The following is a 57,671-nucleotide window of genomic DNA, read 5'->3' as shown; positions in this document are numbered from 1 at the left end:
ATAATCTTTAGAGAAAAAAACAATTTTACGAATTTCACAAGTTTTCACACATTAATCCGTGGAAATTTGTGAAATTTGTGTTTTATAACAATTCATATTAATGATCACTTTAATCACAAACATACAAGAGTTACTTCAGGTTCGCGAAACTTCTATTGCTAAAGTTTCAGGTTCTGAAATGGCTAAACTTCCAACAATTAAAAATGCTTTTTTAGTTTTAAAAGACAATCTCATTGAAGATTTCGGCTCAATGGATAATCTTCCAAAAATAAATGCCGACAAAACAATAGATGCAACAGGAAAAGTTGTGCTCCCATCTTGGTGTGACAGCCACACTCATATTGTTTACGCAGGAAATCGTGAGCAGGAATTTGTAGATCGCATTAATGGACTTTCTTATGAAGAAATCGCCAATCGCGGCGGCGGAATTTTAAATTCAGCTAAAAAACTAAACGAAACTTCCGAAGAAGAGATTTATGAACAGTCTAAAATTCGTTTAGAAGAAGTAATGCATTTAGGAACTGGAGCCGTCGAAATTAAATCAGGTTATGGTTTGACGGTTGATGGAGAATTAAAAATGCTTCGAGTAATTAAAAAACTGGCCGAAAACTATCCTATTGCCATAAAAGCTACATTTCTAGGCGCACATGCATTTCCTTTACATTACAAAGACGATAAAGCAGGTTATTTGGACGAAATTATAAACGAGATGCTTAACGAAATCTCTAAAAATAAATTAGCAGATTATGTAGATGTTTTCTGCGAAAGCGGTTATTTCTCTGTAGAAGAAACCGAAAAAATTATGGAAGCAGGTTTGGCCTTTGGCTTAAAACCAAAAATTCACGTAAACCAATTCAATTCTATTGGCGGAATTCAGGCTGGAGTTAAATTTAATGCACTTTCTGTCGATCATTTAGAAATTATGAATCCAGAAGATATTGAAGCTTTAAAAGGAACAGAAACAATGCCTGTAGCTTTACCTTCGTGTTCTTACTTTTTAAGTATTCCATATACGCCAGCACGCGAAATGATAAAAGCAGGCTTGCCTTTAGCATTGGCTACAGATTTTAATCCTGGTTCTACTCCATCCGGAAATATGAATTTTGTAGTAGCAACAGCTTGCATCAAAATGAAAATGACGCCAGAAGAAGCTATTAATGCGGCGACAATAAACGGTGCCTACGCAATGGGACTTTCAGAAACACATGGAAGCATTACAAAAGGCAAAAAAGCTAATCTGATCCTGACAAAGCCAATTTCTTCCTTCTATCAAATTCCTTATGCTTTTGGAAGCAATTTGATTGAATCTGTTTTTCTAGAAGGAAAAATTTTAGAATAATCATTTCAACGATTTAAATATAGCCAGTGGTTTCAACCACGGATAACGTATCGTTTTTCAAACAACAATAAAATTCAAATTTCATACATAAAAAAAGGTCTGTGAAATCACAGACCTTTAATATCTTAGTGGTATTTTTATCCTTTCGGCAAAATTATCTTAAACTGAAACTAGTTTTAGAAACTAACTCATCATTATCAAAAATATTGATAAAATAAGTTCCTTTTGCAAAATCTTTTCCTGGAAGATCTTCACTAACTTGTACAGTTTTATTTTCATATTTCACTGTAGTTTTAAAACTATACGTTAATGAGTTATCTCCAAAACTTTCTGTTTTTTTCTCGCCTAAAACATTGTTTTTAGCATCGATAACTTGAACATAATACGTTTTGTCACCAGATTTTGCAATTTGGTTTTCAGCAATTGTAAAACTAACTTTTAAAACGTCAGCACGGCTTGCTTTATCTGTTTCAATTTGTTTCCCTGAGCTTTTCAATTTGTAAGCTGAAGTTTTAGTATTCAATACAGATAATTTAGAACCTTTTTCAACCGTTTTAGCTAGTTCTTCGTTTTGACCAACCAATACTTCATTATATTTTTTAGATTCTCCTAAAACTACAATAGTACTATCTCTTTGAGTAGTTAAAACACCATTTTGTTTTTTCAACTCATCGTTTTCAGCAACTAAAGTTTTCATTTTGCTTTGCATTGCCTGAACTTGAGATCTGTACTTAGAAACATCTCCTTTAGACTTGTTCAAATCATCCATTAAAGCCACTACTTTGTCTCTTTCTTGGATTAATTCGTCAGACATCGAAGTATTTTCAGCAATTGCAGCATCATAAGTCGCTTTTAACTCCTGTAAATCTTTCATTACAGATTCTTTCTCAGTCAAAGTTGTTGTAAGCTCCGTTTTAACTACTTCTGTATCAGAAGATAACTTGAAAATATACACTAAACTACCGATCAGTAGGACTGCTAAAACTGCGATCACCGCCTTTAGACTTGAATTGTTGTTCTTTGGGTTTTCCATATTTAAATAATTTTCTTTAATAACAAATTTAAGAATTAATATAAGGTAATAACGTAAGTTTCTACAATTATATTATTTTTGGAAAATAAATTTTTTTCATGGAAAAATTAATCCCTTTCACTATAAATGATTTAGCAAAAGTCACAAATCATAGAAGTGGTGAATTAAAGTTCGGAGAAAAGATGGTTGTGATTCCGCCAGGAGCCGACAAAGTTACTTTTCTCAAAGAAAGTGAAGCAAAATATGTTCTTTTAGGAATTCCTGAAGATATTGGCGTGCGTGCCAATTACGGAAGACCTGGGGCAGCTTCGGCATGGCGATGTGCCATAAAAAGCATTGCAAATATTCAGCATAATCGTTTTTGCAAAGGAAGCAACATCATTGTTTTAGGACAGATCGACGTGGCAACTGAAATGCGAGAAGTAGAAAACCTTGATTTTAATGATATAGATGATCGTTCAAAATTAAGTCAGCTAGTTGAAAAAATAGACAAAGAAGTTTCTCATATCATTTTTACTATCATCAAAGCCGGAAAAACTCCAATTATTATTGGCGGAGGCCATAACAATGCTTACGGAAACATCAAAGGCGCAGCTCTTGCGAAAGGAAAACCAGTAAACGCGATTAATTTTGATGCACATTCTGATTTTAGGATCTTAGAAGGCCGCCATAGCGGAAACGGGTTTTCATATGCATACGAAGAAGGCTTTCTAAAGAAATATTTCATTTTCGGGCTTCACGAAAATTACACTTCAAAAAGTGTTCTAGATATTATAAAAAAACTAGAAGACCGCGTTCGATACAATACGTACGACAGTGTCAATATCAGAAAAGAAAAAGATTTTAATCGTGAGATGATCACAGCTTTGGATTTTATTAAAAATGATTCTTTTGGAATTGAAATCGATCTTGATGCAATTCCAAACATTGCCAGCAGTGCCATGACCATAAGCGGTTTTTCTGTTGAAGAATTAAGACAATTTATTTCTTTCTTTGGTGAACATAAAAATGCTGCTTATTTGCATATCTGCGAAGGGGCACCAGACTTAGACAATTCGCCAAACCATAATTTAATTGGCAAATTAATTGGTTATCTGGTAACCGACTTCATTAAAGCCAACATCGAAAAAGACTGATTTAAAAAGCACATTCTAAATACAAAACAAACTGGTTTTGCCAAATAAAAGCCAATTCAAACAAACGATTGACTGAATAAACCTATCTTTGCACGGCATTTTAGAATTAAAGCTAAAATAGTTAATCACTAAGATATGTTATTCGAAGATCTATCACTTTCAAAAAGTATACAAAAAGCCGTATTTGAAGAAGGCTATTTAAATCCCACTCCGATTCAGGAACAATCTATTCCGGTTGTTTTATCTGGAAGAGATTTAATTGGCTGCGCGCAGACAGGAACAGGAAAAACGGCGGCATTTGCCATTCCAATCATACATCAATTACATCGAATTGTTGGCTCATCAAAAAAAGCAAAACAAATTCGTGCGCTAGTTGTTACGCCAACTCGTGAGCTTGCTGTGCAAATTGGAGAAAGTTTTGACACTTATGGTAAATATACCAATCTAACACAATTAACAATTTTTGGAGGTGTTTCGCAAAATCCACAGGTTGAAACCTTAAAAAAAGGAGTCGATATTCTAATAGCCACTCCAGGGAGACTGCTTGACTTACATAAACAAGGTTTTCTTGATTTGAATCATCTACATACTTTAGTGCTGGATGAAGCCGATCAGATGCTGGATATGGGCTTTATAAACGATGTAAAAAAAATCGTTAAATTAACTCCAAAAAACAGACAGACTTTACTTTTCTCTGCAACAATGCCAATTGCGATTCGTGAGCTTGCTGAAATGTTTCTTCAAGATCCAGCAAAAGTTGAAGTTTCGCCCGTTTCGTCTACAGCCGAAAATGTAGAACAGCGCATTTATTTTGTTGATAAAACTGAGAAAAGAAACTTATTATACAATTTGATTAAAGAGGAAAATTTATCAAACGTACTTGTTTTTTCTAGAACAAAACATGGAGCTGACAATGTTGTAAAAGCCCTTCGCAAAAAAGATATTCCTGCAGAAGCCATTCACGGAGATAAATCACAAAATGCTAGACAACGTGTTTTAGATGCTTTCAAAAACAAAGAAGTTGGCGTATTGGTTGCAACGGATATTGCGGCGCGAGGAATTGACATTGAACAATTGCCATATGTAATCAATTTTGATTTACCGAATATTCCCGAAACTTATGTCCACCGTATTGGCCGTACAGGGCGCGCTGGAAATGGCGGAATTGCAATTTCTTTTTGCGGAAAAGATGAACTTCCTTATTGGAAAGACATCCAGAAATTGATCAAGGTAGATGTAAAAACAATTGCCGACCATCCGTATCAATGGCACTCTGGAAGTCCAGAAGCAGGGGAAAAACCAAAAAACTCCAACAGAAGCGGTGGCGCTCACAAATCTAGAAAATCAAATAATTCTAAGAAAAATAAAAAACGCTGGTATTAAACAGCGTTTTTTTCGTTTATAAGAAAATTGATTATTTTAAATAACTTAACCGGTTCAAAAGGTTTAATTATAATATCATTCATTCCGGACGAAATCGCTTCATCTGTAATTTCATCTTTATCGAAAGCAGTTAAAGCCACAATTGGAGTTTCTATGCCGAGAAGACGTATCCTTTTTGTAGTTTCAAATCCGTTCATTAAAGGCATATTGATATCCATCAAAATCAAATCAAAGGTTTCGTTTTCTAAAGTTTTAAGCGCCGCAAAACCATCGTCAACCACTTTGCAGGAGTAATTGTTTTTTTCGATAATCTTTTTCGTAACAAGCTGATTAATCAAATTATCTTCGACAACTAAAATTTTATAAATTTCGCTTGAAGTAAGATCAACTTCAATTTCATCAATAATGCTTTTCGTTTTCGCTAAATCATGTTCGAATGCAATTGTAAACGAAAATGCAGTTCCTTTTCCGAGATCACTATCCAATGTAATGGTACTTCCAAAAAGCCCCAGCAATCTTTTCACAATACTAAGTCCTAAACCTGTACCCTGATAATCTTCATCTCGTCTGCCAACTTGGACAAATTTTTCAAAAATCTTATTCTGATCTGCAACTGCGATTCCGATTCCGTTATCTTTAATTAAGAAATCTAAATAATACAACTTTCCTTCTACTTTATTTAGCTTTACGTTAATTTCAACTTGTCCGTCTTTAGTAAATTTTAATGCATTACTTACCAAATTCATTAAAATCTGAGCAAGACGAAGTTTATCACCAATCAAATATTCCGGAATATTTGAGTCTATATTGGTAGAAATTCTATTATTATTTTTCTGCGAAAGGAAAGAAAGAGAGTTTTTGATTACCGTAATTTCGTCTGAAATATTAAAAGTCAGGTTTTCAAGTACAATTTTGTTTTCTTCAATTTTATTAATCTGCAAAATATCATTTACTAGAGACAATAAATATCTGGCAGAAAATTTTAGAGAACTTAAATGCTGGCTTCTCGAAATTTCTTTATGTTCTTCGAGAAGCATGTTGGTAATTCCGACCACACCATAAAGCGGCGTACGTAATTCGTGGCTTATAGTCGATATAAATTGTGTTTTGAGCAAAGAAGCTTCTTCTGCGATTTCTTTTGCTTTAAGAAGCTCCAAATTGTGTTTTTTCTTGTACCGGATATTCTTTATAAGCGTCACAATTAAAATTAAAAGAATGAGAGAAATCAAAATAAAAAGAATCACAATAATTTTTGATTTCCTTAAACTTTGAGACTGCTCTACTTTTTCACCTTCAACTTTATCAATTTGTCTTTTATACTCATCCAATTCAAGACTTAGACCGGCCTGAGATGCCTTTTTAAGCTTCTTAACATCATATACCTTATCCGAAACTTTATAATGGTTAACCAGTGCATCATATGCTTCTTTGTGCTTGTTGATTTTATTTAAAAAATGCGAATATTCTAAATAAGCATTTGCCAGATCTGTTTTCTCCTGGCATTTTTTTCCTGTTTCAATAGCACTTAAAAAATAAGCATTTGCGGCCTTATTATCATTTATATGGCTAGAATAAATACCATTGAGCATATCAACAATAACTTCTGTTGAACCGTCATTATATTTTATTTTAGTGCTGTTAACATACTTTAAAAAAAGATTTCCCTGTTTATAATTTCCTATATCAAAATAAGCCCACGCGATATTTACATTGGTAAAATAAACTTCTTTTAGATCATTAATTTTCAAAGCATAGGCTACCGCCTTTTTATAATACCGAATTCCTTCATCAAACTGCTTTTTTTCAAAGCAATACATATTTCCTAGATTATTATAAAGAATGCATTTTAAAGTATCGTTGCTGGTTTTATTAGCATAATACAGCCCTTTTTTATAGAAAAAAATAGCTTTATCAAATTCTGTCAGTTCGTTGTAATTTGCGGCAATAATATTATATGAACGGGCGATGAGACAATAATCTTTTACCGCTGTAGCCGCATTTAAAGCTGCTCTAGAATAGATGAGTGATTTTTCAAAATTAGATTCTCTAAAATTAAGAAGCGCTTTCTTTACAGTCTTATCAATTTTAGGATCGAGGTTACAATTAGATTGCCCGATTGCCGAATTGGCAAAGCAATTCAGAACTAAAAATAAAAGTAAAAAAATCCGTTTGTGGGGCATTAATCGGTTAATTTGATCTAAATATACACTTTAAAATAAAAAAAAAGCTGTATTTCATAAAAAAATACAGCTTGTCAAATATTATATCAATAACTAAGATAAAAAATTAAAATCTCAGTACTATTATTATTCTTTATTGCTCTCCCATTGCCCAACAACAGAAGTAGCCAACGCATTTCCTAATACATTCGTAGCACTTCTAAACATATCGCAGAAATGGTCAATTGGAAGAATTAATGCAATTCCTTCAATCGGGATATCAAACATACCGCAAGTTGCCGCAACGACAACCAAACTTGCTCTTGGCACACCTGCAATACCTTTACTGGTAAGCATTAACACTAAAAGCATTGCCATTTGTGTTCCTAAATCTAAATGCACATTGTAGAATTGAGCAATAAAAATACTCGCAAAAGTCATATACATCATACTTCCGTCCAGATTAAACGAATATCCAAGCGGCAGCATAAAAGAAACGATTTTATCTTTTACTCCAAAACCTTCCAATTCTTCTGTTAATTTTGGAAATACAGCTTCGCTGCTCGTTGTTCCAAAAGCAATTGCCAAAGGTCCAGTAATGCGTCTTAACAATTCAGTCATTCTTCCTTTAAGGAAAATATACCCAATAGCAATCAAAATAATCCATAAAGTACTGATTCCAATTAAGAAAGAACCGAAAAATTTGAAGTAAGTAATCACCAATTCTTCTGCATCCCTTATGGCAAAAACTCCTGCAATGGCTCCAAAAACTCCAATTGGCGCAAACTTCATTACATAGTTTACCATTTTCAAAACCACGTGCGATAATTTATCAAAAGCACCAATAATCGGTTTCACAGTATCTCCAAGAGAAGCTGCCGCCAATCCGAAAAAGATGGAGAAAACTACAATCTGTAGAATCTCATTGGTTGCCATTGCTTCGACAATACTTTTTGGCACGATGTGCTCAACGAAATTGTCAAAAGACAGATTTTGCGTTTTGCCCGTAACTTCAGAAGCTGCTGCCATGTCAACGTGATCTAGTTTTAGGCCAACACCAGGCTGCAAAATATTTACATAAAACAATCCAATTAGAAGCGAGATAAATGAAGCTGTAAAAAACCATCCAATAGCTTTTCCTCCAATTCTTCCCACAGTTTTGATATCTCCCAATTTTGCAATTCCAACCACCAAAGTCGTAAAAACCAATGGGGAAATAATCATTTGCACCAAACGAATGAAGATGGTTGCCAGCATTTTTATTTTACTGCTAAATGCCTGTGCTGCTTCTGGCGAAATGGTATTGTGCAATATAATTCCTAAAATGGCTCCTAGAACCATAGCAATTATAATTTGCCCTGTTAATCCCGAAAGAAATGATGTTTTTTTAGTTTCTGTAACTTCTTGCATTAAATTATTTTTTGATTATTAAAATATAAGACCCTCACTGCCTTACCTTTTATTAATATGTTTTGTTGATTAAATAGAAATCTGCCAAAACAATTGCTGCCATCGCTTCTACGATTGGCACTGCGCGAGGCACTACACACGGATCATGACGTCCTTTTCCTGTCATGGGTGTAATGTTACCTTTATTATCTAAAGAATCTTGAGTCTGCATAATAGTTGCAACAGGTTTAAAAGCTACTCTAAAGTAAATATCCATTCCGTTGCTTATACCGCCTTGAATTCCTCCTGAAAGATTTGTTTTTGTCGTTCCGTCAGGATTGTATAAATCGTTATGTTCGCTTCCTTTCATTTCAGAACCAGAGAAACCGCTTCCATATTCAAAACCTTTTACCGCATTAATAGAAAGCATTGCTTTTCCTAATTCGGCATGAAGTTTATCAAATACCGGTTCTCCTAAACCTACTGGAACATTCTGAATCACACAAGTTACAACACCGCCAACAGTGTCTCCCTGTTTGCGGATATCACGAATATATTCTTCCATAATCGCTGCAGATTTTTCGTCTGGACAACGTACTGGATTACTTTCAATTTTAGAAAAATCCAATTCCTGATAAGGTGTTTCTAAATGAATTGGACCAACAGAAGAAACATAAGCATTAATCTTAATTTCAGGCAACATCTGTTTTGCAATTGCACCCGCTACTACCCTGCTTGCTGTTTCTCTTGCAGAACTTCTACCACCACCGCGATAGTCGCGAAAGCCATATTTCTGATCGTAAACATAATCGGCGTGGCTTGGTCTGTAGTTATCTTTTATATGAGAGTAATCGTCTGATTTTTGATTGGTATTTGGAATAATGAAACCAATTGGAGTTCCAGTTGTTTTTCCTTCAAATATCCCTGATAAGAATTGAACGTTGTCTGGTTCTTTTCTTTGCGTTACAATTGCTGACTGACCTGGCTTTCTTCTAGCCATATCTACTTCAATTGCTTCAAAATCTAATTGTATTCCTGGAGGGCAACCATCAATAATGCCGCCTAACGCTTCACCGTGAGATTCTCCAAATGTAGTTACTTTATATAGTGTGCCGAAGCTGTTTCCTGCCATTGTGTTTTGTTTTGAGCAAATGTAAGTTTTATGAATTAAATTAAAAAATTTAAAACTGGTATTATTAACGAAACATTTAATGGAATAAAAATCACAATTTGGTAAAATTACTCTCTTTTTAATAACCTTTTAATAAAATCAATTTTCACAAACTTTCTTTCATTTGTAAAACTTCAAATCAAGAAAAATTGAAAAAAAGAAATGTCGAATTGGTCATTCTTTCAGATGTCCATTTAGGAACTTACGGAAGTCACGCAAAAGAACTAAACAACTATCTTTCAAGCATTAAACCCAAAACATTAGTTTTAAACGGCGATATTATTGATGCTTGGCAGTTTCGTAAATCTTATTTTCCAAAAGCACATTTAAGAGTTATTCAGCGCATTATCGGAATGGCTTCTAAAGGAACAAAAGTGTATTATATTACTGGAAATCACGATGAAATACTTCGAAAATTCAGTGATATGAATATGGGAAATTTTGCTCTAGTCGATAAATTGGTTTTAGAATTAGATGATAAAAAAGCCTGGATTTTTCACGGAGATGTTTTTGACGCTTCTGTTCAGCATTCTAAATGGATTGCAAAACTGGGCGGATTAGGTTATGATTATCTCATTTTAATGAATCGTTTTGCGAACTGGTGTCTGGCAAAATTAGGCCGCGAACCTTATTCGTTTTCTAAAAAAATAAAAGCTAGCGTTAAGAAAGCCGTAAAATTCATCTCAGATTTTGAAACAACCGCAACCGATCTGGCTATAGAAAAAAACTACGATTATGTTATTTGCGGCCACATTCATGAACCAAAAATCATGACAAAAGAGAATAAGCATGGTTCTACTTTATATCTAAATTCAGGCGATTGGGTAGAAAATCTAACTGCTTTAGAATATCATAAAAAACGATGGAAACTGTATTCTTATAAAGCCAGCAATTTTGCAGAAGAAGAGAATCTTTTAGAAATGGAAGATCTTCTTAGTTCTCAGCTAATTTCATCCATAATCCTAAAATAAGCACCTTATAAACAGATTTTTAAGAATTTTAACACGCCAAAATCTTAAAAATGTAAATTATATAACAATTTTCAAAAATATTATACGTTTTGTATCTGACTGTAATAATACATTTGAAAAAAAATTAATTTACCATTTTTATGAAAAAGATACTATTATCTGCCATTATGCTTCTTGGTTTAGCATTTACGGCTCAATCACAAGAAATTTCGAAACACGCTTTAGGATTACGTCTGGGTGACAATAACGGATTTGGGGGAGAAATATCATACCAATTAGGACTGAATCAAAAAAACAGACTTGAATTTGATTTAGGATGGAGAAACAGCAGTGATGTAGACGCAATAAAAGGAGTTGCTCTTTACCAATGGGTTTGGAACATCGACGGTGGTTTTAACTGGTACGCTGGTGTCGGAGGGGGACTAGCTGCTTGGGATCATGATTATTACAACAACAACTACAGATACAGCGACAGCGGAACTTATGTTTTTGCAGCTGGAGATATCGGTATAGAATATAGATTTAAAGAAGTGCCTCTTACTTTATCATTAGACGCAAGACCAGAAATCGGTTCAGGATATTATGACGATGATAATTTTGGATTTGACGTTGGTTTAGGTGTCAAATTTAGATTCTAAAATAAAATTAAAAAATAATTGTAAGAAGAAGCCTGTCGTTTAAAAGCGACAGGCTTTTTTTATGTTTCAAAGAAAATTTAAAAAGGACTCCGACTTCATTCAGCCCGACAACTAATATTTCAGGTTTCACGTTTTGCAGGTTTCATGCTTCATGTTCAAATCTAACATTTCAAATTTCAAATTTTACGTTTCACATTTCTCATTCCACCTTTTCCAATCAATTACTTGATAATAATCTCTTTTTTAGAATGGATTTTTACAACCGTATAAGGATATGAAATCACCTGCATGGTCATGGCGTCTTTTGCAGGACTGTATTCTTTTACTGTTATAATGATATTTTTATCGGTTTCTTCAACCTTTTCAACATCGATTGTATAACCTCCAGTGTTTTTCTCACCCATATTCAGAATGACATAATTATAGTCTTGGACATCAGGATCTTTCATTTTATGCGCTAAATTCGGATCGTTTTCAAGCATTTTGATTTCATTTGGCTCGGTTAGAATTTCAAAAAATTTAATATTTCCACCACCATCAGATTGTTTCGTCAAAACCTCATACAACGATGCATTCGAACTTTCAACTTTCTTCACTCCGCACGAAATCAAAACAAAAACCGCTAAAACAGAAATTACTTTTTTCATTTGTATTCTTTTAAATTAGTGCTTCTCCAACTTGTAGTCATCAACCGCTTTCTGATATAAAGCTTCATATTTAGGCAATATGTTTTTAATATCAAATTTTCTCGCCACTTCTAATGCGTTTGCTTTAAATTGACTTAAAACAGCATCATCTTTTAAAATCTTCAATGCATTTTGTGCCATTTCTTCAACATTCCCAACGTTGCTTAAGTAGCCCGAAAAACCATCATAATTCACTTCAGGCAAACCACCAGAATTACTGGAAATTACTGGAACTCCGCATGCCATCGCTTCCAATGCCGCCAAACCAAAACTTTCAGTTTCTGAAGGCAGTAAAAACAAATCGGTCATACATAAGATCTTATCAATTTCGTGACTATTTCCAAAGAAAATCACTTTATCCAAAATCCCAAGTTCCTGACATAAAATTTCTGCTTTTTCTTTTTCAGGCCCATCACCAACCATCATCAATTTAGCTGGAATTTCTTTCTGAACGTTATAAAAAATCTTAATGATATCCGGAATGCGTTTTACTTTTCTAAAGTTACTAATATGCGTGATAATACGCTCATTCTCATTAGCCATTACATAACGGTGGCAAGGCGCATTCGGATCTTTCTTTACTTTATCCAGCTCAATAAAGTTCGGAATCACTTTAATTTTATTCTTGATCTTAAACAATTTCAAAGTATCATCTTTCAGACTCTGCGAAACCGAAGTCACATAATCAGATTTATTGATACTGAACGTTACTGCAGGTTTATAAAAAGGATGATTCCCGACAAGCGTAATATCGGTTCCATGAAGCGTTGTAATCATCGGAAGATTAATTCCTTCATTTTTCAGCATCTGTTTTGCCATATATCCTGCATAAGCGTGTGGGATAGCATAATGCACATGTAGAAGCTCTATTTTGTACAATTTCACCATATCTACCAATTTGCTCGATAGCGCTAATTCATAAGGCTGATAGTGAAACAAAGGATATTCCGGAACATTTACCTCATGGTAGTGAACATTCGGATTTAAAAGTGCCAATCTAACTGGCTGGCTATATGTAATAAAATGTATTTCGTGTCCTCTTCTGGCTAATTCGAGACCTAACTCTGTGGCTACTACACCACTACCTCCAAAAGTAGGATAACAGACTATTGCTATTTTCATGGATTAAATTTAATTCTACGAAAATACTCAAAAATAGCGTTTCATTAACCGTTTAAATTGTTAGATTTTTGACAAAATTAGATTAATTCTAGTTAATAACTATTTTCAGAAAAAGCAGCTTTTTCCAACTTGTCAAAGTTTGAAACATTGACAAAGTTCAACAACAAACATAATACTGGAATAAGCCTGACAGGTTTTTAAAACCTGTCAGGTTTCAGAATCTAAACTTGAAACCTGAAACTTTAAACAACAAAAAAAAGACACAAAATCTACATTTCATGCCTTTTAAATATTTTAATATTTCTTAGAAAAATCTGCTATGCCAGCTGTCGGCCGCTGGAACTTCCCAAGCTTCATTAAATTCTTCGATATTGGTAACCAAATTATTAAATACGATTGTATTAGCCGTTACCGCTTTATCTTTAACCATTTTCTTGAAATCAATTAATGGTTTATGTGCAATATGCTCTCCAAGTTTAAAAGTGACATTCATTTTATCTAATAAATCAACGTCATATTTCTTTTCTAAACTTTGGATAAACTCAACCGAACTATCTATAGAACATCCTGTTGCAGCTTGAACATCTTGATTCACAGCTAAGATTATAAATCTGTTGTATTTCAACAAATAAGAAGCCTCAAGACTTGTGCCATGGGCTGCCCATTGTTCTACAAAAGCTTTTAAATCGGTTTCTATTTCAGAAAACTCTTCCTCAGAAAATTTTCTGTTAGACTGGTAAATCCAAACTCTAGATTCACCTGGTAAATTTTCAAAAGGTATATACATTTTTAATTTTAGATTTTAGAATGTTGATTTTAGATCTTTAAGATTTGCTTAGAATCTTAGTAATTTAGAACCTCAAATCAAAGATCTTGTGCATTCGCTATTAATTCAGCGATATCCAGAACTTTCACCTGATCTTCTTTTTCTTTATTTTTAATTCCATCTGTCAACATAGTATTGCAGAACGGACAGCCTGCCGCGATAATATCAGGCTGTGTTTCTAAAGCATCTTCTGTACGAAGAACATTTACTTCTTTGTTTCCAGGTTCAGCATCTTTAAACATTTGTGCTCCTCCTGCTCCACAGCATAATCCGTTTGCTTTAGAACGCTTCATTTCGACCAATTCAACGTCTAATTTCTGAATTAAATCTCTTGGCGCTTCGTAAACTTTATTTGCTCTTCCTAAATAACAAGGATCATGGAAAGTAATTTTTTTTCCTTTAAACTGTCCGCCTTCTACAGTTAATCTTCCATCATCAATTAATGACTTCAAAAATTCAGTATGATGAATAACTTCATAGTTTCCACCTAATTCTGGATATTCATTTTTTAAAGTATTAAAACAATGCGGACAAGCTGTAACAATTTTTTTTGCTTCATAAGCATTCAGGACCTCGATATTCATCATAGCCTGCATTTGAAACAAAAATTCATTCCCAGCTCTCTTTGCAGGATCGCCAGTACAACTCTCTTCTGTACCTAAAACTGCAAAAGAAACATTCGTACGATTCAAAATTCGCACGAACGCTTTAGTAATTTTTTTTGCTCTATCATCAAAACTTCCTGCGCAACCTACCCAAAACAAAACCTCCGGCTGTTTTCCTTCGGCAAGCATTTCTGCCATTGTTGGCACTACTAAACTTTCTGACATTTCTCTCACTTTTGTTTAATCGGTTAATTGTTGAAAAGCAAACTTACAATTCTAAAAAAACCGAAATATTATTTTAAAATCGATTAAACGGTTAAACAACTAACCGATTAAACCATAAATTTTAATTCTCGTTTTTCCAATTTAAACGGTCTTGCTGGCTGTATTGCCATGGAGCGCCGTTATTTTCAATATTAGTCATCATGGCATTTAATGACATCGGGGCAGCACTTTGTTCCATAACCAAATAACGACGCATATCCATAATAATAGACAATGGACTAATATTTACAGGACATTCTTCAACACAAGCATTACAAGACGTACAAGCCCATAATTCTTCTGGTGTGATATAATCGTTTAAAAGTGTTTTATTGTCTGGAACAAAAACACCTTTATTGGCATCGATATTTTTTCCAACTTCTGTCAAACGATCTCTTGTATCCATCATGATTTTACGAGGAGACAATTTTTTACCTGTTTGATTTGCTGGACAAGAAGAAGTACAACGTCCGCATTCTGTACAAGTATAAGCATTCAACAGCTGAACCCAATTTAAATCCTGAACATCACTTGCGCCAAATTTAGCCGGATGTGCATTTTCATCAGCCGGAGCAGCCGCAAACGGATCAGCATTTGGATCCATCATTAATTTCACCTCTTTTGTAACCGAAGCTAAATTATCAAATTGTCCTTCTGGTTTTAAATTCGCAAAATACGTATTTGGGAATGCCAAAAGAATGTGCAAATGTTTTGAAAAGTATAAATAGTTCATAAAAACTAAAATACCAGCAATATGCAACCACCAGAAAACTTCAAACAACAGCCCAACCACTTCATTAGAAGTTCCGTTAAAAATAGGTGCTATAAGTTGGCTTATTGGATAACTTCCTGCTTTATGAAAATGAGAATATCCCCCAGGCACATTTTGCAGGTGATAATCTGAAGCATTCATCAACAAGAACAAAATCATTAAAACAGTTTCAAAATACAAAATGTAATTTGCATCACTTTTTGGAAATCCTGTTAAATCAGAATGTATAAAACGCTTTAATCGAATAAAGTTTCTTCTTAGCCAAAAAACCGTAACAGAAAAAATTACAAGTATGGCTAATATTTCAAAAGAGGCAATTAGAACATCATAAACTACACCTAAATAAGGCGCAAAAATCCTATGAGTTCCAAATAATCCATCAATGATGATTTCGAGTAATTCGATATTAATGATAATGAAACCTGCATACACTATAATATGAAGGATTCCTGCAACAGGGCGTCTCACCATTTTTGACTGCCCTAGAGCAATCAATGCCATGTTTTTCCAACGAGCTTTAGGATTATCTTTTCGATCTACATCGACTCCCAGATTAATATTTCGGATGATTTTTTTTACGCTCGCTGCAAAAAAACCGAAACCTGCTATAAGAAGTACTGCGAATAAAATATTATCTAAATAACTCATTTATAATTATTTTTTATCGGTTGAGTTTGTTTCTTCAGTTGGTGCTACGTATGGTTTATTTTTCTTTCCAAAGAGAGAAACGTTTACGTAACGGGTTGGATAAAGGCGAAGATCTTGCAATAACAATTCAAGTTCTTTTGAAGTTTTAGTCAGGTTGTTATACAATGCCTCATCATTAAGTATTTTACCTGCTGTTCCTTTTCCTGAATTCAAGTTAGCCATTAAAACATCTACTCTAGCTAAAGTCTGGTTCAGGTTACGAACCGTTTTTCCTAAGTCTGCTTTGTTTAATGAGTCTGAAATTTTATTGAAATTGCTAGACATTTTATTGAAGTTCGACACTACTCCATTAATCTGTCCTTTATTAGTATCTAAAATACTGTTTAGACTTCCTGAAGCTTTATGAAACTGTGACATTGTCTGACTTAGTTCAGCAATTGTTTTCTTTAGATTTTCTTGAGTGTTTTTGTCTAAAGTATTATTCAATCCTGTAACCAGATTATCAATATTCACAAGCATTTTATCAAGCTTCTGCTGAATTGGCTCAATTTTTCCTCCTAATGATTCTGTTAATCCCAGCTCAACGGAAGAAGTTAATTTCTGCCCATCTTCCGCTAATTCCTTATCAGCAAAATTTGGAATGATTTTAATTTGCTTCCCTCCAATCAAACTTGGAGTATAAATTGCAGCTGTACTTGTTTTAGAAATTGGGAAATCTGTCTTAAGCTGAAGTTCAACCAATAATTTACCTGTAACTTCATCAATTGTAATTTTATTTACTTTACCAATCGCGAGTCCGTTAAGCGTTACTGGCGCTGATGGTGATAAATCTTCAACATTATCATATTCAGCATATAATATTGTATAATTAGTAAAAAGATCTCTTCCCTTTAAAAAACTATATCCCCAGATAAATAGTAGAATGGATGCGATGACTAAAATAGCCGTTTTAATTTCTCTTGTTAGTTTCAAAATTCTAAGTGTTTGTACAAAATTAATATAAATATTCGAACTTACGCTTATTATTTAATCGCGTCCTGAATACTGATTTTTTCGCCATCTTTAGTTGCCACTAAAAACGCTGCGCCATATCCTTTACTTTTAGCTTCTTGCAGATATTTCTGCGCGGTTTCGTAACTTGGAGTTTCTTCGTAGAAATACTTATAAATATTATTTTCGTATATCATCGTTACATTTTTAAGTCCTTTAAAGTTTTTAGGCTCTAAAGGTGTTTTTTTGATGCTTGCGATAAGCTGCACCTTAAAAAAAGTTCCTTTCGGAGTATTTTTTGCTACGGCAACTGGAGCAGTTGTCTTTGGTTTTGCCTTACTTGAAGTATCTTTTATGGGCCGACTATCCTCTGACTCAGTTCCTGAACCAAAGTATTCTCTTTTATAACTTAAAATAGCTTCTGCAATTGCTCTTGCAATATCATCTTGCCCTTCTTCTGAATTCAGAATATTTCCTTCTGTTGGATTAGAAACAAATCCTGTTTCAACCAAAACCCTAGGCATATACGCTTTATGAAGCACCATAAAAGGCGCTTGTTTCACACCTCCATGACGAAGTTTTTTTCCTAGTTTTTCAAAGTTCTCTTCAATTTTAGTAGCTAGGGTAATACTATTATCCAAATATTCTTCCTGCATCAAAGTCATACCAATCATAGATTCTGGAGAATTTGGATCGTAACCCTCGTATTTACGCTTATAATCTTTCTCTAGCGTAATTACGGAGTTCTCTTTTTTTGCAGCCTCCAAGTTTGATGCTACTTTACTTAAACCCATTACGTAAGTTTCAGTTCCGTCTGCCGCAGTATTTTTATTAGCGTTACAGTGAATTGAGACGAAAATATTTGAATTTGCTCTGTTGGCTATATTGGCTCTTTCGACCAAATCAACAAAAACATCTGTTTTACGAGTATAGATTACATTAACATTTGGATTAAGCTCTAAAATCTTCCCCACTTTCAAAACAATAGCTAAAGCAATATTTTTTTCGATTCGTCCGCTGTAGACAGCTCCAAAGTCATGATCTCCATGTCCAGCGTCAAGTGTCACTTTAAATACATTTGACTGACTATGAGCACAAAAAGACGATATCGTTAGAAATAAAGTAAATATTACTTTAAATTTGTTAATTCTATTCATAAATCTAAAAGTTAATTTTAATAAAACGCAGCTGTTATAATTTTTAGAATTGATTATTTTTGCCAAAAAATTATATGTAAGTTTGACGTGTCAAAAAACAAGCCATAATTTTACAAAAATAGCATTTAAACCTTTGCATACAAACTTATTTAATATCGTTTTAATATCATTTTTCCTAACTATAGGTTGTGGTAATTTATATTCGCAAGAAATAAAAAACAAAAAAAAGCCTTTACCTGCTGTAAAACAATCAGATAAAGAAACTACTGCGATTACAGACACCATCAAACTAGATACTGTTAAGCCAAAAAAGACTTTTTTGGATGGAAAAGTGAGATATAAAGCCAAAGATTATGCTAAAATCGATCAGAAAAAAAAGCTGATCACTTTATATAATGAAGCTGAATTATACTATAAAGATGTAGAATTAAAATCGGGTATAATTGTACTTAATTATGAAAAAGATGAAGTTTATGCAGGAAGGATTAAAGATTCTGCTGGCGTTTTAACGCAATATCCAAATTTCAAACAAGGTCCGAGTGAAGTACAGCCAGATTCGATCCGATTTAATTTTAAAACCAAAAAAGCCTTAATCTACAATTCTAGAACAGAACAAGGCGAGTTTAAAATTAAGGCTGCGGTTACTAAAAAAGAAAACGATTCGGTTTACTTTTTGAAAGGTGCTCGTTTTACCACTTCAACAGACGTAGACCATCCTGAGTACTATTTCCAGACTAGTAAAGTAAAATTTATACCTGGAAAAAAAGTAATTACCGGTTTGACCAATATGGTAATTGCTGACGTTCCAACTCCTCTAGCATTGCCTTTTGCCTATTTCCCAATGAGTCAGGAAAAGAGCGTTTCGGGTATTATTATTCCAAGTTACAACGATTCTAACACAAGAGGTTTTTCATTGCAGAACGGAGGTTATTATTTCGCTCTTAGCGATAATTATGACTTAACCGTACTTGGAGATTATTACACCAACGGAAGTTATGCCATGCGATTTGAATCTGCGTATGCCAAACGATATAAGTACAGAGGAAATGTCAACATTCGTTTTGAGAATCTAATCAACAGTGAACGTGGTTATCCTGATTACTCAAAACAGAGCATTTACAATATTCAGTGGTCGCATTCTAAAGACACAAAATCAAATCCGAATTCTACTTTCTCTGCTTCTGTCAACATGGGTAGCAGTAAGTACTTCAAACAATCTATCAACCAAGCCAACATTGGATCGAACTTAAACAACACCTTAAGTTCTTCGATTTCATACAATAAAACTTTTAATACAATTCCTGGTTCACGTATTTCATTATCTGCAACACACAGCCAGAATACTCAAACAGAAGATATTATTATGACGCTTCCGTCTTTGCAGGGAAGTATTGATCGTATCTATCCGTTTGTTGGGAAAAATGGCATAAAAAAGGGATTAATTAAAAACATTAACTTACAATATAACGTAAGCGGTAAAAACTACTTCAAAACAAAAGATTCGTTGTTTTTCAAACCTCAAATGTTTAATGATGCACAGTTAGGATTACAGCAAACTATACCATTGAGCACTAACTTTAAGATTTTTAAATATTTTAGTGCTGGAGCTTCTACAACTTATCAAGAAACATGGGTTAATAAAACCATCCAAAAAGTTTACGACCCTACGGCAGGACAAACTATTAATAAAACTGTAAATGGTTTTGATGCTTTTAGAACTTATAACTTCAGCACCAATTTAGGAACTACTATTTATGGAACTTTTAATTTTGGAGCTGATAAAAAAATCCAATCTATTCGACACGTCATGCGTCCGAGCATAACATATGCTTATACGCCAAGTTTTGAGAAATATTACGACACCTATGCTGTAGATGCTTCTGGAAGGATTACTTCTGAATACACAAGATTTGAGAACGGATTATACGGAGCTCCAGGAAAAGAGAATTCTAACATTGTTGGTTTTGCTTTGAGCAATACTTTTGAGGCTAAAGTAAGAGACCGCGACAGTACAAAAACAGAGCCTAAAAAAATAATGCTGCTAAACAACTTAAACTTCAGTACGAGCTACAATTTCAATGCTGACGGAAAAACAACATTTGGATGGCAACCTGTATTAGTTAGTGGTGGAACTCAGTTTTTTGACAATAAAATGAATATGAATTTTGGTGCAACATTAGATCCTTATGCGATTGATAATGGAGGGAACAAAATTGACAAATTTAATATTGACAATGGGGGAAGTTTATTTAGAATGACAAGCGCAAACGTAACTGTAAACTATTCATTCTCAAATAAAGGAACTGGAAAAGAAAAAGACAAAAATACGCAGAGCCAACGGAACGGTGGACGTAGCGATGATTTGTTTGGTACGAATACAGACTTAAATGACAGCCGTAACAGCCAATTTGCCAATGAACCTGAAAAAGAAGATGTGATAACAGAATTCTTTAATTCTAAAGTTCCGTGGGATATGACACTTGCCTATTCGTTAACCTATTCAAACGTAAAACGAGAAAACACTATTTCTGGAAACTCAATCATGGTTTCTATCAATACCGACCTTACACCTAAATGGAAAGCGGGAGTTTCAACAGGTTACGATTTTGTACAAAAAGGAGTTACCTTTACACAATTCCGTTTTGAAAGAGACTTGTTAAGCTGGAGAATGGCCTTTAACTGGCAGCCTTTAGGAACAAATTCTAACTGGAACTTCTTCATCGGAATTAAATCTGGTATGCTTAGCGATATCAAATGGAACAAACGTAGCGTTTCTAACAGATAAACTACTTTCGAATCAAAATAATTTCATTATGAAAAAAATCATTTTTACCGAGAAAGCTCCGGCTCCAATCGGACCTTATAATCAAGCTGTATTATCTGGAAACACGCTTTATGCTTCTGGACAGATTGCAATCAATCCTGAGTCAGGAGAATTGGTTACAGACAACATTAATGACGAAACTACTCAAGTCATGAAAAACATCGCGGCTATTCTTGAAGCAGCAAACATGACTTTTGAAAACGTTGTTAAGTCAACAATTTTTATCATGGACATGAATAACTTTGGAGCAATAAATACCGTTTACGGATCTTATTTTAACGAAAAAACCGCTCCAGCTCGTGAAACGGTTCAAGTGGCTTGTCTGCCAAAAAATGTTAATGTAGAAATCTCTATAATTGCAGTGCAATAGCATCTAATAGTAATTGTGCCGTTGCTTCATTAGTTGCCAGCGGCACATTATGCACATCGCAAACACGAATCAGCATATTGATATCTGCTTCATGCGGATGACTTGACAAAGGATCTTTAAAAAAGAACACCATCTGCGTAATTCCTTCCGCGACTCTTCCTGCAATTTGCGCATCGCCACCAAGAGGCCCAGAAAGCATTCTCTGAGTTTTAAATCCAGCAGCTTCCGCTTTCCCTCCCGTAGTACCAGTACCAATCAGTCTTATTTTTTCATTGTGTAAAACAGCCTCATTTTTGATTAAGAAATCAATTAAATCTGCTTTTTTTCCATCATGAGCAATAATGGCAATTTCCATAAAACCAGAACTATTGATTAGCGACATGGTAAGCAATTAATCCATCAATAGGTCTTCTTAAAACATTCCCCAATTGAAGTTCATATTTGTTAAATGTCTCTTGTAATTCGTCTTTCAAATAAAACGCAATAGATCCAACAAAATGCACTGGAACTTCTTTGCAGTTATCAAATTGCTTGATGTAATTTTTAACGAAAGACTTCATTCCTTTGAAAATGATTTTTCTGCAGAACTCTGTGTCTTTATGCTTAATCAAGAATTTAGCGTAAGTTGCTAAATAAGCATTTGGGTTTGGTTCTTTATATAATTTATTTTTAATAAAATCTGGATCAACGTCGTACTCTTTTTCAAGTTCAACAGCCAATTCTTTAGGCATTTTATTAAAATAGTATTTTCTAATTAATTCTTTTCCAAAAACATTACCACTACAATCATCCATAACAATGTATCCTAATGATTGTACTTTTTGATGCAATGTTTTTCCATCAAAATAACTGCAGTTTGATCCTGTCCCTAAGATGCAAACAATAGCTTCTTCTCCTTTTGGAGTTGTTGCATAAACTGCAGCATAGGTATCTTCTTGAACATCTACAATTGCGTTAGAAAAATATTCTTGAAAAATTCTTTTCAACCACTCTTTCATTCTATCTGTACCACAACCGGCACCATAAAAGAATAAATGCGTAGCATTTTTTTTATTTTGTAAGATATCAAAACGGTCATTTAATCTTTCAATGATTTCTGGCTCGTCTAGAATTTCAGGATTTAATCCTAAAGTTTGTGTTGTGAATAATACTTTTCCATTATCATCTATCGCAATCCAATCGGCTTTAGTAGATCCACTGTCAACTATTAATTTCATTTGTTTAGTTTTTTGGAATTAGGTTTTTCTATTTTTAATCTAAAAGTGTATTTTTTACATTAATTATAGAAGTAACAAAATAAGAAAATCCCGTTATTGTAAAGTAACGGGATTTTGCAAAAATATATATTATTATTTTAAACCTGCAATATGTACAGATAAATCAATTAATTTGCTTGAGTATCCGTACTCATTGTCATACCAAGATACTAATTTGAAGAAAGTAGAGTTTAATCCGATTCCTGCACCAGCATCAACGATTGAAGTTCTTTTATCTGAGATAAAATCTTGAGATACAACTGCATCTTCAGTGTATCCTAAGATACCTTTCATTTCATTTTCAGAAGCTTTTTTCAATACAGCTAAGATTTCTTCGTAAGTAGTTTCTTTAGCCACTTTTACAGTTAAATCAACTACAGAAACGTCAGCAGTAGGAACACGGAAAGACATTCCAGTTAATTTTCCATTCAAAGATGGAATAACTTTTCCAACCGCTTTAGCAGCACCTGTTGAAGAAGGAATGATGTTGATTGCAGCAGCACGTCCACCTCTCCAGTCTTTTCTAGAAGGTCCGTCAGCTGTCATTTGAGTTGAAGTAGTTGCGTGAACAGTTGTCATTAAACCTTCAACGATTTCGAAATTATCGTGGATAACTTTAGCTAAAGGAGCTAAACAGTTTGTAGTACAAGAAGCGTTAGAAACAACTAAATCAGAAGCTTTTGCAGTTTCGTGGTTCACTCCCATTACAAACATTGGAGCATCAGCAGAAGGAGCAGAAATGATTACTTTTTTAGCTCCACCTTTTAAGTGCTCACTTGCAGTTTCGATAGTAGTGAATATACCAGTACATTCAGCAACAACATCTACATCAACTTCGTTCCATTTTAAGTCAGCAGGATTTCTTTCTGCAGAGATACGGATATTTCTTCCGTTTACATATAATTTTCCTTCTTTAACTTCTACAGTTCCGTTGAAACGACCGTGAACTGAATCATATTTTAATAAATAAGCTAAGTGATCTACGTCTAACAAGTCGTTGATTGCAACAACTTCTACATTATCTCTATTGAAAGACTCTCTAAAAACGATTCTTCCGATACGTCCAAATCCGTTTATTCCTAATTTTACTTTTGACATTTTACTAAATTTTTTGCTTTTGTTTTTATTACACTATTTCAAAGTCTAATTTCCTCACAATAAACTTCTTTTCTTTTTTAAACTTTTTATATTGATTATGTAGACATTATGTCTGACACTCTTAATAATTCTCTATCAATTTCTGATTTTCCTTTGATAGCTTGCTCAAGTGGAGTCAAAACCACTTTATCTTCACGAAGTCCAACCATGTAATTAGATTTTCCTTCAATTAAAGATTCTACTGCTTTTACTCCTAAACGGCTTGCTAAAACACGGTCAAAACAAGATGGAGAACCTCCACGCTGCATGTGTCCTAAAACAGAAACTCTTACGTCGTATTCAGGAAGGTTAGCTTCAACATAATCTTTTAATTCGAATACGTTTTTACCTATTTTATCTCCCTCAGCAATAACTACTATACTTGATGATTTTCCTGATGCTTTACTTTTTTGAAGTGAATCTAAAAGACGATCTAAACCTAGATCTTCCTCAGGAATAAGGATTTCTTCTGCTCCTGCACCAATACCTGCATTAAGAGCAATATGACCAGCGTCTCTACCCATAACCTCTACAAAGAAAAGACGGTTATGCGAACTCGCTGTGTCTCTAATTTTATCGATACAGTCTACAACAGTATTTAAAGCCGTGTCATACCCTAAAGTAAAACTTGTACCATAAATATCATTATCAATTGTACCTGGAATTCCCATTACTGGGAAACCAAATTCTGAATTAAAAATTAATCCTCCGGTAAAACTTCCGTCACCACCAATAACAACCAAAGCATCAACACCAGCCTTAACAAGATTCTCGTGTGCTTTCTTTCTACCTTCAGGGGTTCTAAACTCAACTGAACGAGCCGATTTTAAGATCGTTCCACCTTTGTTTACAATATTATTTACGCTACGTGGTCCCATCTCTTTGAAGTCACCTTCAATCATTCCCTGGTACCCTCTATAAATTCCGATGCATTCTATATTATGATATGCGCAAGTTCGAACAACTGATCGTATTGCAGCATTCATTCCAGGTGAATCTCCTCCTGAGGTAAGAACACCTACTTTTTTTATTGTTTTTGGCATTATTTAAGTATTAAAGTGTAAAATTAGCAAACATTCAGCACTTTTCGGGTTACGATTATCATAAATTAATAAAATCTGTTAAATTCAAACGTTTTCGTTAATAAGTTTTTTCTAGGAAAAAATTTCATTAAAAATAATAAAACGCTATTTTTTTAATTAAATCGTCAAAATTAACAATACCCTAATGAAGTGTTATAAAAATCAGAATTTCCCCCTCACACGGAAAATTTTAAAAGAGCGCCTAAATTTAGCACAAAAAAAACCATTATGAGAATAATGGTTTTATAAAAGGCTATTTTTAACAAAGTGTTAATAATCGTTGTCAGGAATTAATCCTTGATTATTGTTTGGTGTATGCTCCTGTTCTTTTTTCTTCTTTTCTTCTTCTTTTTTCTTTTTCTCTTCCTCCTCTTTTGCTTTTTTCTTGTTTTTATCTGAATCTTTCTTGCTTGAGAAATTCATATACTCAGGAAGATATGAATCTTGAAGATCATCATGTGAAGAATTTTTTACAGCTTTTTCAATTTTATGGTTCTTAAACAGCTTGTTTACGAGCTCGCTGAAAGTATCAAAATCTACTTCATACGAAATACCGACACCTTGCGTATACCCAATCCCTTGTCCTATATAATTAATGTCGTTTTCTTTATTAAATAAACGAAGGTTCATTGTTCCATCTTCATTTACACGATACAAGATTTCAATATCTCCAACAATGGCAGATTCATTTACACCTCCAACTGGAACTCCTAATTTTCCATTGATGGTAATTCTTTCATTAATCTGGGAGGATATATTAGCTACAAACTGACCGTCAACCTCCTGCCCTGTTCTTCTATCTGCAGCGATATAATTTAAGTCGATATTTACTTTATCATTATCCGATTTAATAATGCCACCTAATAAACTTGAAGCGGTTTCTGTCAATGTTCCAGAAAAATCTCCCTGGCTAAATCCGTCGGTACTCATAAACGAACCAGTCGATAACAAATAAAGCGCCTGTGTCTGGCGAATATCTTTATCATCCAGTTTATATTGTATCTCCGATTTTAAAACGTTACTTACCGATGGAAACTGAATATCAAAATTAGGTTCTGGACTCGCCAAATCTCCTCTTAAACCAATAACAACTTCTACAGGCACTTTTTTATTGAATGACGAAGTATTATCTAAAAGAACTGCTGGATTGGCTTGCGTTTTATAAACTGCTTCCAAGTTAAGCTGGGCACGCATTGGGTTTCCTTCCCATATAATCGAACCACCCTTTTTCACGGTAAACTTTTTATCGATAAGTCCGCCATATTTAAAATTATAAGTTCCTTCATATGCCTGGAAATCCCCCCACATATTAAATTTACCCAACGTATTGATTTTAAACAAAAGCGATCCGTATCCTTTTCCTTTCATACCATGACCCGAATTTCGATCTAGAATAACTTCTACTTCGGCATCTGGAGTAATGTCAAAATCAAACTCCAGTTCAAGTCCGTTATAATCTCTTGTTTTTTCAACAATTCCGTTCTCAAGATTATACTTTTCTTTTGGCGTTACAAAATGGATCCAGCTGCTTTCTCCAACACTTTGCGCATTATTAATCGGAATCTTAACCTCGGTGCCTTTTTCAGATTTTGCATCTACCTTAATAAAAAGACTTTCTACAGGGCCTTTTATACTAGCCGTTCCATTTATAAAAGCTGTTCCGAAATAGGCGGCATCATCACTATCTTTTGTATCTAATGCCACCAAACGTTTAGAACTAATATTTAAATCTAGTTTCCAATCGCCAAAATTATGATGTTCGATACTTCCATTCAGCAAACCTTTCGTACCGTATTTCGTATCCGTTAATTGATTATTTCTAAACAAGAATTTTTCATTAGTCAAATCAATAACCGTTCGATCGCTTAATTCGTAATCGGTATTTAGATACGGAATGGTCATTCCGGCTTTTTCAACATACAAACGTCCATTGATTTCGGGTTTCTTCAAATTTCCGATAACAGCGGCATTTCCAGAAACAGAACCGCGCACATTTGACAGAACATCTCCGCCAATTGTTCCTAAAGTAGCCAAATTAAAGCCTTCCAATTTCAGGCTCATATCCATTATGGTTTCTTTATTCTCTATAGCAAAAGTTCCATTAGCCCTAAACGACTCGGTAAAACCATTCTGAATTGACGAGTTAACCGTGAATTTTCTAAAAGATTCATCTCCAGAAATATCAAAATTAAGCGTACCCAATTCTGTGTTGTTCATTACAAGATGATCAATTTTTATGGATGCCGTGGGCTGATAGACATTTTTATTCTGCTTATAATTGACGTTTCCATTCAAATTACCATTAAATACAAATTTGGAATTTGCAGGCGTAATCTTATTGATGTCAACATCTTCAAAAGTCAGCACCAGATCTTTATAATCTTTTCCTTTTATGACTCCGTTTAAATCAATTTTCTGGCTTTCATGAGACAAAACAATATTATCAAATGTAAAGTTTTTAAAATACTGGTCAATAACAATCTGATTGTCCTTTTCAGCATCTTCGTTTAAGTACCAGATATAATCCTTAAACTTCATTTCAGATTTCTTGATTCCGACAATATTGTTTTTGTTCTTATCAATTGTATGAAACAAATCGAGATTAAAATAATCTTCGCCTTTATCTCCACCTTTAAACTCAGAACGAACAAACAGCGTATCTTTTGCCGTAACATTAATCAAATTAAAATCACGTATCTTATAATAAGGAGTCTTAATACTGTCTAATTCGACATAGGCATTATAAAGCGGATTTTTATTATCAATATTAATGCGGATATTATCAAATGTGTTTTTGTCTGCCGTAATTTTTTTGGATCTGAAACGGAATTTAAACTCCTGCAAATCTGAATCTATTTTTCCTCGTACAACCGTTGAAGAATCAATGTTTATTTCTGGATAAAGCATTTCGACAACTTTATCGTAAACACGGAAATTGAAATTCAGGAATTGCCCTTTTCTAACTTTATAAGGTTTATAATTGGTGTATAAACTACCAACAGAATTCATGACCAATTTGTCTAATTGATCAAATCTAAATTTGCCGACAATTTTTCCGTCTACAACATCATTCGAACTTACTGTAATAGTTCTTAAACGGTCAGCATCAAAACTTGAGTTTAGATTTACTTGGTCAAAAACATAAGTTGTTTTAGGATTCTGATATTCAGCATCATTTATAAAAATATCTCCCTGAAGATTTTCAATAGAATTTCCAGTTAATTGAACCACGACATCTCCTCTAAAATGTGAAATAGAATCGTTTATAAACTTAAGTTTTCTTAAATCTGAGTTTTCAACGTTAATATGAAAATCGTAACGATTTTCTCTTTTGCTCAAATCCAACAAACCATCAAAATTTAAATTTAAATTCGGGTCGTTTATCGCAATTTGTCCTTTATAATAAGGGAGTTTGAAATTTCCGTTTACTACTATATTATTATAGGTATATTTATTGTAATCTAGTTTCGAGATGTCCCCTTTAATAACGGTATTCAAATATTTCTCAGTAAAACCGACTCCGTCTACGTCAAGATTCAAAGTCGTCTTGCCAATATCTTTTCTATTTAAAACCGCGCCTAAATCAAAATTGTTTAAGATAATATTTCCAGAATAAGAAGCCTTATCAATAAAATCCATATTATTCAAATGAAGATCGACTTCTCCATTTCCTACATCTGTGGCAATTTTAAAAGCAGTTTCTAATGCTATCGTTGAAACTTTAGCTTTTCCGACAATATTAAATTTGCCGATTCGCTTCATTTCTTTCGGAAGTCTTTTACCCAAAACTCCTGGAAGCAAAACCACCAAATCATCATAACTAGAAAGGAGTTTGCTAAATTTTCCATCCATAGAAAACTTCTGCTCTTTGCTGCCCAGAAGATTTCTGAAATTGATTGTTCCGTTAATTTTTGATCCATTTGTATCGCTTAGCCTCAATCCTGTAAGCGTCATATTATTCAACGGACCGTCTAATTTGGTTTTCAGTTTAAAGTGTTGATTTTTACCCAAACCATCATAAAAATGACGAATATCATTGGTCGCAATAGAAGACGAATCTATCAAAACATCAAATCGGACTTTGTCTGTAAAATCAAGAAAATCTGATGGTTTATAATTTAAAATGGCTACACCATAAATGGAAGATCTTTTGGTTTTTATAGCCAGATTTTCGACTATAATTTGTTTTTTGGTATAACTAAATTTCCCCGCAAAATTAGAAACATACAAACCGCGATGATCCATAAATGAAAATCGGTGAATGTTTGTATTTACTTCTGGTCCGTACAATTTAAACTCGCTGATGTAAGCGTTTAATTTTGTAAAATCCAGAAATTTAGGAGTTGTTTTATTTTCATCAACGACAGAAAATCTTCCTCTTTCGATATAGGCGTTTTTTGCCGTCAACAAAAAATGCTTTGTTGATTTTTTCTTCGGAGTATCCTTTACCTCAAAAGCTTGAATAAACTTATTGATATTATTCTCGTCTTCGCCTTTATAAGTTTTTAGATTAAAGATTAAACCGGTCAAACGTAAATCGCCAAAAATTAAATCTCCGTCTAAAAGCCTGCTAAAACTGGCAATATCGGTAGTAATGATATCCGAATAAATCATCGTTTTTTTATGATGATCTAAAATTGTCACTTTCTTCAATTTTACTCCACCGAAGATATTGATTGCCGTTTTCTCAACATTAATATTAACCTTATAATCTTCGTTCAATCGATTGGTAACATAATTAGCGATCTGTGTTTGAACCACAGGAAGAGACAGAGTGATAGCGAGTGCTAACAAAAGTAAAATCAACCCAATTAGGGTTCGGGATATTATTTTCTTTACTTTTTTGATAGCTTCTTTAATTTTAGTTTTCTTTTAAATTTATTTTGAACAGACAAAGAACGGCTGTTTTTGATAAAAATTCTTTAATTTTGGGGCACTGCTTAAATCAAAGAGATAAATTCATTTGATTTGTCAAATATAATTCAAAATTTGTGCCTTTATATGCAAAATCCAGAGGTTTTTATTCTAGCCATCGAAAGTTCATGCGATGATACTGCTGCCGCGGTTTTACATAACGACAAAGTATTGTCAAATGTTGTAGCCAATCAATTAATTCATAATCAATACGGAGGTGTTGTTCCCGAATTGGCCTCACGCGCGCACCAGCAGAATATTGTCCCAGTTATAGATGCTGCACTTCGTAAAGCAAATGTACAAAAAGAACAGTTAAGCGCAATCGCATTTACACAAGGGCCAGGATTAATGGGCTCTTTATTGGTAGGGACTTCGTTTAGCAAATCATTATCATTGGCCTTAAATATTCCGTTAATTGCTGTAAATCATATGCATGCTCATATATTGGCTCATTTTATTGACGAAGAAGGCTACGATAAACCTGAGTTCCCATTTTTAGCTTTAACCATTAGCGGAGGACATACTCAGATTGTAAAAGTGAATAGCTTTTTTAATATGGAAATTATCGGAGAAACTACCGATGATGCAGTGGGTGAGGCATTTGATAAAAGCGCCAAAATTCTTGGACTTCCTTATCCTGGGGGGCCTTTGATCGATAAATATGCTAAAGAAGGAAATCCGAAAGCATTTCCTTTTACCAAACCAAAAGTTCCAGGATTAGATTTTAGTTTCTCTGGGTTAAAAACTGCTATTTTATATTTCATTCAAAAGAACAAACAGCAGAATCCAAATTTTATTGAAGAAAACCTAAATGATATTTGCGCTTCTATTCAGCATACCATTATCGAAATTCTGATGGATAAAATTAAATTGGCTGTAAAAGAAACTGGAATCACACAAATCGCTATTGGCGGTGGGGTTTCAGCTAATTCAGGAATCAGAAATACCTTGAAGGAAGCGGAAGGCAAATATGGCTGGAAAACTTTTATTCCGAAATTTGAATATACAACAGATAATGCTGCAATGATTGGAATTGTAGGATACCAAAAATACTTATCTAATCGTTTTGAAACTTCTGCTGTGGTTTCTAAAGCCAGAATCGAATTTTAAATCATGCAGTTATTTTTTAATCCAAATATAGACGAGACAACTCAAAGTTTTTCTTTTGATAAAGAAGAAAGCCGTCATATTATAAAAGTTCTTAGAAAAAAAGACGGAGATATTCTGCACGTTACAAATGGCTCAGGATTATTGTTTGAAACGCAAATTACATTGGCTTCAGACAATAAATGTATGGTTGAAGTTCTTTCGATAAAAAATGCCGAGAAACCAAAATTTCACTTGCATTTGGCTGTTGCGCCAACTAAAATGAATGATCGCTTTGAATGGTTTCTGGAAAAAGCTACCGAAATTGGAATTCAGGAAATAACTCCGATCTTCTGTGATCGTTCTGAACGAAAAGTAATTAATCGTGATCGTTTTGAAAAAATCATTCTTTCGGCAATGAAACAATGCAACGAAACGTTTCTTCCAAAATTGAATGAAGCTATTTCGTTTAAAGAATTCATTAAACAACAGCAAAATGGCCTTCAATTAATTGCACATTGTGAAGAAACAGATAAAAAGTCACTAAAAGAAGTTTTAAAACCAAATCAAGATGTTACGATTTTAATTGGTCCAGAAGGTGATTTTTCTGAAAAAGAAATTGCTTTGGCATTAGAAAACAATTACAAACCTGTAACTTTAGGAAACACGCGCTTGAGAACAGAAACAGCTGCTGTTGTGGCTTGTCATAGTGTTGTTTTTTTTAATGAAGTTCCTAATTAAACACAATCTTGTCATTTCGACGAAGGAGAAATCTTCGTTAGTAACTCCGCACAGAAAATCACCAATCTTTGGCGAGCTACTTGTGGAGATTTCTCCTTCGTCGAAATGACAAATAGTACGATAAAGCCTTATAATTAAAAAATTATATGAAAAAAATATTTTACTTATTATTACTTTTTTCAATCTCTTCTTTTTCACAAGAAATTGCTTTGCTTAAATACAGCGGCGGCGGCGATTGGTATGCAAACCCAACTTCTTTGCCTAACTTGATCAGTTTTTGCAATGCCAATATTAACACACGCATCAAAAGCAAACCTTCGACAGTAGAACCAAGCAATCCAGATTTGTTTTCGTATCCGTTTGTGCATATGACGGGGCACGGAAATGTTGTTTTTAGCGATAGTGATGTAACCAATTTGAGAAATTATCTAACGGCTGGAGGTTTTCTGCATATCGATGATAACTACGGAATGGATCAGTTTATTCGAAAAGAAATCAAAAAGATATTTCCAAATAATAATTTAGTAGAACTTCCAGCAAATCATCCAATTTTTCAGAAACCTTTTCCTTTTCCAAACGGATTGCCAAAAATTCACGAGCATGACGGAACACGTCCTCAGGCATTTGGAATTTTTATCGACAATAAACTGGTTTTACTCTATACTTACGAATGTGATTTGGGAGATGGATGGGAAGATGCCGAAGTCCATAACGATCCTGCAAACGTAAGAGACAAAGCCCTTAAAATGGGAGCCAACATCATTAATTATATTTTTACCAATTAAATTCTAGAAAGTGCAGCTGACTCACGAAGAAAATCAATTTGAACGAAAAACGTTTCCCATAACTTTGATATGCGATCATATTTACTTTCAGCAGAATATTGGTTCTTTGTTCCGAATTTCTGAGGCTTTCGGAGTTGAAAATATTGTCTTTTTCGGAAAAGATATTCCGCTTACACCTCGTAAAATCAATAAGACTTCTCGTAGCACGCATCTTCATGTGCCTCATTCTGTAATTGAAAATTTCGACGAGCTTCACTCCTATTTGACTGATCATAGTTTTGAAATTATTGCCTTAGAAATTACTTCAAACAGCAAACCTTTAAAAGAAGTTATGATTCCCTTCGACAAAAAAATTGCCCTTTTGATTGGAAGTGAAATCAACGGAATCTCAGAAGAACTTCTAAAAATCTCTCACCAAATTGTGCATATTAATATGTTTGGCAAAAACAGCAGCATGAATGTGGTGCAGGCTGCTAGCATAGCGCTTTACGAAATTACTTCTTTGTAAAAATAGAATTCTGAAAAGCTTCTTTGAATTTTAACAGAAATTTAAAATTAAAATTATCGTTAAATAACAGATAATGACGATAAAATACATTTTTAAAATCACAAAGAAAGAAAATACTGCATAATTTTTTAGCTCCATTTTTTGTAGGAATCCCTGTTTGTAAGGGATCATAAAATTTCTCACAAAATTTCTTTTCTAATATTTTGCGAAAAAGGTATTTTGTTATAAAATTGCCGCATTATTCAACTAATCAACATTTTTATAACAAAAAACCCAATTTATTATGAAAAAAGTTATTATTACCACATTTGCAGCATTACTGCTGTTTGCTTGTCAAAATGAACACTCTGATTCTGCTAATGCAGATGTGAGCGTTGCTTCAAGAAGAAGCTGTGCAACACAAGAAGTTTTAGAAGCTCAATTGAAAGCTGATCCAACATTGGCAATTAGAATGAATGAGATCGAAACTTTTACTGCACAACACGCAGGTTCAAATTTTACTGGCCGTTTGGTAAATGGTAAAATCGAAATTCCAGTTGTAGTGAATGTTCTATACAGAACTTCAGCTGAAAATATTTCGGATGCACAAATCCAATCTCAAATTGACGTTTTAAACAAAGATTTTAATGCTTTAAACTCAGATTACAATGATGTGCCAGCATTATTTTCAGGTGTAAAAGCAAACGTCGGAATTACATTTGTATTAGATCAGATTATCAGAAAATCTACTACTAAAACTTCTTGGGGAACAAGAGATGCAATGAAAAAAACAAATCAAGGCGGAATTGCTCCTACTTCTCCAACGACAAAATTAAACATGTGGTCATGTGTTATTGGCGGTGGAATTTTAGGTTATGCACAATTCCCTGGTGGTTCTTCTGCAACTGACGGAGTGGTAATTGACCCTAAATACTTCGGATTATCTGGTTCTGCAAACGCTCCATATAACTTAGGAAGAACAGCTACACACGAAGTGGGTCACTGGATGAACTTACGCCACATTTGGGGAGATGCAACTTGCGGAAGCGATCTTGTTGCAGATACTCCTACTCATAACACAGCAAACTACGGAGTACCTGTTTACCCACACTATAGCACTTGCTCTGGTACACCTGTAGAAATGACAATGAACTATATGGATTATGTAGATGATGAAGCTATGTACATGTTCTCAACAGGTCAAAAAAATAGAATTGCTGCTATTTTTACAACTGGAGGTGCTAGAGCTTCTTTTGCACAACCATAATATAAAAAAGAACTTAATTAAAGGCGAGATGTATTCATCTCGCTTTTTTTGTTTACCTCTAAATTTTAGAATGCTTTTTCCTATATTTATAGTCTAAATTTTAAGCATGATCACATCAAAAACTATTTCAAACGGAATATTAAGAGCTTTAGCAACAATCGTACTAATTGGCATCGTTTTATATTTTTTATATGAGATTCAGACAGTTATTGTTTATTTATGCATTTCGTTACTATTGTGCCTAATAGCCAATCCGATGGTCTTGTTTTTAAAGAACAAATTAAAATTCAGCAATTCATTGGCGGCTACAACGACAATTATCTTTTTTATTTTTCTGATTGTGGGCTTTATTTTGTTGTTTGTTCCTTTAATTATTTCTCAAGCAAATAATCTAGCCCTTCTAGATACAGCGCATCTTCAGACTAAATTTATGGAAACAGAAACCCATCTTGAAGAATACTTTAATATTCAGCATATTGACTTAAATAAAATTATAAAAGATTCTAAGCTTACATCATTCTTAGATTTCAGCTACTTCACTGGTTTTATAAATTCGATTATCAATTTTATGGCCGATATGGGAATGGGATTGGTATCTGTATTTTTTATTACTTTCTTTTTCATTAAAGATCAGGAAATTTTTAAAGATCAGGCAAGAAGAATCCTTCCTGATTCAAATGAAGATAAAATTTTGAATTCAATCACAAAAATTAATCACTTATTAACCCGATATTTTATTGGTCTCTTGCTACAATTAATTGTTGTATTTATTCTTTATCTTGTCGTATTGCTAATCTTCGGAAATAAAAATGCTTTTGTAATTGCCTTCTTATGTGCAATCCTAAACATAATTCCTTATTTAGGACCAATTATCGGAACGACTTTAGCAGCAATTTTAACAATGATAAGTATGATTGGTCAAGATTTTCAATCAGAAATTCTTCCAACAACCATTTACGTCGTTATTGGCTTTTTATTGGTACAGGCAATTGACAACAATATTAGCCAACCGATAATTTCGTCAAAAAGCGTAAATTCGCATCCGTTAGAAATATTCTTAGTCATTTTAATCAGCGGTATTACGTTTGGAATTGTAGGTATGATTATCGCAATACCAGCCTTTACCATGATAAAAGTAATTTTAAAAGAATTTTTTCCTGACAATAAAGTTGTGTCTGTATTAACCGAAAAAATTTAGCATTGAATACTTCTATTTTGCATCCAGAAATTCAAGAATTTATAATTCAAAATACGGGTGCAGATATAACAAAATTGGCGTTGCAGAAAAATCCATTCCCAGAAGTGGATTGGATTTTAATTTTAAATCAAATTGAGGCCCGAACAAAAGCTAAGGAAAAACTTCCGACTTGGTTTGATTCTAAAAACATCATTTATCCAAGCAAGATTTCTGTAGAACAGACTTCTTCAGAAAAAACTGCAGCTTACAAAGCTTCTTTAATAGCTGGAGAATCTCTTATTGATTTAACTGGCGGTTTTGGTGTTGACGATTATTATTTTTTGAAGAAATTTAAGTCGCTTATACATTGTGAAATAAATGAAGAATTATCCGAAATCGTATCGCACAATTTTAAACAGCTGCAAGTTGAAAATTGCCTATTTCATGCTGGCGATTCAATTCATTTATTAGAAGAAACCAATCAAAAGTTTGACTGGATTTATATTGATCCTTCACGAAGAAACGACAGCAAAGGTAAAGTTTTCATGCTGAAAGACTGTTTGCCAAATGTTCCTGAACTGCTTGATTTTTATTTCGAAAAATCAGATTCTATTTTAATCAAGACTGCGCCTTTACTGGATATTTCTGCCGGATTATCAGAATTAAAAAATGTAAAGAACATTCACATCATTGCTCTAGAAAACGAAGTTAAAGAACTGCTCTTTGAAATTCACAAAGGATATTTTGGCGAAATAACTTTAAAAACTGCCAACATTTTAAAAGAAAAAACAGAAACTTTTGAGTTTGTTTTAGGCAAAGAAACAATATCGTTTTCTTATGGTTTGCCTCAGCAATATCTCTACGAACCCAATGCCGCAATCATGAAATCGGGCGGTTTTGACGAAGTCAGCGCAATTTTTAATATCAATAAACTACACAAACATTCGCATTTATATACTTCAGAAAATCTAATTGATTTTCCGGGAAGAAAATTTGAGGTTCAAAAGGTCATTCCGTACAATAAAACTGAAATGAAAAATGAATTAGCCAACACTCAGGCTAATATCACTACTCGCAATTTTCCTGAAACGGTTGAAAACATCCGAAAAAAGTGGAAAATAAAAAATGGCGGTAATTTGTATTGTTTTTTTACAACAGATGTAAAAGATAACAAAATAGTTTTAATTTGCACCAAAATAATCTAACGCAATGAAACAATTAATTACACTAACTCTTTTCTTACTAACCTTTACCGCATTTGCCCAAAAACCTTGTGAATATAGTGTCAATGTAAATGATTCTATCGGATCTTATAAAGTAACCAATGAATATTTAATGAGTGAAAAATATTTTGGCGGAAGCTTTAATTATATTTTCTTCTCTTTAGCACAAACTGATGGTCTGCCTACATTAAACCTTCAATCTATCCAAAAAAGCAAAGATTTTATTAAGGCAAATTGTTTTGATAAAAACTCGAAAATATTCTTGCAATTAGAAAACGGAAAAATTGTAACTCTCATGCACATTAATCAAGAAAACTGTGGCACACTTGTTCGTGATGACAAAGGTTTTGACAACCGAATCAATACTGGGATTTTTATGTTTATGAAAGACAATTATGAAGAGTTGAAAAAATCTCCAATTTCAATAATGCGAATTAAATATCTTACGAATACCGAAGATTATATCGTAAAACGAGAACTTACCTCGGAACTAACTGGAAAAGTGACTAATCCGAATACTTATTTTATGGACAATATCAGGTGCGTCGAGTAATTTTTAATCGCATTTCCATTTCTGATTGGAAACACTATCTTTTAAACCTGTTTTTAAATTATAATGCCACCACTCAGAATCAAAAGAGTTGAAACCATTTTTAATCATGGTCTTTTTTAAATAAGCTCTATTAGAAAGAATTTCTTTTGAAAGCTGTTTAAAATTATGACTCGCCATAATTCCAAAAAAATCAAAAGAAGTTCCCATATCGACTTCTTTTCCTGTTATATCTACTAAAGAAATGTCTACGGCTCCTCCTCTGTTATGAATGGAGCCTTTTTTTGGATCTGCCACATAAATAGGATCCGATACAATCTCCCACATTTTTTTCTGAATATCTAAAGGCCTATAACAATCATATAATTTGATTCTGTAGCCTTTCTTCAAAAAATCCTTATTGGCCGCAATTAAGGCTTTTACAGTTTTTAAACGAAGCATGCATTCAGCGCAATCATAAACTTTAGTTTTTAAGAAATTATCATCTGTGGCATATTTCATATCATAAACAAAATCGTTGCTATAATCTCTTAGATTTACAAACGCAGTATCAGAAATCTTAACTTCTGCAGGAGAAATGTAAACTTCATTCTGAGCTTGTAAAAAACCTATTCCTAAAAGAAAAAAGACTAAAATTTTGAAAGTATGATTCATTGTAAGACAATTTTAAAAATTGAAGTTAAACAAAAAATCTTAAAAATTGGTTCTTATGATAATATCTTAAATTTTTAAGTTTATTTTTTTCAATTCAAAACCCGTCATACATTACTTTCAAAACAAACATTATATTTAATATCTTTATGAAAATTAAACCATTACAACTTTGCAACTAAATTATTCATTCTAAAATCAGTTATATTATGAATTATAGAACCAAATACATTTCAATAGTTATTGCTAGCAGTTTAATCTTGTTTTCATGCAAAAAAGACATTGCAAAAGAAGTTCCTACAACAGATTCCACTTCTATAAAAACTGAGGCTTTAAAGACAGACAGCACTACTATAAATCCGAACGATACTTTATATAATTTAGTAGATAAAAGTGTCGTTGGAACACAGTTTTTAACTAAAAGCAGTTTGGCATCGAGATTAAAAAAATTGTTAGGATCTGATTACGATCAAATGGTAAAAAAATGGAATACGGAAACCCCTTTTGAAAAACAAGATAATATACTCCATGCTTGGGGTTGTAAGCAGCACGATTGTGGCACTTATTCTTATGATTTATACATTGATGTTAAAAACAATAAAATCAACGTCTATAAATTTTCAGAATCAAAATTGACCATTTTTAAAGAAGATAATTTTGAGATTGCAATAAAAGGTAACTTCTTGAAAGATCTAAATATCAAAAAAGAGAATACAGAAATTAAAAAATAATTACGATCATAAAAAAAGCGGCTTAAAAACCGCTTTTTTTTTATTAAATATTTTGAAAACTATATTTCTCCCGTAACTAAAATATTCTCTTTTACACCTTTGTCTTTGAGCATTCTAAAATGGGAACGAACTGCGTGATAAAACGGATACGAAGTGTAAGGCAGACCGTATTCCTCTGCATAACGTCTTATAATTGGCGTAATATAAGGATAATAGGTATGTCCAACTGCAGGAAAAAGATGATGCGCTACATGGTGTGTAAACCCGCCATAAAGAAAATTAGCCAATTTGCTTTCTGTACTAAAATCTTTAGTCACAATCATTTGGTGCATTACCCAAGTATCGGAAAGATTTCCGTCTTCATCCGCATGCGGAAAATGAGCATCTTCGTCAACGTGAGTTGAAACCAATGCCACTACGCCAAGCGCACTACCACATAAATGCATTGACAGCCACGCAAAAAGCACCATATACCAAGGCTGACTTAACAACATCATCGGGATAAAAAGCAAATAAACAAGATTGATGATCTTAGCAGCAAACAGTCTATACACTTCTTGTCTCGGAATTTTATCTACTACTTTTTTTACATAATTATCCTTTGTGCCAAAGAAATCTTTAAAATCTCTAATATAAAGCCAATTGAGGCTGTAAAAAGGATAAATAAACCACATATAAATGTGCTGATACTTATGATAATTAAACAGCGGACTATTTGGAAATATTCTAATAATATCGCTCTGTTTGATATCTACGTCCCAATCTGGTACGTTTGGATACGCATGATGCAGACTTATATGGCGTCGCATCCAAAGCCAGTGATTACTCCCGAAGAGTTCTAAAACATATAAAAACCATTCATTATGCTTTGGCTTTTTAAACAAAGCTCCATGTGCAGCATCATGAAAAGCATTTATAAACAAAACGATCATTGTAATTCCAGACAAAATGTAAAAAAGAAATAAAAAAGGTGTCTGGTTTCCGAAAATTAAAATACAGGCGTAGAACAAAAAAAATACTGCCAGAAGCCCTAAAGACTTCACAACGTTTAATACATACAAAGACGAGTTTTTTAAGACCGTTTCATTCACTTCTAAACGCATCTTTTTAAAAAAATCATCTGCTCCTGGTTTAACATAAACCGGTCGTTTTAATTTTTCCATATTGGTTACTGCTAGAAATTGTTAATCAAATTTAGTAAAAAAAAACTTAAACTGTAAGCGTAGATTTAAATAAAAAAGGAGTATTTTAAACAAAAAAACCACTCAAAAAGAGCGGTTTAATTAATACTGTGACATTTTAAATTGTTAGATACTTTTTGGAAAACATTCTATCATTCCTCAAACTTTTTGTCTGCCAGACGAAGGCGAATATTATGAATACGACCTTCAATTTCTTGTAAGTCATTCAAGATATTCTGCTTCTCGTACACTGGCCCAACTTCATTAACCTTATTTTGCTCATCGGCAAAAAGATCATTCAAATCCACATCTGGAAAATTTTTACTTAAGCTAATAATAAATTCAGAACCTATACTAGCTGTTCCGTGCAAATATCTTCCAATCATTGCAGGGCTAAATCCTAAAATTGCTCCTACTTCCTTTTGCTTTAATCCTTTATCCTTAAAGAATTTACTTAGTTTCTCGTGATACATCATTATTAAAATTCAAACAAAATATAGCTATAATATATTTTTTAACATAAAAAAGAATAAATAATATAATATTATTCTTACATTTACACGTAATAAAATACATACAAATAATTATTAGCAAATATATGTCAAAATTAATCAATAATAGCAATTTTAAAGAAGATAATTCTCACAATAAAAAAGCTTATGAATTTATAGATAAGCATTTACCCGTTACGTATGTGGATCTTACAATTGCTTGTATCGTAAAAAAAGGGCAGCCTGCTCCAAGTAAATCATTAATTCGAAACGTCAGAAATAAAACCATACTCAGAAACGACATTTTGCTTGCATTAGTAGAAGTTGCAAACGAGAATAAACTTGCAATAGAAAAAATAAAACTTTTAACCTCGCAATCTTAAAAACATACTACAACCATTTCAACCAAAGCCATTTATGACAACTCATCATAACAACCAAAAAGAAAATAACCATTCCGAATCTTTTCAAAACCAATTTAAGATCTCGTCCTCAAACGAAAACAATTTAGAAAACATTCCAAATTTATACGGAATGAGCCTCGAACAGTATATAGAAGGTCTTGAAATTCATTCTAGATGCTTTAATCAAATGGAAAATGTGAAAAGGATAATGAATTAAAAAAGTCCTAATCATTTCATAAAAATCACATCAAATACACATCATAAATTTTTAAATTAAGGCATAAACTCCTAATAAAACGTGCTCACATCCTATATTTCCTGCTTTTATTGCAAAACTATTTAGCGTAGAAAAATTTTCTCTTTTTTGTAATTTGCCACTTCTACCTAAAAACTAAAACCATGCTAAAACTCTGGAAACAACTAAGATGTGTTCTGATCGTTTTGTTTATTTCTATTTCAGCTTATAGCAAAACTATCATCCATGTAAATCAAGTTGGCTTTGATCCAAAAAGTCCAAAAATTGCTATTATTGAACATCAAAGCAATCTTTTGAATTCAACTTTTGACATTATAGATGCTGATTCTGGAAAAACGGTTTTCACCTCTAAAATTGGAAAGGCAGAAAGTGTCGACGACTGGAAACTGGGTAATTTTTATTATAAAGCCGACTTTTCTTCTTTTCAAAAACCAGGGAACTACAAAGTAGCATTCAAAATTGCAGATCAAATTTATACTTCAGCCCGTTTCTCAATTGAAGAAGACATATTGGCAAAACGAACCATTTCTTCTATTGTACAGTATTACAATAAACAAAGAGCCAATACTCCTGAAGAACTCGAAGCTGACAAAAATATGTTATTGTTTGGAAGCACAAAAAAGGTAGACGTTCACGGCGGATGGTGCGATGCGTCTGGAGATGTGAGCAAGTATTTTTCGCATTTAGCCTACGCTAATTTTGTATCGCCACAGCAGACCCCTTTGGTAACTTGGTCACTTATAAACACATCCGAAAGCATTTCAAAAAAGCTCGTACATTGGAAAATAAAAGATTCTCTCGATAACGAAGCCATTTGGGGTGCCGATTATATGATGCGCTGTCTTTCAGATGAAGATTATTTTTATATGATAGTTTTCAGCTATTTTGACAAAAACCCTGCAGCAAGAAGAATCGTAGGATTAAAAGCCAATAGCGTTACTACTGACGAATATCAATCTGCTTTTCGCGAAGGTGCCGGAATGGCAATAGCGTCACTTGCCAGAATTTCAAAATGGAATAAAAACGGTGATTTCACTTCAAAACAATATCTAGACGGAGCGAAAAGAGCTTATGCACACCTTTTAATCCATAACACAAAATATGATGACGACGGAAAAGAAAATATCATAGATGATTATTGTGCTTTGATGGCTTCTACGGAGTTATGGATTGCCACCAATGATAATTTTTATAAAGATGAAGCCAGAAAATGGGCTCATAAACTTGAAAATAGAATAACGGATAAAGGTTGGTTTGCAAGCAACGATGCAAATCGTCCGTTTTGGCATGCAGCCGACGCTGGTTTGCCTGTTGTCGCATTAACAAGATATCTAAAGAAAGAATCTGATCATAAAGAAAAAGCTGCTGCAGAAAATGTCATCAGAAAAGCTTTGGAATACAATTTAGCCGTTACAAACAACGTCACTAATCCGTTTGGTTACGCTAGGCAAAGTTTTTTATTTAATGATAAAATCCAAGACGGATTTTTTATTCCACATGATAATGAAACCGGCTGGTGGTGGCAAGGCGAAAATGCACGATTGGCTTCGTTGGCAACAGCAGCAATAGAAGGCGGAAAAAGCATTTCGCTTCAAAAAAACAACAGCACAAAAAAGTTGCTCGATTTGTATGCGTCGCAGCAGCTATCATGGATTTTAGGCTGCAATCCGTATTCTATGTGCTTTTTGTACAAATTTGGCGAGAATAATGTTCCTTACATGCATTCTAATTACGGACATGGATCTGAAAAAGGTGGTATTTCTAACGGAATTACGGGTAAAGATGGAAACGGAGATGGCTCCGGAATTGATTTTAAGACAGAAGACAAAGGAAATGAATGGCGCTGGACCGAACAATGGATTCCGCATTCTGCGTGGTTTTTACAAGCGATAACTGCAATGGTTGAACCCTAAATTAATTCGATTTAACAATTGATTCATGAAAAATTCAATAGTATATATTTTATTTCTTTTAAGCTGCTTCTTTCAGCAGGACTGCTTGGCCCAAAAGCATAAAAAACCACGATTTAAAGCTTTAGTTTTATATGAAAATGGCGGACATCATCTTCCGTTTACTAAAGCGGCTAAACCTTGGCTGAATAAACTCGCCATTGACAGCAGTTTTACCATTGACTATATCGAAAACACCAAAACAATCAATGAAAATCTTTTAAAACAATATCAAGTTTTCGTACAACTAGATTATCCTCCTTATACTTGGAGTGAAGAATCTATGCAGGCATTTCAGAAATACATGGACAGCGGAAAAGGCGGCTGGGTTGGTTTGCATCACGCTACTTTACTTGGAGAATTTGATGGATATCCAATGTGGAAATGGTTTTCTGATTTTATGGGCGGAATCAGATTTGTGAATTACATACCCGATTTTGCAAGCGGAAAAGTAAATGTAGAAGATAAATCTCATCCTGTAGCTAAAGGAATTCATTCTGATTTCATTATTCAAAAGGAAGAATGGTATACCTATGACAAAAGTCCGAGACCCAATGTTCATGTTTTGGCTTCAGTTGATGAATCTACCTATCAGCCTGATTCAAAAATAAAAATGGGAGATCATCCTGTAGTGTGGACAAACGATCATTTTGCTTCACGAAATGTTTATATTTTTATGGGACACGCACCAGAATTATTTGAAAATGAAGCATACACTACCCTACTTCGAAATTCCATTTTCTGGGCAGCAGGCAAAAAATAATTATTCTATTTTCAATGCATACCAGCCAAATGTTCGTAATTTAATTTTAAAAAACGAATCAGCTATAATTTTGTCTACTTTTTTCCAAGCTCCTTCCATAAGCTCTTCGGCCTCTTTGCGACATTCATGAATCGCGCCACAATCTTCCAGCAAAACGATTACTGATTTTATTATCTCATGATCTTTAGGCAAGGTTTGAATAGTCTTCCAAATATATTCCCTTTTATCTAGAGGCAATAAGCGCATTGCTTTTGCAACTGGCATAGTTATTTTTCCTGCTGTAATATCCTCTCCTTTATCTTTCAGATTGTTTTCATAGCCTTCCAAATTAAGCACATCATCCATTATTTGATAAGCAACCCCAATCGCTTCAAAAAAATTACCCAACGCATCTATTTCTTCTTCGTTTCCTCCTCCTATGATAGCTCCCATTTTAGCTAATGTACAAGCGGGAGCTGCGGTTTTTAAACGATGAATTGTATAAATTTTTTTTTCTAGCACAGAACTATCCCCACTATTCACGACCTCAGACATGAACGAATGAAGACCGCTTATATCCATTGCTTGTCCTGCATGGGCAACACGCATCATTTCAAAATACATTTCATATACTTTTAAACGGGTTTGATCTGCAAGCTTTGGACTGTATGTAAATAATTCTCCAATAAAATAACATACATTCCCCGTATTAATAGCAAGCGCTTCACCATATAAATGATGAAGAGCAGTTCCTCCTCTTCTTGTATCAGACCGATCCTGTACATCATCTACAATCAATGATCCTGTATGGATAAGTTCTGGCATAGCAAGCCAATCGATAAATGGTTGAGAATTTCCGCCAACGGCATCCATACAGGCTAGGAAAACATAAGAACGCCACGCTTTTTTACTACGATCTACTACTTCACGAATAGGCTTAATTACAGACGAAATATATTGCTCTTTATCTTCAGATGTAAAAAAATCAATCCCCAACGGACTATCAACTAATCTGTAGAATTGATCGTCAGTGGGATTTAAAGGCAACAGTGATTCTACCGACTTTTGAGTGGCTTTTCCAATACCCTTTAAAAAATTTTCAATGTTATCATTGGTATTAAACCCGTTTCTCTCTATGTATCCACATCCCGAAACTTGAGTTCCCATAAAATTTCCTGTAACGCTTACAGATCCCTCCCACAATGCAGGAGGAGAAAGAATGGTAATAAATTCTTGTTCAGGAAAATTAGCTGTTATAGAAAGATAAATATTCATTTTTGGAATTTCAAATTTCCATGAAATTGGGTAGGATACAAAAGTTCCGCTGCTTGTCCAGTATTGTTCAGGAACAAAACTAAAATCTTCTATACTGTTTTCGTTTCCATCTTTGTCAATTACAATTACAGTTCCTCCCAAAGGTTTCCCATTGTCTGTATTATCAAAAAGATTATAAGCCGATATTTGACAATCGTTATCCATTTGCAATGCAGCCCAATTCCATGCTACATCGTGTTTAAATTCTATTGCCGATGTTTCTTCTGCCGAACCACTAAACTCATGATCGTACCAGCCGCTTCCTTTAACTTCATAAATCTCGTCCCCTATTTTAATTTCCCCTCGGGCAATGCATTTCGGAATAAAATAATAAAACATATCTTCTTTTCTGATACCTCTAACCAATCCGTCCTTTCCGTGTCTTATTGGTTTTGTTAAAGGAACAAATTCAATATCGCATGTAATCCCATCAGATAAATTCTCAAGTTTTAAATGATAATTATTCTGATCATCTTTTTTAAAAGAGTTTCCATCATATTCAAGTAAAAGATCTTTTATTCCTACTTTAGCCGGTTCTTTCAAAAGTTTGTCTGGAAGCGGCAAATTCCCTTTTTCATATACCTCTTTTAAGGCGCGACGAACTAATTTATTTCCAACATTCTTTCCTTCATTTCTTTTAATAATTTTCAAAATTTCGGTTGGAGTTTCCTTATCAAGAAGAGAGTTTGAATAATATTTCCCATCTGTCAAATCTGACAGTGACCATATCATTGAATGCGTATGCTTATAATCTCCATACTCATCTTTCCCAAGAGTCAATCTAAAAAAAGAAGCAAATAACGAAAGCTTTTTACCTTCTTTTGAAACAACATGACAATTAAGATACCACCATTCTACAACAGAACTATGATGCGGTAAGTCGTGTATGTTTAAATCAATAAATCCCTCTTTAGGCCATGTTGAAGGATAATTTTCTAAAATAACTTTAAAATTCGTTTCTTGAGTAGATAATTCTTCTTTCATAGCTTCAGAGATATTAGTTGTAGTTATTTTCTTAAGAATAAAATTAAAGAAAAAAGAAACATATACACCTAAAAAACAAATACTTAACATTCAAATAACATATTTAAACTGCATAAAGGCTTGAACCTTGAACCATTTAGAAGATAAGCTCATTATTTAAATATTACACATAATTGCTATTTTTGCCAGTCATCAAAAAAATTAAACAATCAAGACTGTAATTCAAAAAGTAAATAAAACAGAGTATCCTGAACTGATTTCGGTTTGGGAATCGTCTGTAAAAGCGACGCACGACTTCTTAAAACCTGAAGATTTTATATTTTACAAAGAACTTATTCCAAACTTTTTCGACAATGTTTCTTTACACTGCATAAAAAATGACCAACAACAGATTATTGGTTTTGTTGGAACTCATGAAGAAAACTTAGAAATGCTGTTTGTAACGGCAGACCAAATAGGAAAAGGAATTGGCAAGAGATTATTACTATATGCAATTAATGAGCTTAAAATCTCAAAAGTTGATGTGAATAAAGAGAACCAAACAGCCACTTCATTTTATAAGCATTTTGGATTTGAAGTAAAATCTACCTCTGATTTAGACGGCTGCGACAAACCCTATCCGATTTTGCATTTAGAACTAACAAAAGAGCCACTTAACTAAAGTGGCTCTTTAAATTTTATAACAGACTATTTTTATTTTTTCCAGTATTTTAAAAACAGCTTATACAATTCATCTGCATTAATTTCAATTTCTGAAGCGGAATACATTATATTCAATTTCGAATTTTGTTCATCATAAGCCATTTTCCAAAGAAACTTAGAAACGCGGCCGTCATATTTAGCAATATTGTCAATCGCAATGGCAACCAAAGTATCACCTCCAACCTTCTTTAATTGCAAATCGGTAACATCTTGCCATTCTATTCTTCCAAAAGCTTTCGCGACTGGTGTCGTTCTCCCAGAAAAACCATTTGAATCTATTTGAATCAATGGAGACTTATCTTTTATACTAGCAAGCATTTTAAATGACAAAAGAAGCATTATCAATAGAATGGCGCCAGAAGCAATGGATAGTTTTATTTTAAATACTCCATCAAAAGTTCCTATACCGTATAAAAGCATAATCGCTAATAGAATGTTGACAGCACAAGCATACAAAAGTAAATTTCTGGTTTTCTTAAAGTTTCGGTATAATTTAATTTCTTCATTCATGGATTGCAGTAAAATTTTATTTATTGTAGAATTAAAAATGAAGAAGCAATTTAGTGCAAAATATATTAAAAAAGCAAGAAACGCACGTAGGTATTGACTTATTCACCAATCTAAACTGAACATTCCTATAGTTTTAAATCAAAGCTATCTGTCTTTCAGCCCACTGTTCATTTGACTGATAAAAGGAATAAGCTCAATACCGGTTTCAGATAGAGAATATCCAACTCATGGCTGCACATAGTAATTTATTGTGTACTCGCTAAAAATGTTATAAAAACAAAAAAGCCACTCGATTTGAGTGGCTTTTTGTGAACGCAGAAGGATTCGAACCTTCGACCGCCTGCTTAGAAGGCAGGTGCTCTATCCAGCTGAGCTATGCGTCCATTATTTCAATTGTAGTCGGGGTGGCAGGATTCGAACCTGCGGCCTCCTGCTCCCAAAGCAGGCGCGATAACCGGGCTACGCTACACCCCGAGGCAAAATTCAAGCGGAGAGACAGGGACTCGAACCCTGGCGACGGTTACCCGTCGACAGATTAGCAATCTGCTCCATTACCGCTCTGGCACCTCTCCTTGCTCAAGGAATTGCTTCCGTTTTGCGAGTGCAAATGTATAACAACATTCCTTTTCTCACAAGCTTTTTTTTGAGTTTTTTTAGTTTTTTTTCATCTTTTTTCAAAACCGCTTCACAATCAAACAAATAGAATTAACAAAAATTTCACCTTAAATTTAAAATTCACTATTCAATACAAAATTTGAATTTATTCAAATAAAGAGTAAATTTGCTTACTAACTATTATTAAACAGAAAATGAACAAAAGAGTTGTTATCGTTTCTGCCGTTAGAACACCTATCGGAAGTTTCATGGGCGGGCTATCTACTGTACCTGCACCAAAATTAGGCGCTGCCGCTATAAAAGGAGCCCTTTCAAAAATTAACCTTGACCCAAAATTAGTCGATGAAGTTTTCATGGGGAATGTAATTCAGGCAGGTGTTGGACAAGCGCCAGCGCGCCAAGCAGCACTTTTTGCTGGTCTGTCTGAAGAAGTTGCCGCTACAACAGTAAACAAAGTATGTGCTTCTGGAATGAAAGCCGTAATGTTTGCCGCTCAGGCAATCGCATGCGGTGACGCTGAAATTGTAGTAGCGGGCGGAATGGAAAGCATGAGTTTGATTCCTCACTATGTGCAAATGCGTGCCGGAAACAAATTTGGTTCTGCAACTATGCTTGACGGAATGCAGAAAGATGGTTTGACAGATGCTTACGACAACAACGCAATGGGAGTTTGCGCTGATTTGTGTGCCTCTGAATACAAAATCAGCCGTGAAGAACAAGACGCTTTCGCTATCCAATCATATGAAAGAAGTGCCAAAGCTTGGGATGCTGGAAAATTTGATAATGAAGTTGTTCCTGTTGAAGTGCCTCAAAGACGCGGCGAACCAATTATATTCTCTAAAGACGAAGAATATACTAATGTGAAATTAGATAAAATTCCATCTTTAGCACCTGTTTTTACAAAAGACGGAACTGTAACCGCTGCAAATGCTTCCACAATCAATGATGGGGCTGCGGCATTAGTTTTAATGTCTGAAGAAAAAGCAAATGCATTAGGTTTAAAACCATTAGCATACATAAAAGGATATGCAGATGCCGCGCAAGAACCAAAATGGTTTACAACAAGCCCTGCAAAAGCATTGCCAAAAGCCTTAGACAAAGCAGGGATCTCAATTTCAGATGTTGATTTCTTCGAATTCAATGAAGCCTTCTCTGTAGTTGGATTGGCCAATGCTAAAATTTTAAATTTAGATAACAACAAAGTAAACGTAAACGGTGGTGCTGTTTCTTTAGGACATCCTCTTGGAGCTTCTGGAGCACGTATTATTGTAACTTTACTGAATGTTTTAGAACAAAACAATGCAAAAACTGGAGCTGCTGCAATTTGCAACGGAGGCGGTGGCGCATCGGCAATTGTTATCGAAAGAGCGTAAAACAATATCATAAAAAATCAGGAGTTATAAACGTAACTCCTGATTTTAACTTTATAATTTTCCTTACATGTTTGGAATTTGCAATCTTGCCATAGTACCCGTTCGAGCTGAAGCTAGTGACAGAAGTGAAATCGTGACACAGCTTTTGTTTGGCGAACACATCGAAATTTTAGAACGCCATAATCAATGGGCTAGAATAAGAATTCAGTTTGACGACTACGAAGGCTGGGTCGATTCTAAACAATATCAAGAAATCACCAAAGAGCAATTTGATCTCTTGAGTAAAGAGTCAATTATTTTGAATGCAGATTTAATTGATTATATCACCGCTCCAAACAATCTACTGCTTCCAATTCCGCTTGGAGCCTCATTGTCTTTTTTAAACAACAGTGAAATCAATACTTCGAACTTTGATTTTGAAGGAACCAAAACTAGCGGCATCAAACCTAAAAGTGCATTAATCAAAACTGCTTTTATGTATTTGAATGCTCCCTATTTATGGGGCGGAAAAACACCATTTGGAATTGACTGTTCTGGATTTACTCAAATGGTTTATAAATTAAACGGCTATAAAATTCACCGAGATGCCTCTCAACAAGCACTTGAAGGAGAACCTTTAAGCTTTATTGAAGAATGCGAGCCAGGTGATTTGGCTTTCTTTGACAATGACGAAGGAAACATCACACATGTCGGAATCATTATGGAGAATAATTACATCATTCACGCAAGTGGAAAAGTGCGTATTGACCGTTTAGACCATACCGGAATTTACAATCCTGAATTAAACAAACACACTCATAAACTTCGTGTTATCAAAAAAATTATCTAATTAAAGTACGCGGATAAAACAGATTCGCTTTGCGAAAACGCGGATTTATATGGATTTCTTTTTTTCTCTCGCAGATTGAGCAGATTATGCTGATTTATTAAAAAAAATCTTTTAAAATCTGCCTAAATCATTTAAAATCTGCGTGAAATAAAAAGATCCTTTTAATCCTTAAATCTGTGGCGAAAAAATTTGTGCTAATTAGTGCAATCCGTGTTTAAGCACTCAATCGAATCGACTTTCTAAATTCAGACGGACTATAGCCTTTTTGTTTTCTAAAAAACTTATTAAAGTGGCTTTCATCCGTAAAACCAAATTCATACGCAATCTCATTAATACGCTTATCACTGAATTGCAGTCGATGTTCAATCAGTTTTGTTTTGTAATTACTGATATACTGTTGCATCGTTTCACTAGCATGCTTCTTAAAATAACGACCTAAATACGTATTCGAAATTCCGAAATAATCGCTAATTGATTCCGCTTTTATCTTTTCAGGATAATAAATATTATTCTGAATATATTGCAGAATATCCATCGCTTTGGCTTCAGTTCCAATATTAACCTGCTCAGGAAGATATTTTGCAATATTTCTTGCCACAATAATAATCAACGTATTCACCAATTGCTGAATCAATTCCTGATTGTAAACATCCTTATCCTGATGTTCACGGCAAATCGCTTCAATCATTACTTTCACTAAACATTTATCAGGATCATTTTTAAGAATACAACCCGGCTGATGATTGGCATTTTGAAGAATATATTCCAATCGCTGAATGTTTTCGTTTTGCAGACTCGAATTCTTCAAATAAATATCATTGAACCTCAAAAAGAAGAATTTCGTTTCGGTTTCAATGGTAAAATTATGACAATCCTCTGGCGTTAGTAAGAACAAATGCCCAGGATCATATTCAAAAATATTCTTATTAATACACTGTCTTCCTGTACCTTTAAGTATATATACTAATTCGAAAAAATTATGACGATCTCCAACATCTGGATATTCAGTTAGCGTCTCAAAAGAAACCGTAAAAGGTTCGTATAAGTTTTCTTTTTTCATAATTCCATTTATTTGAAGATGCAAATATACCTAAAAAAGACAAATATATACCAAATATGAATCATAAAAACAGTATAATTTTGCCTCGTCAAATTAATCAAAATAAAATTACAATCATGGAATATAGAAAATTAGGCAACTCAGAACTTGAATTATCAGCTATTACGTATGGTGCATTTGCTATTGGCGGAACCATGTGGGGCGGAACAGAAAAGAAAGATTCAATTGAATCTGTTCAGGCTTCAATCGACCATGGTGTTACTACAATCGACACCGCTCCTTTTTACGGATTTGGTTTAAGCGAAGAAATGATTGGTGAAGCTATAAAACCTTACAATCGTTCTAAAATTCAGCTGCTTACAAAATTCGGCTTGGTTTGGGACGGAAGCAACAACGGAAAAGGAGATTTCTTTTTCGACGCAGATGATAATGGCAAAAAAGTTCCAGTTTACAAATATTCATCAAAAGCAAACGTCATTAAGGAAGTTGAAGAAAGTTTAAAACGTCTTAAAACCGATTATATTGATTTACTACAAATTCACTGGCCAGACTCAACAACACCAATTTCTGAAACAATGGAAGCTGCTGAAAGCTTAATTCAGCAAGGAAAAATAAGAGCTTTCGGAGTAAGTAATTACAATGTCGCACAAATTCAGGAAGCACAAAAAATAATTCAAGTGGCTTCAAATCAAGTGGCATACAGCATGCTAAATCGCAAAATTGAAGAAGAACTAATTCCTTTCACAGTTGCAGAAAATATCGGAATCATTGCTTACAGTCCTATGGAAAGAGGTTTATTGACTGGAAAATATTTCACTGACAGCAAATTAAAAGAAAACGATCACAGAAACGGATATTTCAATCAATTTGATCTTCAAAAAGTAAAAACTTTGGTTGAAGAATTAACTTCTTTAGCACACGCAAAAGAAGCAAGCTTATCACAATTGGTTTTACGCTGGACAAGTTTACAAAAAGGAATTTCAATTGTGTTAGCTGGAGCAAGAAACGCAGAACAAGCCATTTCAAATGCCAAAACAATGGATTTCGATTTATCAGCTTCAGAATTGGAATTTATCAATCAAGCGATTTCTAAAATAAAATAATTCTCTTTTTTAACACATAGAAATATAGTCTCACATTGTCTACAAAGGCGTTTCACTTGCATCAACTAACAGAGAGCTATGTGTTAGAAACTAGTTTCTTTCCATTCCCTTTCCAGAAAGAAAAATCTATGTTTCTATGTGTTAAAAAAAAATCTCAACAATTAAAATAATTTGGGCGTGTTTCGCCGTGGCGAACCGGGCTATCCGCTAAATCTTTTTCTTTTTAAAGAAAAAAGAAAAAGAATATCGCTCCTATCCCTCACGCGTCCGTTTTCATAAGAACAATTGAAATGAAAAAGATATTTATAATTAACGGCGGACAAAAATTCGCACATTCAGGAGGAAAATTCAACAAAACCGTTCAGGATTGGACAGTCGAGTTTCTTTCAAAAAACAACGATTACGAAATAAAAACAACGCACATCGAAGATCAAATCGATTTACAAGAAGAAGTAGAAAAATTCGTCTGGGCAGATTTAATTATTTACCACACACCAGTTTGGTGGTTTCAATTGCCAAACCTTTTCAAAAAATACATCGACGATGTTTTCACACAAGGACACAACAACGGAATCTACAAAAGCGACGGGAGAAGCCGTGTAAATCCAGACATCAATTACGGAACTGGCGGACTTCTGCACGGACGCAAGTACATGCTAACCACAAGTTGGAACGCACCTGCAACGGCTTTTACGCTCCCTGGAGAATTCTTCGAAGAAACTTCTGTTGATGACGGCGTAATGTTCGGATTCCACAAAATGAACAAATTCACAGGAATGGAAAAAATAGACGGATTCCATTTCCATGATGTTGAAAAAGGTGCAACACCAGAAAATATTGCTATCTTTAAAGAGAATTATACGAAACATTTAGAGCAAACTTTTAAAAACTTATAATTATGATTTCGATTACAGCAATTTTAAAAAGTAAACCAGAGCATTTAATTGAAGTTCAAAACCTGCTGACACATCTAGTAACCGAAACTAGAAAAGAAGCTGCATGTATTCGTTACGATTTACACACTTCCGAAAATGTTTTTATTCTTTGGGAAGAATGGAAAGATCAGCCAGGGCTAGACTTGCACAATAATCAATCTTATTTGCAAGAATTCATCAAAAAAACCGAAAATCTAGTTTCGAGCCCAATTCAGGTTTACAAAACCGCGCAGATTCTATAAATTTCTTCCTGCAAGGTTTTCAAAACCTTGCAGGTATAATTTAAAACCTTCACAAAAAAGACCTACAAGGTTTTGAAAACCTTGCAGGAAAAGCTAAATTGCTTAAAATTGAGAAACCTATATTTTATGAGCAATTATCATCTTGCCGAAATTAATATTGCCAAAATGAAAGGAGTCGACATCAACGACCCAATCATGAAAGAATTTGTAGATAATTTAGATGCTGTAAACACTTTAGCAGAAGAAAGCGAAGGTTTTGTTTGGCGCTTAAAAGACGAAACCGACAATGCTACAAGTCTTAATCCATACAATGACGAACAAATTATTATCAATGTTTCCGTTTGGGAAAATATAGAAACATTGGAACATTATATGTACAAAACTTTTCACAGCGACTTTTTAAGACGTAGAAAAGAATGGTTTCATAAATTTGGAAAAGCGCATACCGCGATGTGGTGGATTCCAAAAGGACATATTCCGACACTTGAAGAAGCCGTAGAAAAATTAGATCACCTACAAAAAAACGGCCCATCAGAATTAGTTTTCGATTTAAGAAACAAATTTTCGATGCCTCTTAACGTATAATTTCTTCGCCACGAATTACACTAATTTCACTAATTATCACTTTAGGAATTAAAAATTAATTCGTGGAAATTCGCGTAATTCGTGGCAGAAAAAAATCTTTACTTAATCCCTCCAAAAGCTCCGAAACACATGTTTTTATGCAAAATTTCTACTTTTGAAAATCCTACTTTTTTCATCAAATCCAATTGGTAATTCATAGATCTTGGAGAATCTTCTTTTTCAATATAATCTAAAACCTTCTGGCGATACTCCATCCCTCCTATTCCTTCCAAATATTCGCCATAGCGTTGCCAAGTATATTCGTTTAATAATTCTGTATCTTGGGTGATCAAATCAGAAATCATCAAACAACCACCCGTTTTTAATAACTTGAATAATTTGGTAAAAGTCATTTCCCAATCTTGATCATCTCTTAAATGATGCAAAACTGCTCCTGCCAAAATAATATCAAAACTGTTTTCTTCTAAATCTATTTCTCGAATATCGCCTTGTTTGATTTCTACTTTTCCGTTCGTTTCTGCTGAAACTCGTTCAAAAGCACGATCCAACATGGGCAAACTCAAATCGACCAAAGTGCAGTTTAAGTTCGGCACTTTAGACAACATCATTAAAGTATAATTTCCGGCTCCACATCCGACATCTAAGACGTTTTTGGCATTTGGAACAATGCGTTTTGAAGCTTCGGTTATTAATTCCAAAGAAATAGTAGCGTCAATTGTTGCCACTTGCCCTGTTTCTAAGTTTGAAAATCGTTCGACATCATTGTCAAATCGTTCTTTGATTTCTTCGATGGTTGATTTTTTCATGGTCTTTGTTTTTTTTTTAAATTTTTTCACGCTCCCGATAGCTATCGGAATTAAAAGAGATTAAAGCAGATTTAAAAATGATTTTCTTTTTACTCTTTATTCAAATAAAAAAATTTGCTTCGATCAGTTTAAATCTGTTAAATCTGCAAGAAACTTTTTTTTCTTCCTCTTTAATCTCCCGCAGATTAAGCAGATTGAGCGAATCTTTTTGCTATTATATGATTGGAATATTATTATGATTAAGATGATTTATCTAAAAATTAATAATCTGCTTTATCTGCTCAATCTGCGAGAGAATTATTTTGTTTTAAAAAGTGATACGTTTTTTGTTATGGGTTATTCGTTACAACTCGCACTTTTAACGTTTCACTTCTAACATTTAACTTAAAATCAAAACTATCGCTTTCATAAATACTTTAAAAATACTATTTTTATCAATTAATAATACTTTAAAAGTATCATGGAATTACGTCACTTAAAATATTTTTTGGCTGTCGCCGAAGAACTGAACTTTACCAAAGCTTCGGAAAAACTCTTTATTTCGCAACCGCCGTTAAGCCGTCAAATTGCAGAATTGGAAGAAGAACTTCAAGCAAAACTTTTCATTCGAAACAATAAAAAAGTAGAATTGACCGAAGCCGGAAAATATTTTAAGGAAGAAGTTACCGCTCTTTTTCAAAATTTAGAACGCATTTCAGTCAAAACAAAGAAGATTGCAGAGAATGTTTCTGGCGAATTCAGAATCGCATATATCAGTTCGATTTATTCGGCTGTTATTTCCGATTTAATAAAACATCTGAAAGCAAAATTTCCTTATGTCAATTTCAAACTTTTCGAAATATCCACCACCAAACAGATTGATGCTTTAGAAAAAGGAAAAATCGAAATGGGAATTATACGATCGCCTATTCATTCGCCCAAAATAAAATCACATTTATGGTTTAAAGATGGTTTTTCGTTGGTTTACAATAAAAAATCGGTTCAGATAAAATCGGAAAATGAGATTACAAATTTAAAAGACGAAACTTTTGTTTTCTTCAATAAGGATTACGCACCGCATTATCATGAAGTTTTATTGGAACTTTGTGCTTTTTATGGCTTTACGCCAAAGATCATTCACGAAGCGAATAACATTAATTCAATCGTACAATTAATAAAAAACGAATTGGGAATTTCGATTGTGCCATCGAATATTGCAAAGAATAATCAAGATTCGGAGATTGGTTTTATTGAATTAAAAAAGGTCAATCTATTTACGAATGTCTCGTTGATTACTTCGAAAGATGATCATTCTGAAATCACGCAATCTGCTGTTGCCTTTTTATTGCCGCAAAGACGCTAGGACACTAAGTTTTTTTGCCACAGATTATAATGATTAAAAGGATTTCTTCTCATTTTTGTCATTTCGACGAAGGAGAAATCTCCACGAGAAGCTCTACAAAGGATGGCTTATAACAACGGAGCCACTTACGAAGATTTCTCCTTCGTCCAAATGACAAACTTTATGAGAAACATCTGCAGAATCTGCTTAAATCTTATAAAATCTGCGTGAAATAAATACTTTGCGTCTTAGCGTTTTCGTGTCCATAACAAAAATTCGTTACAATTTAGTACAGAAATCCATATCAGAAAAACAGAACTTTTAAATACCTTAGCAAATTATAATTCCATTCAATAAAATTTCAATAAAAATGGCTGAACAATCTTCAATTCAGTGTCCAAACTGCGGAACTCCAATCGATGTCAACGATGTTTTAAAACATCAGTTGGAAGATAGCATTCGAAAAGAATTCCAGCAAAAAGCCAATATCCAAAACCGTGAATTAGAGCTTAAAAACGAACAATTAGAAAAAGCCAAAGCCGAATTTGAAGCCAAAAAGAAACAAGAAAACGAACTTTTTGCCGAACGTTTAGAACGCGAGAAAAAAGCAGCTGAAAAAGAAATTTCTGAAAAGCTAAAAGCCAAACTCGAAGAAGAAAACAAAGATCGCTTGCTTTTAATGGAAAAAGAACTCTCTGAAAAATCGGAAAAAATCAGGGAATTAAATAAAATGGAAGGTGAAATCGCCAAATTACAGCGCGAAAAACTGGAAATGAAAGAAGCGATTCAAGCCGAAGCCGAAAAGCAGTTAAATGCGCAATTGGCTTTGGAACGTGAAAAAATCAGAAAACAAGAAGACGATAAAAACGAACTGAAATTCAAAGAACTTCAGAAACAGCTAGAAGAACAAAAAAAGCTGACTGAAGAAATGAAACGCAAGCAAGAACAAGGTTCGATGCAATTGCAAGGCGAAGTAATGGAATTAGCGATTGAAGAATGGCTGGCTAACAATTTCCCGCTTGACAGCATTGATGAAGTTAAAAAAGGAGCCAACGGTGCCGACTGTCTTCAAATTGTAAACACGCGCGAGCATCAAAACTGCGGTTCTATTTATTACGAAAGCAAAAGAACCAAAGCGTTTCAGCCTTCTTGGATTGAGAAATTCAAAAATGACATTAGAACTAAAAGAGCCAATATTGGAGTTCTGGTTACTGAAGTAATGCCTTCTGGAATGGAAAGAATGGGCATGCGCGACGGAATCTGGATTTGCACCTATGAAGAATTTAAAGGTTTAAGCGCTGTTTTACGTCAGTCCTTAATTCAAATAAATCAGGCGGTTCAAGCGCAAGAAAACAAAGGCGATAAAATGTCAATGTTGTACGATTTCTTAACCAGCAACGAATTCCGTTTGCAGATTGAAGGAATTGTTGAAGGTTTTACTCAAATGCAGAGCGATCTGGACTCCGAAAAAAGAGCCATGCAGAGAATATGGAAACAAAGAGAAAAACAAATTGAAAAAGTAGTTCATAATACTTTAGGAATGTATGGTTCAATTCGCGGTATTGCCGGAAATGCGGTTCAGAGCGTGAAAGCTTTAGAACTGGATTTTATTGAAGGTGAAGAAGCTGAAGATGATGAACCTAAGGAATTGTTTGAATAATTAAGAAATACTTTAACAGCAACATTTTCAAAACAATAT

Annotated in this window: 53 protein-coding genes and 3 tRNA genes (1 of these 56 running past the window's edge); 30 read left to right on the top strand and 26 right to left on the bottom strand. The window is 33.8% G+C overall.

All coding sequences use genetic code 11. From position 1 onward, the window contains the following. Together GR162_RS20665 and hutI are read left to right on the top strand one after the other, a co-directional pair. Nucleotides 1–4: the final stretch of a glutaminyl-peptide cyclotransferase gene (locus tag GR162_RS20665; protein WP_160783671.1), read on the top strand. It extends 1,046 nt beyond the left edge of the window; the window shows 4 of its 1,050 coding nt (coding positions 1,047–1,050); the start codon falls outside the window, past its left edge; the stop codon is at nucleotides 2–4. A gap of 96 nt (nucleotides 5–100) precedes the next feature. Next, nucleotides 101–1,339 carry an imidazolonepropionase gene (gene hutI, locus GR162_RS20660; protein ID WP_160783670.1) on the top strand — a complete coding sequence of 413 codons (1,239 nt, stop codon included), beginning with the start codon at nucleotides 101–103 and terminating at the stop codon, nucleotides 1,337–1,339. Between the two features lie 154 nt (nucleotides 1,340–1,493). Here hutI and GR162_RS20655 read toward each other — a convergent pair whose 3' ends face one another. Continuing rightward, entirely contained in the window at nucleotides 1,494–2,372 is an 879-nt protein-coding gene (locus tag GR162_RS20655) for a hypothetical protein (RefSeq protein ID WP_008468844.1), read from the bottom strand. A 98-nt stretch (nucleotides 2,373–2,470) separates the two neighbouring features. Here GR162_RS20655 and GR162_RS20650 point away from each other — a divergent pair, with 98 nt between their 5' ends. Both GR162_RS20650 and GR162_RS20645 read left to right on the top strand, forming a co-directional pair. Continuing rightward, nucleotides 2,471–3,508 carry a formimidoylglutamase gene (locus GR162_RS20650; RefSeq protein WP_160783669.1) on the top strand — a complete coding sequence of 346 codons (1,038 nt, stop codon included), beginning with the start codon at nucleotides 2,471–2,473 and terminating at the stop codon, nucleotides 3,506–3,508. A 135-nt stretch (nucleotides 3,509–3,643) separates the two neighbouring features. Further along, nucleotides 3,644–4,891, top strand: coding sequence for a DEAD/DEAH box helicase (locus GR162_RS20645; protein ID WP_160783668.1), 1,248 nt, complete (start codon nucleotides 3,644–3,646; stop codon nucleotides 4,889–4,891). Here GR162_RS20645 and GR162_RS20640 read toward each other — a convergent pair. The 3 genes from GR162_RS20640 to aroC all read right to left on the bottom strand — a co-directional run bounded on the left by GR162_RS20640 (nucleotide 4,888) and on the right by aroC (nucleotide 9,571). Then, nucleotides 4,888–7,071, bottom strand: a complete 2,184-nt coding sequence (locus GR162_RS20640) for a response regulator (RefSeq protein ID WP_160783667.1) — start codon at nucleotides 7,069–7,071, stop codon at nucleotides 4,888–4,890. The genes GR162_RS20645 and GR162_RS20640 overlap by 4 nt on opposite strands. Before the next feature lie 126 nt (nucleotides 7,072–7,197). Then, nucleotides 7,198–8,460 carry a dicarboxylate/amino acid:cation symporter gene (locus GR162_RS20635; protein WP_160783666.1) on the bottom strand — a complete coding sequence of 421 codons (1,263 nt, stop codon included), beginning with the start codon at nucleotides 8,458–8,460 and terminating at the stop codon, nucleotides 7,198–7,200. 52 nt (nucleotides 8,461–8,512) lie between these two features. Beyond that, on the bottom strand, nucleotides 8,513–9,571 hold the full coding sequence (aroC, locus tag GR162_RS20630; RefSeq protein ID WP_160783665.1) for a chorismate synthase: 1,059 nt from the start codon (nucleotides 9,569–9,571) through the stop codon (nucleotides 8,513–8,515). 188 nt (nucleotides 9,572–9,759) lie between these two features. Between aroC and GR162_RS20625 the strand changes: the two genes are divergently transcribed. Then, entirely contained in the window at nucleotides 9,760–10,581 is an 822-nt protein-coding gene (locus GR162_RS20625; RefSeq protein WP_160783664.1) for a UDP-2,3-diacylglucosamine diphosphatase, read from the top strand. Between the two features lie 140 nt (nucleotides 10,582–10,721). Further along, nucleotides 10,722–11,219 carry a hypothetical protein gene (locus tag GR162_RS20620; protein ID WP_160783663.1) on the top strand — a complete coding sequence of 166 codons (498 nt, stop codon included), beginning with the start codon at nucleotides 10,722–10,724 and terminating at the stop codon, nucleotides 11,217–11,219. Between the two features lie 221 nt (nucleotides 11,220–11,440). Here the strand turns inward: GR162_RS20620 and GR162_RS20615 are convergent, their stop codons facing one another. From GR162_RS20615 to GR162_RS20585, 7 genes are all read right to left on the bottom strand, one after another. Next, nucleotides 11,441–11,866, bottom strand: a complete 426-nt coding sequence (locus GR162_RS20615; protein ID WP_160783662.1) for a protease complex subunit PrcB family protein — start codon at nucleotides 11,864–11,866, stop codon at nucleotides 11,441–11,443. 15 nt (nucleotides 11,867–11,881) lie between these two features. After that, the gene (gene bshA / locus GR162_RS20610; protein ID WP_008468834.1) at nucleotides 11,882–13,027 is read right to left on the bottom strand and encodes an N-acetyl-alpha-D-glucosaminyl L-malate synthase BshA; all 1,146 of its coding nucleotides are present in this window, start codon (nucleotides 13,025–13,027) and stop codon (nucleotides 11,882–11,884) included. 304 nt (nucleotides 13,028–13,331) lie between these two features. Further along, complete coding sequence (locus GR162_RS20605) at nucleotides 13,332–13,814, bottom strand: ABC transporter ATPase (RefSeq protein ID WP_111365999.1); 483 nt, start codon at nucleotides 13,812–13,814, stop codon at nucleotides 13,332–13,334. Between the two features lie 77 nt (nucleotides 13,815–13,891). Beyond that, complete coding sequence (locus GR162_RS20600; protein ID WP_160783661.1) at nucleotides 13,892–14,683, bottom strand: (Fe-S)-binding protein; 792 nt, start codon at nucleotides 14,681–14,683, stop codon at nucleotides 13,892–13,894. Between the two features lie 121 nt (nucleotides 14,684–14,804). Continuing rightward, complete coding sequence (locus tag GR162_RS20595; RefSeq protein WP_160783660.1) at nucleotides 14,805–16,142, bottom strand: (Fe-S)-binding protein; 1,338 nt, start codon at nucleotides 16,140–16,142, stop codon at nucleotides 14,805–14,807. 6 nt (nucleotides 16,143–16,148) lie between these two features. Beyond that, the gene (locus GR162_RS20590) at nucleotides 16,149–17,114 is read right to left on the bottom strand and encodes an MlaD family protein (protein ID WP_160783659.1); all 966 of its coding nucleotides are present in this window, start codon (nucleotides 17,112–17,114) and stop codon (nucleotides 16,149–16,151) included. A gap of 50 nt (nucleotides 17,115–17,164) precedes the next feature. After that, entirely contained in the window at nucleotides 17,165–18,289 is a 1,125-nt protein-coding gene (locus GR162_RS20585; protein WP_160783658.1) for an N-acetylmuramoyl-L-alanine amidase, read from the bottom strand. 82 nt (nucleotides 18,290–18,371) lie between these two features. Between GR162_RS20585 and GR162_RS20580 the strand changes: the two genes are divergently transcribed. Together GR162_RS20580 and GR162_RS20575 are read left to right on the top strand one after the other, a co-directional pair. After that, nucleotides 18,372–21,074 (top strand): putative LPS assembly protein LptD, encoded by a 2,703-nt coding sequence (locus GR162_RS20580; RefSeq protein ID WP_202393977.1) that lies wholly within the window; start codon nucleotides 18,372–18,374, stop codon nucleotides 21,072–21,074. Nucleotides 21,075–21,102: 28 nt separating this feature from the next. Next, complete coding sequence (locus GR162_RS20575) at nucleotides 21,103–21,483, top strand: RidA family protein (protein WP_160783656.1); 381 nt, start codon at nucleotides 21,103–21,105, stop codon at nucleotides 21,481–21,483. On the opposite strand, the gene GR162_RS20570 is transcribed toward GR162_RS20575, so the two are convergent. From GR162_RS20570 to GR162_RS20550, 5 genes are all read right to left on the bottom strand, one after another. Continuing rightward, nucleotides 21,464–21,838: a methylglyoxal synthase gene (locus tag GR162_RS20570; protein WP_053470300.1), complete on the bottom strand. Its 375-nt coding sequence runs from the start codon at nucleotides 21,836–21,838 to the stop codon at nucleotides 21,464–21,466. The two genes, GR162_RS20575 and GR162_RS20570, sit on opposite strands and share 20 nt — an antisense overlap. Before the next feature lie 10 nt (nucleotides 21,839–21,848). Next, nucleotides 21,849–22,700: an N-acetylglucosamine kinase-like protein gene (locus GR162_RS20565; protein WP_008468817.1), complete on the bottom strand. Its 852-nt coding sequence runs from the start codon at nucleotides 22,698–22,700 to the stop codon at nucleotides 21,849–21,851. 132 nt (nucleotides 22,701–22,832) lie between these two features. After that, nucleotides 22,833–23,837 carry a type I glyceraldehyde-3-phosphate dehydrogenase gene (gap, locus tag GR162_RS20560; RefSeq protein ID WP_008468814.1) on the bottom strand — a complete coding sequence of 335 codons (1,005 nt, stop codon included), beginning with the start codon at nucleotides 23,835–23,837 and terminating at the stop codon, nucleotides 22,833–22,835. A gap of 95 nt (nucleotides 23,838–23,932) precedes the next feature. Next, nucleotides 23,933–24,919: a 6-phosphofructokinase gene (pfkA, locus tag GR162_RS20555; RefSeq protein ID WP_008468812.1), complete on the bottom strand. Its 987-nt coding sequence runs from the start codon at nucleotides 24,917–24,919 to the stop codon at nucleotides 23,933–23,935. 309 nt (nucleotides 24,920–25,228) lie between these two features. After that, nucleotides 25,229–29,764: a translocation/assembly module TamB domain-containing protein gene (locus GR162_RS20550; protein ID WP_160783655.1), complete on the bottom strand. Its 4,536-nt coding sequence runs from the start codon at nucleotides 29,762–29,764 to the stop codon at nucleotides 25,229–25,231. 195 nt (nucleotides 29,765–29,959) lie between these two features. On the opposite strand from GR162_RS20550, the gene tsaD reads away from it, so the two are divergent. From tsaD to GR162_RS20510, 8 genes are all read left to right on the top strand, one after another. Further along, nucleotides 29,960–30,982, top strand: a complete 1,023-nt coding sequence (gene tsaD, locus GR162_RS20545; RefSeq protein WP_160783654.1) for a tRNA (adenosine(37)-N6)-threonylcarbamoyltransferase complex transferase subunit TsaD — start codon at nucleotides 29,960–29,962, stop codon at nucleotides 30,980–30,982. Between the two features lie 3 nt (nucleotides 30,983–30,985). After that, entirely contained in the window at nucleotides 30,986–31,699 is a 714-nt protein-coding gene (locus tag GR162_RS20540) for a 16S rRNA (uracil(1498)-N(3))-methyltransferase (protein ID WP_160783653.1), read from the top strand. Nucleotides 31,700–31,845: 146 nt separating this feature from the next. Further along, complete coding sequence (locus GR162_RS20535) at nucleotides 31,846–32,484, top strand: DUF4159 domain-containing protein (RefSeq protein ID WP_160783652.1); 639 nt, start codon at nucleotides 31,846–31,848, stop codon at nucleotides 32,482–32,484. Nucleotides 32,485–32,494: 10 nt separating this feature from the next. Continuing rightward, nucleotides 32,495–32,992: a TrmH family RNA methyltransferase gene (locus GR162_RS20530; RefSeq protein ID WP_160783651.1), complete on the top strand. Its 498-nt coding sequence runs from the start codon at nucleotides 32,495–32,497 to the stop codon at nucleotides 32,990–32,992. Between the two features lie 283 nt (nucleotides 32,993–33,275). Further along, nucleotides 33,276–34,238: a zinc metalloprotease gene (locus GR162_RS20525; protein ID WP_160783650.1), complete on the top strand. Its 963-nt coding sequence runs from the start codon at nucleotides 33,276–33,278 to the stop codon at nucleotides 34,236–34,238. A 106-nt stretch (nucleotides 34,239–34,344) separates the two neighbouring features. After that, complete coding sequence (locus GR162_RS20520; protein ID WP_160783649.1) at nucleotides 34,345–35,436, top strand: AI-2E family transporter; 1,092 nt, start codon at nucleotides 34,345–34,347, stop codon at nucleotides 35,434–35,436. A gap of 2 nt (nucleotides 35,437–35,438) precedes the next feature. After that, nucleotides 35,439–36,620: a class I SAM-dependent methyltransferase gene (locus GR162_RS20515; protein WP_160783648.1), complete on the top strand. Its 1,182-nt coding sequence runs from the start codon at nucleotides 35,439–35,441 to the stop codon at nucleotides 36,618–36,620. Nucleotides 36,621–36,624: 4 nt separating this feature from the next. Continuing rightward, the gene (locus tag GR162_RS20510; RefSeq protein WP_008468792.1) at nucleotides 36,625–37,191 is read left to right on the top strand and encodes a hypothetical protein; all 567 of its coding nucleotides are present in this window, start codon (nucleotides 36,625–36,627) and stop codon (nucleotides 37,189–37,191) included. 3 nt (nucleotides 37,192–37,194) lie between these two features. Here the strand turns inward: GR162_RS20510 and GR162_RS20505 are convergent, their stop codons facing one another. After that, nucleotides 37,195–37,842, bottom strand: a complete 648-nt coding sequence (locus tag GR162_RS20505; RefSeq protein ID WP_119792009.1) for a M15 family metallopeptidase — start codon at nucleotides 37,840–37,842, stop codon at nucleotides 37,195–37,197. 206 nt (nucleotides 37,843–38,048) lie between these two features. Between GR162_RS20505 and GR162_RS20500 the strand changes: the two genes are divergently transcribed. After that, nucleotides 38,049–38,570 carry a hypothetical protein gene (locus GR162_RS20500; protein WP_160783647.1) on the top strand — a complete coding sequence of 174 codons (522 nt, stop codon included), beginning with the start codon at nucleotides 38,049–38,051 and terminating at the stop codon, nucleotides 38,568–38,570. Between the two features lie 59 nt (nucleotides 38,571–38,629). Here the strand turns inward: GR162_RS20500 and GR162_RS20495 are convergent, their stop codons facing one another. Beyond that, on the bottom strand, nucleotides 38,630–39,733 hold the full coding sequence (locus tag GR162_RS20495; RefSeq protein ID WP_008468785.1) for a fatty acid desaturase: 1,104 nt from the start codon (nucleotides 39,731–39,733) through the stop codon (nucleotides 38,630–38,632). 170 nt (nucleotides 39,734–39,903) lie between these two features. Further along, nucleotides 39,904–40,227, bottom strand: coding sequence for a helix-turn-helix domain-containing protein (locus GR162_RS20490; RefSeq protein WP_119792011.1), 324 nt, complete (start codon nucleotides 40,225–40,227; stop codon nucleotides 39,904–39,906). A 122-nt stretch (nucleotides 40,228–40,349) separates the two neighbouring features. Between GR162_RS20490 and GR162_RS20485 the strand changes: the two genes are divergently transcribed. From GR162_RS20485 to GR162_RS20470, 4 genes are all read left to right on the top strand, one after another. Further along, nucleotides 40,350–40,625: a hypothetical protein gene (locus GR162_RS20485; RefSeq protein WP_008468781.1), complete on the top strand. Its 276-nt coding sequence runs from the start codon at nucleotides 40,350–40,352 to the stop codon at nucleotides 40,623–40,625. Between the two features lie 34 nt (nucleotides 40,626–40,659). Continuing rightward, a complete protein-coding gene (locus GR162_RS20480) occupies nucleotides 40,660–40,863 on the top strand; it encodes a hypothetical protein (protein WP_160783646.1) in 204 nt (67 codons plus the stop codon). A gap of 182 nt (nucleotides 40,864–41,045) precedes the next feature. Then, on the top strand, nucleotides 41,046–42,815 hold the full coding sequence (locus GR162_RS20475) for a glycoside hydrolase family 9 protein (RefSeq protein ID WP_160783645.1): 1,770 nt from the start codon (nucleotides 41,046–41,048) through the stop codon (nucleotides 42,813–42,815). A gap of 25 nt (nucleotides 42,816–42,840) precedes the next feature. Beyond that, complete coding sequence (locus tag GR162_RS20470; RefSeq protein ID WP_160783644.1) at nucleotides 42,841–43,614, top strand: ThuA domain-containing protein; 774 nt, start codon at nucleotides 42,841–42,843, stop codon at nucleotides 43,612–43,614. Here the strand turns inward: GR162_RS20470 and GR162_RS20465 are convergent, their stop codons facing one another. Continuing rightward, nucleotides 43,615–45,891, bottom strand: coding sequence for a polyprenyl synthetase family protein (locus GR162_RS20465; protein ID WP_160783643.1), 2,277 nt, complete (start codon nucleotides 45,889–45,891; stop codon nucleotides 43,615–43,617). 208 nt (nucleotides 45,892–46,099) lie between these two features. Between GR162_RS20465 and GR162_RS20460 the strand changes: the two genes are divergently transcribed. Continuing rightward, nucleotides 46,100–46,552: a GNAT family N-acetyltransferase gene (locus GR162_RS20460; protein ID WP_160783716.1), complete on the top strand. Its 453-nt coding sequence runs from the start codon at nucleotides 46,100–46,102 to the stop codon at nucleotides 46,550–46,552. A gap of 32 nt (nucleotides 46,553–46,584) precedes the next feature. Here the strand turns inward: GR162_RS20460 and GR162_RS20455 are convergent, their stop codons facing one another. The 4 genes from GR162_RS20455 to GR162_RS20440 all read right to left on the bottom strand — a co-directional run bounded on the left by GR162_RS20455 (nucleotide 46,585) and on the right by GR162_RS20440 (nucleotide 47,675). Next, on the bottom strand, nucleotides 46,585–47,103 hold the full coding sequence (locus GR162_RS20455) for an STM3941 family protein (protein WP_160783642.1): 519 nt from the start codon (nucleotides 47,101–47,103) through the stop codon (nucleotides 46,585–46,587). Nucleotides 47,104–47,412: 309 nt separating this feature from the next. Then, nucleotides 47,413–47,486, bottom strand: a tRNA-Arg gene (locus tag GR162_RS20450). Between the two features lie 16 nt (nucleotides 47,487–47,502). Further along, nucleotides 47,503–47,577, bottom strand: a tRNA-Pro gene (locus GR162_RS20445). A 14-nt stretch (nucleotides 47,578–47,591) separates the two neighbouring features. After that, nucleotides 47,592–47,675: transfer RNA gene (locus tag GR162_RS20440), tRNA-Ser, on the bottom strand. 237 nt (nucleotides 47,676–47,912) lie between these two features. Here GR162_RS20440 and GR162_RS20435 point away from each other — a divergent pair. Together GR162_RS20435 and GR162_RS20430 are read left to right on the top strand one after the other, a co-directional pair. Then, the gene (locus GR162_RS20435) at nucleotides 47,913–49,091 is read left to right on the top strand and encodes an acetyl-CoA C-acyltransferase (RefSeq protein ID WP_160783641.1); all 1,179 of its coding nucleotides are present in this window, start codon (nucleotides 47,913–47,915) and stop codon (nucleotides 49,089–49,091) included. A gap of 67 nt (nucleotides 49,092–49,158) precedes the next feature. Continuing rightward, nucleotides 49,159–49,920 carry a C40 family peptidase gene (locus GR162_RS20430; protein ID WP_160783640.1) on the top strand — a complete coding sequence of 254 codons (762 nt, stop codon included), beginning with the start codon at nucleotides 49,159–49,161 and terminating at the stop codon, nucleotides 49,918–49,920. 214 nt (nucleotides 49,921–50,134) lie between these two features. On the opposite strand, the gene GR162_RS20425 is transcribed toward GR162_RS20430, so the two are convergent. Further along, on the bottom strand, nucleotides 50,135–50,980 hold the full coding sequence (locus GR162_RS20425) for an AraC family transcriptional regulator (protein WP_066034063.1): 846 nt from the start codon (nucleotides 50,978–50,980) through the stop codon (nucleotides 50,135–50,137). A 116-nt stretch (nucleotides 50,981–51,096) separates the two neighbouring features. Between GR162_RS20425 and GR162_RS20420 the strand changes: the two genes are divergently transcribed. From GR162_RS20420 to GR162_RS20405, 4 genes are all read left to right on the top strand, one after another. Then, entirely contained in the window at nucleotides 51,097–52,083 is a 987-nt protein-coding gene (locus GR162_RS20420) for an aldo/keto reductase (protein ID WP_160783639.1), read from the top strand. Nucleotides 52,084–52,373: 290 nt separating this feature from the next. Next, nucleotides 52,374–52,979, top strand: a complete 606-nt coding sequence (locus GR162_RS20415) for an NAD(P)H-dependent oxidoreductase (RefSeq protein ID WP_160783638.1) — start codon at nucleotides 52,374–52,376, stop codon at nucleotides 52,977–52,979. 2 nt (nucleotides 52,980–52,981) lie between these two features. Further along, nucleotides 52,982–53,260 carry a putative quinol monooxygenase gene (locus tag GR162_RS20410; protein ID WP_160783637.1) on the top strand — a complete coding sequence of 93 codons (279 nt, stop codon included), beginning with the start codon at nucleotides 52,982–52,984 and terminating at the stop codon, nucleotides 53,258–53,260. A 126-nt stretch (nucleotides 53,261–53,386) separates the two neighbouring features. Further along, the gene (locus tag GR162_RS20405) at nucleotides 53,387–53,845 is read left to right on the top strand and encodes a DUF3291 domain-containing protein (protein WP_160783636.1); all 459 of its coding nucleotides are present in this window, start codon (nucleotides 53,387–53,389) and stop codon (nucleotides 53,843–53,845) included. Nucleotides 53,846–53,943: 98 nt separating this feature from the next. On the opposite strand, the gene GR162_RS20400 is transcribed toward GR162_RS20405, so the two are convergent. Continuing rightward, nucleotides 53,944–54,651 (bottom strand): class I SAM-dependent methyltransferase, encoded by a 708-nt coding sequence (locus GR162_RS20400; RefSeq protein ID WP_160783635.1) that lies wholly within the window; start codon nucleotides 54,649–54,651, stop codon nucleotides 53,944–53,946. 460 nt (nucleotides 54,652–55,111) lie between these two features. On the opposite strand from GR162_RS20400, the gene GR162_RS20395 reads away from it, so the two are divergent. Together GR162_RS20395 and GR162_RS20390 are read left to right on the top strand one after the other, a co-directional pair. Further along, nucleotides 55,112–55,993 carry a LysR family transcriptional regulator gene (locus GR162_RS20395; protein ID WP_160783634.1) on the top strand — a complete coding sequence of 294 codons (882 nt, stop codon included), beginning with the start codon at nucleotides 55,112–55,114 and terminating at the stop codon, nucleotides 55,991–55,993. 349 nt (nucleotides 55,994–56,342) lie between these two features. After that, nucleotides 56,343–57,632 carry a DUF2130 domain-containing protein gene (locus GR162_RS20390; protein ID WP_160783633.1) on the top strand — a complete coding sequence of 430 codons (1,290 nt, stop codon included), beginning with the start codon at nucleotides 56,343–56,345 and terminating at the stop codon, nucleotides 57,630–57,632. Nucleotides 57,633–57,671 lie beyond the last annotated feature (39 nt).

The sequence above is a fragment of the Flavobacterium sp. HBTb2-11-1 genome (genome assembly GCF_009826975.1).
GTDB lineage: Bacteria > Bacteroidota > Bacteroidia > Flavobacteriales > Flavobacteriaceae > Flavobacterium.
The sequence above is the reverse complement of the archived record's forward strand: the minus strand, read 5'-3'. Positions and strand labels throughout refer to the sequence as shown.

Bases quoted from the DNA above. Each gene is read 5' to 3' on its own strand.
- GR162_RS20650 (WP_160783669.1), top strand. From the start codon at position 2,471: ATGGAAAAATTAATCCCTTTCACTATAAATGATTTAGCAAAAGTCACA.
- aroC (WP_160783665.1), bottom strand. From the start codon at position 9,571: ATGGCAGGAAACAGCTTCGGCACACTATATAAAGTAACTACATTTGGA.
- GR162_RS20420 (WP_160783639.1), top strand. From the start codon at position 51,097: ATGGAATATAGAAAATTAGGCAACTCAGAACTTGAATTATCAGCTATT.
- GR162_RS20575 (WP_160783656.1), top strand. From the start codon at position 21,103: ATGAAAAAAATCATTTTTACCGAGAAAGCTCCGGCTCCAATCGGACCT.
- GR162_RS20400 (WP_160783635.1), bottom strand. From the start codon at position 54,651: ATGAAAAAATCAACCATCGAAGAAATCAAAGAACGATTTGACAATGAT.
- GR162_RS20510 (WP_008468792.1), top strand. From the start codon at position 36,625: ATGAAACAATTAATTACACTAACTCTTTTCTTACTAACCTTTACCGCA.
- GR162_RS20495 (WP_008468785.1), bottom strand. From the start codon at position 39,733: ATGGAAAAATTAAAACGACCGGTTTATGTTAAACCAGGAGCAGATGAT.
- GR162_RS20455 (WP_160783642.1), bottom strand. From the start codon at position 47,103: ATGAATGAAGAAATTAAATTATACCGAAACTTTAAGAAAACCAGAAAT.
- tsaD (WP_160783654.1), top strand. From the start codon at position 29,960: ATGCAAAATCCAGAGGTTTTTATTCTAGCCATCGAAAGTTCATGCGAT.
- GR162_RS20430 (WP_160783640.1), top strand. From the start codon at position 49,159: ATGTTTGGAATTTGCAATCTTGCCATAGTACCCGTTCGAGCTGAAGCT.
- GR162_RS20425 (WP_066034063.1), bottom strand. From the start codon at position 50,980: ATGAAAAAAGAAAACTTATACGAACCTTTTACGGTTTCTTTTGAGACG.
- GR162_RS20595 (WP_160783660.1), bottom strand. From the start codon at position 16,142: ATGAGTTATTTAGATAATATTTTATTCGCAGTACTTCTTATAGCAGGT.
- GR162_RS20525 (WP_160783650.1), top strand. From the start codon at position 33,276: ATGAAAAAAGTTATTATTACCACATTTGCAGCATTACTGCTGTTTGCT.
- GR162_RS20470 (WP_160783644.1), top strand. From the start codon at position 42,841: ATGAAAAATTCAATAGTATATATTTTATTTCTTTTAAGCTGCTTCTTT.
- GR162_RS20520 (WP_160783649.1), top strand. From the start codon at position 34,345: ATGATCACATCAAAAACTATTTCAAACGGAATATTAAGAGCTTTAGCA.
- gap (WP_008468814.1), bottom strand. From the start codon at position 23,837: ATGTCAAAAGTAAAATTAGGAATAAACGGATTTGGACGTATCGGAAGA.
- GR162_RS20645 (WP_160783668.1), top strand. From the start codon at position 3,644: ATGTTATTCGAAGATCTATCACTTTCAAAAAGTATACAAAAAGCCGTA.
- GR162_RS20405 (WP_160783636.1), top strand. From the start codon at position 53,387: ATGAGCAATTATCATCTTGCCGAAATTAATATTGCCAAAATGAAAGGA.
- GR162_RS20615 (WP_160783662.1), bottom strand. From the start codon at position 11,866: ATGAAAAAAGTAATTTCTGTTTTAGCGGTTTTTGTTTTGATTTCGTGC.
- GR162_RS20505 (WP_119792009.1), bottom strand. From the start codon at position 37,842: ATGAATCATACTTTCAAAATTTTAGTCTTTTTTCTTTTAGGAATAGGT.
- GR162_RS20605 (WP_111365999.1), bottom strand. From the start codon at position 13,814: ATGTATATACCTTTTGAAAATTTACCAGGTGAATCTAGAGTTTGGATT.
- GR162_RS20500 (WP_160783647.1), top strand. From the start codon at position 38,049: ATGAATTATAGAACCAAATACATTTCAATAGTTATTGCTAGCAGTTTA.
- GR162_RS20480 (WP_160783646.1), top strand. From the start codon at position 40,660: ATGACAACTCATCATAACAACCAAAAAGAAAATAACCATTCCGAATCT.
- GR162_RS20395 (WP_160783634.1), top strand. From the start codon at position 55,112: ATGGAATTACGTCACTTAAAATATTTTTTGGCTGTCGCCGAAGAACTG.
- GR162_RS20435 (WP_160783641.1), top strand. From the start codon at position 47,913: ATGAACAAAAGAGTTGTTATCGTTTCTGCCGTTAGAACACCTATCGGA.
- GR162_RS20655 (WP_008468844.1), bottom strand. From the start codon at position 2,372: ATGGAAAACCCAAAGAACAACAATTCAAGTCTAAAGGCGGTGATCGCA.
- GR162_RS20485 (WP_008468781.1), top strand. From the start codon at position 40,350: ATGTCAAAATTAATCAATAATAGCAATTTTAAAGAAGATAATTCTCAC.
- GR162_RS20390 (WP_160783633.1), top strand. From the start codon at position 56,343: ATGGCTGAACAATCTTCAATTCAGTGTCCAAACTGCGGAACTCCAATC.
- GR162_RS20490 (WP_119792011.1), bottom strand. From the start codon at position 40,227: ATGATGTATCACGAGAAACTAAGTAAATTCTTTAAGGATAAAGGATTA.
- GR162_RS20540 (WP_160783653.1), top strand. From the start codon at position 30,986: ATGCAGTTATTTTTTAATCCAAATATAGACGAGACAACTCAAAGTTTT.
- bshA (WP_008468834.1), bottom strand. From the start codon at position 13,027: ATGAAAATAGCAATAGTCTGTTATCCTACTTTTGGAGGTAGTGGTGTA.
- pfkA (WP_008468812.1), bottom strand. From the start codon at position 24,919: ATGCCAAAAACAATAAAAAAAGTAGGTGTTCTTACCTCAGGAGGAGAT.
- GR162_RS20620 (WP_160783663.1), top strand. From the start codon at position 10,722: ATGAAAAAGATACTATTATCTGCCATTATGCTTCTTGGTTTAGCATTT.
- GR162_RS20570 (WP_053470300.1), bottom strand. From the start codon at position 21,838: ATGGAAATTGCCATTATTGCTCATGATGGAAAAAAAGCAGATTTAATT.
- GR162_RS20635 (WP_160783666.1), bottom strand. From the start codon at position 8,460: ATGCAAGAAGTTACAGAAACTAAAAAAACATCATTTCTTTCGGGATTA.
- GR162_RS20600 (WP_160783661.1), bottom strand. From the start codon at position 14,683: ATGTCAGAAAGTTTAGTAGTGCCAACAATGGCAGAAATGCTTGCCGAA.
- hutI (WP_160783670.1), top strand. From the start codon at position 101: ATGATCACTTTAATCACAAACATACAAGAGTTACTTCAGGTTCGCGAA.
- GR162_RS20565 (WP_008468817.1), bottom strand. From the start codon at position 22,700: ATGAAATTAATAGTTGACAGTGGATCTACTAAAGCCGATTGGATTGCG.
- GR162_RS20640 (WP_160783667.1), bottom strand. From the start codon at position 7,071: ATGCCCCACAAACGGATTTTTTTACTTTTATTTTTAGTTCTGAATTGC.
- GR162_RS20415 (WP_160783638.1), top strand. From the start codon at position 52,374: ATGAAAAAGATATTTATAATTAACGGCGGACAAAAATTCGCACATTCA.
- GR162_RS20465 (WP_160783643.1), bottom strand. From the start codon at position 45,891: ATGAAAGAAGAATTATCTACTCAAGAAACGAATTTTAAAGTTATTTTA.
- GR162_RS20535 (WP_160783652.1), top strand. From the start codon at position 31,846: ATGAAAAAAATATTTTACTTATTATTACTTTTTTCAATCTCTTCTTTT.
- GR162_RS20410 (WP_160783637.1), top strand. From the start codon at position 52,982: ATGATTTCGATTACAGCAATTTTAAAAAGTAAACCAGAGCATTTAATT.
- GR162_RS20475 (WP_160783645.1), top strand. From the start codon at position 41,046: ATGCTAAAACTCTGGAAACAACTAAGATGTGTTCTGATCGTTTTGTTT.
- GR162_RS20585 (WP_160783658.1), bottom strand. From the start codon at position 18,289: ATGAATAGAATTAACAAATTTAAAGTAATATTTACTTTATTTCTAACG.